Here is a 54,620-nt window from a genome sequence, read left to right as displayed (position 1 = left end):
GCGCACAACCTTCCACTGCGCCGGCGTCTTCTTGTGCAGGCCAAGGTAGTGCGCGCATGCGACACCATAGACCATAAGGTCGCCCGCTTCGTTGCGGTCGGCCTTCTTCTTTTCCCAGACCCGAACCTTGCGCCCCCGCTTGAACACGGCCACGCAGTATTCAGCGGTAAGCTGCTCGTAATACTCGGCCGGCAGGTTGGACGGGAAGTGGATGGCGCCCGGACCGCTGGCGAGGTGGTAGCGTACGGCCAGGTAGTCCTTTGCCGTGTCGGTACCGATCAGCCACAGCTTGGCGCCGTGCGGCATGACCTTGCCCTGCCAGTTCACGTCGACCAGCGTCGGCTTTGCGCTCAAGATCGGCTTGTTCAGCGTCGACGCACCTTTAATTGCGTAGATATTGCGGTGCTGCCGGGTCCGGGTGAAGTTGTAGACATCGTGCGTATTCGCGCCGCCCGAGTCGATGAAGGCCGCACCGATCGGCAGCATGCGCCCCCCAGCGTGCTGATACCGCTCGAGCAGGGCCTGGTCGAGCTTTTCCTGCGTCGCCTGATCGGATGGCGAGCCGGAGATCACCTGGTAGTCGACGACCCATGCTTCCATTCCTTCGCCCCACGCCAGCACCTTGAGCTCGAAACGGTCGGGCTGGGTGTCGACTGTGGCGGTGAGGATCAGGCCGCCGCGCGGTACCGTACCCATCTTGTAATCTTCGGCACGCGCCTGCAGCTCGGCCGCCTTGGTCTGCTCCTTCTTCCGTTCCCAGCAGCGCGCCAGGCGCGTGTTGTAGAACGTGATCATCAACTCGTCGGCGCCCTCCTCCAGCTTGGCGCGGGCCGCGCGGTATTCACGCAAGAGCGCGATCCAGGGGAGCCAGCCATAGGGCGCGAACATCGCATTAATCGTGAAGCTAACCGTCTCGCCATCACCTGGCACGCCGTCCGACCAGAGGCCGCGCGCGAACATCCGGTTCTTGTCGGTCTCGTACATCATGGCGCCACACTCGACGCAGGGGTAGACGGCGCGGCCCTCATCGTCCTGTTGCAGGCGTTCGAACATCAGAGGCTGGGCATGACTACAATGCACGCATTCGGCCAGCGCCTCCTGCTGGGTCCCCTGCTGGAACAGGTTCTCGATGATCGACTGCCCGGTAATGGTCGGCGAGCTGGGGAAGTAGCTCTTGCGGTTACGCTCGAACGTTGTCTGGCGCGCCTTCGCCAGCTGCACCGGATCACCCTCGCCGTTGACGTTCGCTTCGGCCCGGTCCACTTCGTCGAACAGCACCCGGCGCGCCGGGATCTCCGACAGGTTGGCGGCGGCACCGGCCGTGACGATATGGAGGGAACCGCCGATGTATTCCTTCGTGTCGAGGGTGTTGACGGAATCGCGCGAGCGCGGCGCGGCAACCCGCTCGCGCACTTCAGGGACCGCGGCGATGGTCTTGCTTACTCGCGCGCTGGTACGCTTGGCCAGCTTGCCAGTAGGGAGGATCCATAGGAAGTTTGCCGGCGACTGGTGCACGCTCGCACAGAACCAGTTCAGGCCCACCTGGGTCTTGAGCATCTGCGACGCCCCCATGAGGGCCACAGTCTTGCACCAGTGCGAATCGGACAGCGCTTCCATCACCGCACGCGCGTGAGGCGTACGGCTGGTTCGGTACTTGCCCGACTCATTCGCCCCCGATTCCTTCGGGATGATCATGTACTGGTCGGCCCAGGCGTCGACCGTCATGTTCGGATCGGGCGCGAGCCCACGCGCCAACGCTGGCTGGACGACGGTGGCAGCTTGTGCGAAGCGGATCATTCGACCGCACCTTCCACATGGACGGCCAGCTTCTCGTTGAAGCCGTGCGCCAGGCTTTCGAGCAGCAGGCGGTGTTCGCGCTCGATCACCGCCTCGCATTCGTCAGCGGTGGTCAGGGCCGCGACATCCGCAGCGATGCGGCGTGCGCAGTTCGTTAAACCATCCCGCAGTGCGCGCGCCGCTTCGAACACGGCGGCGTCCACGTCGCTCTTCACCAGGAACTGGCCGGCCTGCTCAGCGAGCTTGAGCTCGGCAAGGGTCGCCTCCGCCGCCTCCCGCCGCGCGCGGCTCGAATCGTATCCCGGCACCTTCGCTGGCGACTCCGGACCTCCCGCCCCTCCCGCACCCGCCGTTGCTCCGGGCTGCGCCCCACTTGCCAGATGGTCAGGGCGGTTGCTGTTCGCCCGCTGGCGGGTGTTGCGCTGGTACAGGTGAGTCGCGTACTCGGGGTCGACCTTCCCGTCCGTCACCGGAATCTCGCAGCGCTTGACTGCGTCATACGCGGACTGGCGCGAGATTCCCACGGTCTTGGCCCACTCAGCGATGGTTGTCAGGTTCGGCATGTGTTTCGGTACGTTGTCAGGATGTTTGTCAGGAAATGTTTTCGGGTTCCGCTAGTGCGATGACGGGGCCTGAATTACCCTTGCCTGCTATAGGCTGGGAAGAACCTAGACCCGGGGGGAGTGGTCAGCCCCTCGCCTTTTCTCGCTCCATCTTTTCGTCGATCGCTTCGCGCAGCCAGTCGACGCTGGAGTGATGCAGGTACTGCGAGTTGATCCCAGTGCCCTTGCCGGCCAGGCGCTTGATCTGGTTCACGAGATATTCGGTCTCGCCCTGGATGCACATCCGGTCCAGCATCGGCCGCACTTGCACAAGCTCGTGCTTCGGTGTGGTCGCCCACGAGTGCAGCTTCTCGACCACGAAGCGGATGACACCGTAGATCGAACCGATGATCATCACCTTGTAGGCCCAGAAGCCGATCAACACCCAGAGCGCGGTTTGGGGCAGCTTGGCAACCATCTCCACGATCATTTGAAGTTCTTCCATTTACCTCTCCCCTTTGCGCCGCCCTCATCGCCGGGCGGCATGGCGTTTACAAACGTGCGGTGCGCAGCGCCTTCTGCAGCTCGGCGTCGAAGTGGACCGGGAAGCGGGCATCGATCGTGGCCTGGGCAACCTCGTGGAACTTCAAGCGCGCTTGGTACTCGACCTTCGACACGAAGATGAAGACCGGACGGATGGCGGTGCCGTGGCCGAAGCGACGCTTCAGGTACACGCCAGGCAGCAGGCCGCGGTTACCGTTCGGCAGGGCGAAGTAGGTCACGCCCTGGCGCGCGATGGTGCGGTTCGAACGCTGGCTGCCCGTGGCGCGCGACTCGTGGCCGGCGCTGCGCTGCACCTTCAGCTGGGACACGATCTGGGTGATCTGGCCACGGCGGATGTTCCCGTTGCCGTCCAGCTGGGCGCCCGCCGCTGGCACCAGGTACCAGCCGTCCGGCATCAGGCCGTTGGACTGGAGCAGGCGCTCAGCGCCCTTGTGCCGCCGCTGGCCACCGAAGATCTGTGGACCGAGGAAGCGATCAGCCGGCACACCCTTGCCAAACGGGTTGTCCTTGACCCAGACGCGCGCCTCGAGACTGGTCTTCGTTGCCCGCTTGAGGAACATGCCGTTCAAGGCATACGCGGTCGGACGGTCGAATGCCGTGCGCATCTCACCCTTGATCGCGGCCTGGACATCCTGTGCGGTCCTGGTCAGCGACACGGCAGCGACAAACGGACCCTGCCTGCCCAGCTCACTGATCCTGTCGGCCATGGCCGGGAAGTTCGACTTGATGCTCATCCTCATTGCGCGCCCTCTTTCGTTCGATTACAGGGTTTATCAGGCTCAGCCTGATACTCCGTTACGCGGAAACCCGCATGGATACTGGCTCTTAACAGGGTTAACAGGGTTAACGTGGTAGTTCTTACACACACGAGGATTTGAAAAGGCTTGTGGAATCGGACTCTGATTCATTACGTGTGCGCGCTCGACCCCTGTTAACCCTGTTAACCCTGTAGAACCCGCATGGATGCTGGATTTCAGCGTTACAGCCTTGGTGCATTGGGTGTTAGACCCTGTTAAGCAGCGGGCCGAATTCATGCCGTACCCTCGATTTCGTCGAGCTTGCGGAAGCGCTCGCACTGCTGGCTGAGCGTCTTCGGCTCTTCGCCCTCGGGTTGAAGCACATGGAAGACCGTCAGCAGCCGCTTGGCGGCACCGCCGATCGTCACCCACTGCCGATCTTTCTTGACGCGCTGGGCAATCAGCTCAGCGAACCTGGTGAGCGTCAGGGCCCGGAAGCCATACTTCCTGCAGTAGCGTGAGTAGGCCGCGTACAGATCCTCCGAAAGGCAGGAGCAGTACGGCACGTTGAGCTCGCCGGCAGCCCAGGCCAGGTAGAACGCTTCCCAATCCGGGCGCCCGAAGTTGATCATCCGTTCCTTCGATGCCGTCATCACTGGCTTGGTGTGCGGTGTGAAGTCACCGAGCGGGTACTCGAGCAGAAAGGCGTAGAAGGCTGCGCTCAGCCCGTTGTCCAGGCCAAGCCTGATCGCATCCAGCAAAGAAGGGTCAAGGGAAGTGCGCGCCTCGACCACCTGGAAGCGGCGGTCCTCGGGCTCGATCGGCACCGCCTGGAACTCGTTCGACAGCATCACCACGTTCATGTGGTTCGCTTCGGTTCGGTCGTCCTTGAACTTCTGGCTGATCGGCATATCCCGGCCGGTGATCATGTGCTTGATCAGGCCGAAGTGGCTGTACTTGTCCTGCCGGGACAGGATCTCTTCGAACAGCACGAACAGCTTCTGTGACCGCCAGTGCGTGTACTGCGCCTCCAGCTGGTGTTGGCCGCCGGTGGCACCGTGCTCGCCGTAGATCGGCTTGACGATCCCTTCGAAGAACAGGCTCTTGCCGGTGCCCTGCTTCTCGCCGAAGAACAGCAGCGCGGTTTGCATCTTGGCGCCAGGGTGCTGCAGTGGATAGGCCAGCCAGCACAGCACCCAGTTGAGTATCTCGTCGCAGTTCGCCTCGCTGCTGCACAGGCTATGCAGCAGGGCCACGGCAAGGCCGGCCTTCGCTTCATCCTTCTTCGGCGTCAGCGGGAAGCCCTGGAACATGTTGATGTGCGTGTCCAGGTCGACGCGCTGCGTCGGGTCGAACACCAGCTTGTCGAGGTCGACCTCGCGGTGCATCGGGTGACCGATCCAGCGTGAGGCAAGGTCGGACCCGCGGGCCAAGGCCATCGCGTCATATGCGATCACGGTGCGCTTCTCGGCGTCCCACACGGTCTTGGTCCCGTAGAGCAGCGTATACCGGTCCAGCATCATCACGATGTTGTCGGCCCCCGCTCCCCCTTCGTCGACAGCCACGCCACGGATGGTCTTCGGCAGGTTGCGCGGGCTGATCGTTTTGCGGTCGACATGCGACGACCAGGCTGCAGCACCTTCCTTGCCCATCATGTCGACGAAAGCGGCGCGCTTCATGCGCAGCTTGTTGAGCGAATCCCAGACATCGGTCGAACCGTGCACCAGGGCGCAGTGTTCGAGTGCCCATTGCAGTGTGAAGATGCCCTTCATCACTGGCTCTGCGGGTGCCGAAGGGGCCGGGGAAACAGGCGGTGCCATAGGTGGCGGCGCATCGTCGAAATAGTCCGGTACGTCGTCAGCGGTTGCGTCGCCGGTGGTTTCACCGATGAGGGCGCGGGAGCGCGCGGCCAGCACCTGGACTCGCACCACGTCAAGCGATTCGGCACGCTGCAAGTCGTTGAAGTCGGATTCCTTGCTCTCAGCTGCGCGGTCTGTGAAATGCGGGATGACCACGGAAGCGTTGCCCACGGTCCGCGCCGCGGCGCGCGAGCGCGATACGCCAGCATTCTCGAACTTCAGCAAGCGCACCATGCGGCCGGCGCGGATGTCTGCCTCGATGTACGGCGTGTCCGTCTGGTCCTTGCGCCAGGTGGCACGCACGCGGACGATGTCACCAGTGCTCGACGCCAGCTCATGATCGGCACCATCAATGACCGGCTCCCATTGGGCGCCGAAGTCGTCGCGCAGGCACTCGCCCAGGCGCGCCACGATGCGCATGTCGTCATCAGCCAGGAACAGCAGGTGCGCCTGAGGGAAGTCGTGGCGCAGTTGCTGCGCGACGGCCATCAGGTTGCCGGCATTGAAGGCCACCATGGTCGGGGTGTCGAAGCCGGTCGCTTTGCGCACCGTACCGCAGGTAGCGTAGCCCTCGCCGATTTCGATCAGAGGCGTCTCGGCTGTGACGCGGCCAAGCAGGAAGCAACCACCCACCATGTCCATGCCGGTGCTGAAACGCTTGTCTCCGTCCGGCTGGATCCGCTGCAGGCCAACCAGGCGGGCCTGGCCGTCGCGATACTTGCGCACCGGGACCAGCAGCACGCCGTCCGCGTCCACCCGTAGGCCCTCATTGTCGACGCCCTTGCGCTCCAGGTAAGCGGAGGCCTTCTGTGCATCTGCCTTAGCCCAGTCACCACGCGCCCGGTTGGCAGCCATCTCCGCCTTGCGCAGCTTGCGCTCGGCCTCCTGGCGTTCGAAGTCGGCCTGCTTACGCTCCGCTTCGGCCCGTTCCTCCGGCGTGACGCCTTCCCAGTCGATCTTGACCGAGGTTGCATTCTGGTTGGTGCCTTGCCAGACCCCGAAGCCGCCGGTGATGACGCGGCGGCCTGAACGCAGGTTCAGCTCGCGCAGCACGTACCAGGCTTTTTTCTTCAGGCCGAAGCGGTGAACCTTCCCGTCGAACAGCGGGTGGCCGGAGGGAAGCTGCGGAAGACCCGCCGCGGCCATCTGCTCGATGACTTGGTCAAGCGTCGCCATGTGCGACCTCCTGACTTGCCTGGAGTATTGCCAGCTGCGCCTGGAGGTGCGCGAGGACCCGGGCCTTGTCGACGGGCGCCGGAGCCGGAGCATCACGAAGCAGGCGACGGCGTGCCTGCAGCTCAGCTTCGACCGTGCGCGGCTTCAGTTCAACGGCCATTGCGCGATGCTCCCTGCTCGCCGGCGACAGACGGCCGGCAGTAGATCTGAAACATGAGTGCCATCAGTTCGCCGACGATCTTGTGCATCCGCTGTCCGATGTCCTCAAGGTCGGTGCGTTCGCGCGCATCGATCTCGTCGTCCTTCACTGCCGCGGTGTAGGTCGCCGAAAGGACTCCCAGCTCGGAATACAGCTCGTGGAATTTGGCATGCAGCTCTTCGCCAGAAACGCCCTCCGCTGGCGGGAGCTCGAGGAACACACCGCCAGAAGCAGCGGCCACGGCCTGGGCGAAGTGCGAAGTCCCGGCATACGCCTGGATCAGCATCGCGGTGTCGACGCGCATGCCCTGCCCTTTCACTTCATACACGCGGGCCTCGAGCTGCGACTTCGTCATACCGAGCGTCGCTGCAGTGCCGTTCCAGCCGTGCACCTTGATCATGTCTTGGTAGGCGGTCAACATTTCCACGGTCTTTCCTTCCGTTCCTTGGGTATTGCATTCGGAGCTAGCGCGATAGCATTTCTTCATCGAACTAATTCCACCAATCATTTAATTTCCTATGAGCAATTCTCAACGCGCACGAAAGTCACGTTTGCTGCTGAAGCTCCGACTGGAGCGCAAACGAATTGCAACGGTTCTTCAGGTGACCTTGTTTGTTCGTACGGGTCGACTGCTTACCCTGTCGGCCAGGAAGGTCGGTGGCCGTATTGTTTGGTCTTACGGATTGGACGAAGCAGCTGCTTCGATCCCTTCTTTATCAGTGACGCGCCGTTTTGGCCCTTCACAGTGCTGAACATGGAGCCTTACAATCGCCGTCGCCGTTGTGCTCAGACACCGCGCCTGACCGTTGAGAATGCGGTTGACCGTAGGTTGAGAGGTCTTAAGCTCAGCCGCTAACCGCGTCTCGCTCCAGGCGGTAGCCGCTTTGATTTCCCTGAGAAGGGTTGAAGGGTCTTTGTCCATAAGTAGGCAGTCTATACGCGAATGAATAGAAATGCAAACGCAAATGAATAGCTTGTTGTGTGCGCCCTATACGCGCACGTATAGTCGCGAGATGTCTATAGCAAACAGGCTCGATCAAGCAATGCAATCTGCGGGAATCCTCTCGCAGAGCGCTCTCGCGCGTGCATCTGGCGTGCCTCAGCCAACGATAAATCGAATTTTGAAAGGTACCGGCAAGCGGGGGCCGGAGACGAACACGATTAGCGCGCTAGCACAAGCCTGTAACGTCTCGGCCCAGTGGCTGACGGACGGGACCGGTCCAATGCAGCGCGCTCCTGCCGAAGATCCGCCAGAAGGAGAAGTCGTTCGACTGTCGGTCGATGATGCAAGCCAGGATTTTGTTGGAGTCCGTATGGTCTCGCGATTCATCCATGCGGGCCTTGATGGGCATGGTGGGGACGTCGAGTACGAAGATCATATTGTTCTCAGCCTTCCAGTCAAATGGGTCGCTGAGAAGCGCCTCAATGCATCTCGACTGGTTGCCATTCGCGTGACGGGAGACAGCATGTATCCTACCCTAAGGAAAGGCAACGTTGTCATTGTGAATACAGCCGACAACGACCCCAGGTCGCTTGTCGATGGAATGCTATACGCTGTCAACCACAACGATAGGCCAGTAGTAAAGCGACTTGAATATGTTGGAGGCCGCTGGCTCCTTGCTTCCGACAATCAACTGCCGGAATATCGAAGCCGTCCGGTGGACGAAACTACGGAAATCATCGGTCGGGTAGTACGCATGGAGATGGACTTCATCTGATGAAGATTCAAGTTGCAGAGGTTACGCCTTTCGGCTCGCCGGTCTTAGTGGCCATTGTTCCGTCTGAACACACTAACCCGTCCCACGGTGCTGGCATGCTTCGTCAGATTCAGCCCTACTACCCCACTCATCCCATTATGCTGGTCTCGGTCGAAGGCAACGGCTTTCGCGCGTACGCGACCTTCGAGACTCACATGCTGCTCGCTCTGATTCAGCTGGAGCATCTCGAAGTGACTGAGCTTGACCTGTCTGTGCCTCCACCGGAGGTCGTAGACGAACTTCCTTTCTAGCAACAATCTGTGAGCTTTCGCGCCAGATTTCGCATTAGACTCGAGGTGCGAATCGGCACGCTTAGATGCCGTCCACTAGGGATCGAAACTTTATGTCAATGTTCTTCGCCCGAAGCGCTATTCTCATAGCGGCAAGCTGCCTCCTCGCCGGATGCCAGAAACAAGAAACTCCAACAGCTATTTCCAACGAGAAGCCCGCTGCCGCGCCGACTGTTTCCAACGCTTCTCTCCGTACCACACCACCGAAGGTACACAATGGACCATTCGGCCTAGCGAGCGGCATGCCTGTAACCGAGGTCACGAGCCTTGGCTTCAAGCCAGTTGACGGCCACCCGGGCATCTTTACAGGGTCGGCGCCGAAACCCATGGAAGGGGTAAGCGAATACATTGTGCTTGCGACGGCAGAGACCGGCGTGTGCCGCATAAATGCCCGGGCTAATGTGCCGGTTGTGAATGGAGCTGGCGACCAGGTCAAAGATAAAGTAGACCAGCTAGCTGATGTTATGGCAGTGAAGTACGGTAAGCATTCCGCTAAGGAGTCCTACATTGGCCAAGACGTCTACCGTCGAAATCCACAGTATTGGATGATGGGGCTTAAAGAGGATTCGGTCTTATACGGCTATCTCTGGGAAGCTGGGAAAACGGCACAGCCTCTACCTGCAGATATGAAAGCAATCGAGATCACCGCCGGAGCGTCTTCAACGGATACTGCCTGGGCATCAATCCAATACACCTTCACCAACTTTGACGCCTGCTTGAAAGAAAACCAGAAGCTCAAGGCGGCTAACCTCTAGCGTCCAATCGCGCGCTGAGCCTGCAACGGGCTCATTCCTTTCGCAACAAATTATCCATTCGCGTATTGCAAATTCTATTCATTCGTGTATAGTTCACCCATCAACTCGATGGAGATGCGATGCGAACCTTCCAAATCACTGTCCGCACTGGCGGCAAGCCCCACGTCTACCCTGCCCTTGCCGCGTCGGCCGCCCAGGCCGCCGAAGACGCTGCTGAGCGCTTCGCTGACGTCCCTTGCGGCATCACCGTCACCAGCAGCGAGGTGCGCTGATGCTTTATCCCTCCGTCAGCCGAGACCACAACGGCTTTTATATCGCCGGGCAACAGATCGGTGTGCGACTGCATCCGTCCGCCGAGGGAACGATCAGCGTTGACCTGCTTGGGCTACCAGCAAGTACCGGATTCGACAGAGCCTGCCGCCTGCTCGGCGATGGAGCCCAGTATTTCGCGCCATCGGAGATCAAGGTCGGCGACACGCGCATCGAGTGCTACGCCGTTGACAAGCTCGTGCCAGCTCTGCGCAGTGGGTTCGCCCTTGACCTTGAGCCGGGCATGGCGCAGCTGCTTCGCGCGAGTCTGGAGAAGCTTGCGGGGATAGCCGAAGCATCTAAAGCGATCGCTGACGTGTTCAGCGCTAAGCTGCCGCCCCCGATCTATCACATGTATGACTCGATCACATCGGTGGTCCGGCGCATTGCCCTGGATGGCTGGGAGGCCAAGCACTCCGTCGCCTATGAACGCGAACATGGCATTTGGTCCAGGGAGCTGGAGTTCATGGCCCAGTTCGACGAGTCCGAAGTGGCGCAGAAATTGTGTGACCTTGCCGAGCGCGAGCGGCCTGACGGCCGTAGCGCCCCGCACAGGCCGGAGAGCGATCTCGCAATGGAGGCATGACATGACCTTCTTCGCCGCCTACCGCTACTACCGCTTCACAGGCCTGCGCCGCTTCGAGGCGATCCGCCGGGCCTACAAGCTCCGCATGTACTGACATGCTCCGCATCGCTCCAGACCGCGCCGCTCTCGAAGTGGCGCACATGAGGCTCCGAACTGACGCCGACCTGGACGAAATGCTCAAGCACCCTGCCCTCAAATTGATTTTGGAGGCCGTAGCACGCCGGCATATGCAGCGCCGCGCGTGCGTCGACGTGAAGAAGCTGCAGGCCAACGACAAATAACTATGGCATACGCAAACATGATGGCCTCACTGAAGGCCGCAGCCGAGGACAAGAACAATCCGGCCGTATCGAAGACAACTCAATTTGCGATCGATCCGCGCGCCTTGGAAGTCGAAGAAGGCTTCAATGCCCGCCCGCTGAACGCCGATCACGTGGCCGAAATGTCGCTGGCTCTGCGCAACGGCGCGACCTTCCCGCCGCTGGACGTGCGCGTGGATGACAACCGGATCCTGATCGTGGACGGCCATCACCGCCACGCCGCGGCGCTCGATGCGATCGCCAAGGGCTTCGAAATCAAGGCCTTGGACTGCCGCCAGTTCCGCGGGAACGATGCAGACCGCGTCGCCCACATGCTCAACAGCGCGTCCGGCCTGGCGCTCACGCCGCTGCAGCTCGGCGTCCAGTATCGCAAGCTGATTGGCTTCGGCTGGACCGAGAAGCAAATCGCCGACCGCCGCGGCAAGTCCGGCCAGCACGTGAAGGACATGATCCAGCTGGCCGAGGCGAATAGCGACGTGCACCAGGCAGTGAACGCTGGCCAGATCTCGGGCACCGCCGCGCTCAACATTGTCAAGAAGCACGGCAGCAAAGCCGGCGCGGTCATCCGTGAAGGTCTGGAAGCCGCCCAGGCCGAAGGCAAGAGCAAGGTAACGCCGAAGGCACTTGCACGCGGTACCTCCAGCAAGGTCAGCGACAAGCAACTGCTCGCGTGGCTGCTGGCGAACAGCGTCGTCGAGGCCTGCGGCGTCATCACCCACACCCGCGATTTCAGCATCACTATTTCCGTCCCGGCGAGGGTCGGCGACACCAATGACCTGCGCGCCCTGCTGACGGCCGCTGCTGGTCGCAACTAAAACCTCAACCTGAAAGGACCAGCATGCAACAGAACACCATCGGTCCCGGCACCACTGTCAAGTTCGACAGCGAAGCCGGCCCACAAACCGGCACCGTCCACGAGATCAAGACGGACATCGGCAACGGCGCCAAGGTGGCCCTGGTGCGCGTGGAAGGCACCCTCGGTGGCCAGCCATGGCGTATTCCCGTCAACGAGCTGCAGCACGCGGAGGCCGCATGAGCGCCCAAGCATTCGCAGTCTTCCTGCAGGACCTGCGCGACGGCCGCGCCCATTCCGAACTTTCGGGCGGGCTGGCTGACCTGCTGGCCGCAGTCAAGGACACCGGCAAGGGTGGCACCCTGACCTTGCAACTGAAGGTCAAGCCAGGCGCGCGTGGCAAGGACGTGGATAAGGTGATCATCACCGACGTCGTCAAGGTCGACCTGCCGAAGCCAGAGCGCGGCGAGGACTTCTTCTGGGTTACCGACGACAACGAGCTCTCGCGCAAGCATCCCCGTCAGCAGTCCCTTGAACTCCGCGAAGCACCTGCGGCCCAGCCACTCCAACTGAAAGAAGCGTAATGAACGAATCGCAGAATACGGCCGTACCTGGCGTCGTCGCCGGCCAGCTGGCCCACGCAAGCCTGGCGCACGAACACCTGGACATGAACAAGTCGACGATCGAGCAGCTGGGCGCGCTAACCGTCGCCGCGGCCAACGTGCGCTCCGTAGGAGATGCGCATTTCCTCATCCTGCCGCCTGAATACAGGCATCACGATGTTACCAAGGCGATCGAGGGCGCACTGCCCGAACCGCATCGCAAGAGCGGCATCGTCGTCCTGGCCGATATCGCCAGCTTCCTGGAATTCGTTGCCGACCAGGCCAAGACCGAGAGCTGCTACATCTACGCCCATCCGGACACGCGCACGCTAACCGCCGTGCTGAACGACCACGGCCAAGGCAATGCCAACATCCCTGGCTGGCGCGACTTCCGTGTCAGCTACACCGCGGAGCTGAGCCGCGAATTCGCTGGCTGGCACAAGAACGACCGCAAGGTCATGGAGCAGGAAGAATTTGCCGTCTTCCTGGAAGACAACGTCGCCGACATCAGCGAGCCTGCGGGCGAGACCATGCTGCAGGTGGCACTGACCCTGCAGGCGAAGACCGAAGTGGCCTTCAGCTCGCACCGCCGCCTCGACAACGGCCAGGTGCAGCTGTCGTACACCGAGAACATCGACGCCCGTGCCGGCGCTGGCGACGTCATGATCCCGCGTGAATTCGCACTCGGCCTGCGCCTGTTCAAGGGCGGCGATGGCTATAAGGTCCGCGCGCGCCTGAAATACCGACTGGGCGCCGGCAAGGTGAAGTTCTGGTACGAGCTGGACCGCGTCGAGAACGCCATCGAAGACGCATTCGACGCCTACGTGGACAAGGCTCGCGAAAGCGGCTTCACCGTCCTCATCGGCCGCCCGTAAGCAGAGACCGCCATGCGCCGATTCCACCACCGCGCCGCGTTCCAGCCCAAGGCCAATGTGCCGATGGCGACGGAAAGCCGCGACCGGCTCGCGCTTGAACTGCGCATGGCGGGCGAGTCCCTGATCGCCTGTCCTTCGATCGATGCGTACAACACGCTCTCGAAGATGCTGGCGTCCCTGAACCGAGCCGGCCTGCAGGCAAACCTGCTTGACCCTGGCACGAAGATCCTGAACTCGATCTGCGATCGCTATGAGCAGTCGAGCAGCATCACAGTGGAGCCCGAGGAGGCGGAGGAACTCCGCCAGGCGCTCGCGAACATCGACGCAGCCCTGCACCGTCTGCCACTGCAGCGCCTGACGCGCGCCGTGGCTGAGGTCGAAGTCTTCTTCGCCGTTGACGTCGACAGCCCGGCACAAAAGGAAACGGAATGACGAATACCCAACTGGTGGGCAGCCCATGGGTCCCCGCCACCGACAAACTGCCCGATGACGACACACTTGTCCTTGTTGCCACTACCGAAGGCGAAGTCTGGCCAGCCTACCGCGATGGCGATATCTGGCGTTGGGGCGATGCCATGCCGGTAGCCGCCGAGTGCGTCACGCACTGGATGCACTTGCCGGCCGCACCGCTTAGGAGTGCAGCGTGAGCTGGGGCGGCCCAAGCCGGTTCAGCACCGACCGCTACCGCGAACAGACTGCGGCACGGCCACCAATCAGCCTCCGTCGCAAGCAGTGCGCCTGCGGGAAGATCGTCACAGCCAAGCAACTGGTCCAGCAAGGTGGCTGTGATGCGTGTGCGCGCCAGGCCGTGACTGAGAATGCAGCATGATGAAGGCAATCGACCTTTTTGCAGGCGCCGGAGGCTTCAGCACTGGCGCCAAGATGGCCGGCATCGACGTCGTGTGGGCGGCGAATCACTGGCCGGCCGCAGTGGAGATCCACGCACGCAACCACCCGGGGGCGGCGCACCTGTGCCAAGACCTCCAGCAGGCAAACTGGCAGGACGTGCCGGCGCATGACCTGCTTATGGCGTCGCCCTGCTGTCAGGGCCACAGCAAGGCCCGCGGCAAGGCCAACGGCAACCCGCAACACGACGCCAGCCGCTCGACCGCTTGGGCCGTCGTGTCGGCCGTCGAGTACCACCGCCCCGAGTTCGCCGTGATCGAAAACGTCCCCGAGTTCACCCGTTGGGCGCTCTACCCAGCTTGGTGCGCCGCCATGGACGCCCTCGGTTACGCGCTCACGCCGATGATCGTCGACGCGGCCGACCACGGCGCACCGCAGCACCGCGAGCGGCTGTTCATCGTCGCTGCCCGCGCCAAGCACCCGCTCATGATCCATCTCGAGAAGCGCGCGCACGTCGCCGCGCGCAGCATTATCGACTTTGGCACCGGCAACTGGCAGCCGATCGAGAAGCCAGGCCGCGCCGCGGCCACCCTCCGCCGGGTGCAAGCCGGGCGGCGCGCGCACGGCGATCGCTTCGTCATGCCGTACTACGGTGGCGGATCAGGCCTCACCGGCCGCTGCTTGGGCCGTCCGCTGGGCACGATCACCACCAGGGACCGCTGGGGAGTCGTTGACGGAGACCGCACCCGCATGCTGACCGCGCAAGAATGCCGCGCAGCGATGGGCTTCCCAGACGACTACATCCTGCCGGCCGCGCACCGCGACGCGGTGCACATGCTCGGGAACGCTGTCTGCCCGCCGGCTGCGCGCGACGTCATCACCGCGATGCTGGAGGCTGTATGACCGGCCCCGTACCGACCAATCAGGACACGCCGCTCGATCCGGGCGCGTATCGGCATCAGATGCTGCTGCTTAGGTCCGCGCACTGCGCGCGGCCGGTGCTGTACCAGGACCGTAACCGGTTTATCAACGGGCTGTCGCTCTACCAGAACGGTGGGCGAGTCTCGATGACGGTCTACCTAGCCGGCACGAAGGAAGGCATCGACAGCACCGAGATTCGAATCAAACCAGCAGCAGCTGAGGAAAGCAAATGAAAACGATTTGGAAGTATGAGCTTGAGGGATCCTGTTCGATCAAGATGCCGACTGGCGCCGAGGTGTTGTCAGTTCAGGTTCAGCGCGATGTGATCTGTCTCTGGGCGCTCGTAGACCCTGAAGCGGAGGGCGAGGCTCGCCGCTTCCTGATACACGGAACCGGCCATTCGGTTCCAGACGTACCACTGCGTTTTCTTGGAACGACGATGTTCGGACAAGGCGCTCTCGTGTTCCACGTGTTCGAGCTGCTCACCGATGGCTCGAGCAACCGGTCAACCGCGGCTCTCTCTGTTCGGGCAAACCAGTGCCCGCTGCTGAAACCGCAAGCTCCTTGCCTCGCACTTGACGGCGATCGGCAAGACACCCACCAGGTGGCCGCGCTCGCCAAGCCAGGAGAAGCCTGATGCGCCTGGCGTACATCACCCGCTCGCCGACCGCATGCGTGCGCTGCGGCCAGCCACACGGCGCCGAGCACTTGGCGGCATGTCCACTGAGAAGATTCACCGCCGGCACCGGCGAGAAAGGAACTGCGTGATGGAAGATCTTTTCGCAGACACCACCTTTGGTAGACTAGCTTTGCGAAAGCTGGCGCCGACCTCGCCGAACTTCCGCCTATACAGCGCGGGCTGGATGGGCGACGAAAACCAGCGTGACGTCATGGACGTGACCGGCGCTGAATTCCGCGAGGCCAAGCGAGGCCCACGCAAGGGCGAGCTGTGCATCGTTGTTCCGGGGACGAAGCGCACGGTCTACATCACCGCAGCCGAAATGGATGCATTCAGGGACGACAGACCTGCTGCCAAGGGTGCAGGCGATCAAACTGGTGGCAAGGCATGAGCGCCGTCAGCGAAGCGCTGATGCGGCGCATTGGCAAGATCAAGGCCCTGGCCGATCGCGGCGTCGACGGCGAACAAGCCGCCGCCCAGGCAATGCTCGAAAACATTCTGACGCGCCACAACCTCACCTTGGCCGACATTGAAGACACCGCACCTGTCCGCAACTGGGTCGAAGTGTCGTTCGTCGGCAAGCATGAGCGCACCCTTATGAGCCAGGTAATTCGCAAGGTGCGCCAGCACGCAGGCGATCTGTCTATCCGGCAGCGCAAGCGCGCGCGGTCGAGCTTCTACGTCGAGTTGTCTGCCGCCGAGCACGTGGAGGTTGAGTTCGTTTTCGAGCTGATGCGTAAGGCCCTAGCCGACGAGTTCGATAAGGTCTTGATGGCCTTTATCCACACGAACAAGTTGTTCGGCCCAGCGCGCGAGAGTGACGAAGACCAAGACGACAAGCCGGATACTCGCACGCATGAGGAACGTATGCGGCTCCGCCAGATCGCACACATGGCAATGGCGATGAGTCCGGTTGATGTGAGGAAGGCGCTCACCTCGAACGATAGACCAGCTGCCCATGGGCAGTAGGTCAGGATGAGCATAATGGACACGTTTTTGACAGCTGACGCAGTCGTGAGGCTGACCGGCCGCCGGCGAAAGTCAAAGCAGATCGAGGCGCTGCGCACGATGGGTTTGCCCTTCTGGGTCAACGCCATTGGTGAGCCAGTGATCGCGCTCGCTGCAGTGGAAGGGCGCAAGGAAGCGCCGCAAGAGAAAGTATGGGTCATGCCGAGGCGGAGCGATGGGAAGAAAAAACACTCGTAACCTGAACATGCCGCCGCACATGCATCCCCGGACGCAGCGCAGCGGCAAGGTCTACTACTACATGTACCAGAAGGGCCCGGATGGGAAGCGTAAAGAGATCGCCCTCGGCGACGACTACATCCTGGCCTTGAAGAAGTATGCGGAGCTGAACGTGATCGTGGCGCCGACCGCGGGCGCAACGTTCGCCGATCTTGAGAAGCGATACCTGGTCGACGTCGTACCGAAGCTGGCGGCCAGCTCGGCGCGCATGTACAAGTCGGACATCAAGCATTTGCTTGAGTCGTTCGCGGCCGCGCCGCTGAACCAGATCAAGCCAATGCACATCAAGAACTTCCTGGAAGACCATGCCGACAAGCCGACCACTGCGAACCGGTGCAAGCGCGTGTTTTCGACCATGTGGAACCACGCCCGCGGCTGGGGCTATACCGACCTGCCGAACCCTTGCGAGGGCATCCAAGGTTACCCGCTGAAGAAGCGGACGGTGTACATCAGCGACGTTGTCTACAAGGCTGTCTGGGCAAGCGCGAGCCCGCCGCTGCAGGACGCGATGGATTTGGCCTACCTGACCGGCCAGCGGCCGGCGGATGCGCTGAAGATGACCGCGCACGACATTGTCGACGGCCACCTGATCGTCACCCAGGAGAAGACCAAGCAGCCGTTGCGCATCAAGATCGTTGGCCAGCTGGCGGAGCTGCTCGAGCGCATCGAGGCGCGCAAGGCCGGCCACAAGGTGAAGACCGCCGCTCTACTGGTGAACATGCACGGCAAGCGTCTGACTGCGCCCGCGCTGCGATCACAGTTCGACAGGGCCCGGGCTGCGGCAAGCGAAGCTACGCCGACACTCGCCAAGAGCATTAAGGATTTCCGGTTTTACGACTTGCGCGCCAAGGCGGCGGATGACACGGCTGATGGCCGCGGTGAGGAAGCTGCTCGTGATCTACTCGGCCATGAGAGCGTTAAAACGACTCAGCGTCACTACCTGCGCAGAGGCAAAATAGTGACGCCGACAAAGTAACTAGGCACTAGGTTTAATGAAGAAGGCGATTCCCATTTGGATAGAAATATATCGGTCAACAAGGATCTGGATGATTCCTTCTCCGGCTGCGCACTTGTCAAGGTCCTCTCTGCTCAAGCAAAGGATGTAGGCACCCTTCATAGCGAAGAGCTGAAGTTTATGAGCAATATTCCCCCGACCGCCCTTGGTGATTGGTTTTTTCGAAATTAGCAAACCTACCTTCGCACCGTGCGTTCCAAGTAATGACTCCAGCTTCTGGACCCATTCAACAGAAACACCTTTATCATGAAATTTGCACTCACAAATGAAGTGCGTCCCCCACTCACGAAAAGCCGGAACTACCGCCGAACTTGGCCCTAGGGTCACAAGCACGTCAAGTTGATTTGTCGCCGTCGGGATGTCCTTCCTAGTGCCGAAACACGTAACGCCAGACAACAAAGTCGCAGCGATCTCTTCGAACAACTTACCCTTTTTCCCCGACTTGATCGTTTCGAAGGTCTTGCTGGTCATCCCAACATTGACAGTTTTGTCGTACTTTGTCGCGTCCACCGCGTCAACATCGGTCAGCAACTGCGCCAATTTGGCACGATCCACTTTGTCAAGTAATGACCATATGGCCGCGTCATCTACGCCATTATTCTTCGCCAGAAAATCCAGGACAAACGCTAAAGAAGAATCAGGAGAGGTGGTAGTGATGGATGGCATCCCCGTCATTTCTTCACCTCCGCCAACGTAAATCCCACTTCGATGTTGGCAGGGTTCGAGAGGTTGATCGTGTCACCATCCATAGTTTCGACTTGCTGCGGCAGCTCAGCGACTGAGAGAACCCAGTTGTTGGACGTGTCAATTAAGGCCGAGCTTGCCCTGATCCTAAAGAGCATGCGCATACGCCGCGAACGGACTTGCTCGAGCAAATGTTCCATCGCATCGTTTACGGGGGCACCAGCTCGTTGTGACACGTCGAGAACAGTAAGAACTTCTCCAGTCTTCAAGTTCTGCAAGCTACTTGCAATCTTTCTCATGTCGCGCGACCGATCAAGATCAGTAAACGCAACCATCGTTTTGATGATGTGATCCTGATTCTTTAAGGAACGATGCTCGACAGACTTCCAAGAGAACATCACTTCCGGTGTTTCACCGGTGTAGTCAATGCGGGTAAGCGCATTGAACTTCGACCATTTCAATGTGACGTTTTCCGCAGTCCAACTGTTCATTGCAGCAGTTGGGCTAGTGCCAGTTCCCTTTAATTGGAAAGCTGTTTTCAACAGGTCATTCAGGTCAGTTGCATCATCGGAGTCTCCTACATCTAGCGAAATGCGGCCTCCGCCAACGCGAGAAACATTCTTCTGATGAGAGACCTCATCGCCGTAGTTTTCGATTAACTCCTCAACAGGCTGCTTCAGTGGCAGCCCCTTTACTTCGACGTTCAACGCCCCGGCCAGGAAACCAGCACAGCTTGCAGCCACATCGCGGTATGAAATTCGATTCTTGTCGGAAGTGTATTTACTTTGCTCATACCCATTAAATCGAATTTCGACAACACCCAATTCAGGCTTGATAGCAATGACAACTGCATGCCTAAACGAAGAGGTCTCAAGCTTCATCCGCTCCACGCCGTCCGGGACGTAGTACGAGTTCGTGACAGGATGTGCAAGTCTTAACAACGGATAGTCGTTGGGGCAATCGCCTAAGTAGTGCAATTTAGTCTTATCGTCTACGCAGATGGGCGCAGCACTGTTGAGACTACTAATTGCTTGGCTCAATGCACGTCCGTCAGGCCGCTTTGCCAAAGCATAGAGATACATATGGCGGAAAGTCTGAGTGGCTTCCAGCTGAGAAATCAACTGCGCAAGCCCGCGATCTTCCACGTGCGGCGACAACGCCTCAACCAGCTCTTCCTTGGATCGAGGGATGGCCTCGGGCGATTGCGTAAACGCAAGATATAAATTCCGTAGACTGCCTGCGAGGAACTCAGTAAGAGGAGGAAGTCGGAGAGTGTCTGGTGTCATGATCGATGTGCCTGTAGCAACCACGTTATTTTAACTTCTGGTACTAAATGTTGCCATACATTCATGAGTACCAGCGCTTGAACGTGTGTAATCAAAGTATGGCACCGCGCTTGCTTGACGCCTTGCACAGTACGTTTTGTGGAGCGCTTGCGGATTTGTGGAGCGACGGCCAGCTAGTTTTTCTTGTTTTTCACTGGAGCGGGTGAAGGGAATCGAACCCTCGTCGTAAGCTTGGGAAGCTTCTGCTCTACCATTGAGCTACACCCGCGTTGCCAGCATTCTACGCGCGTTTGTCGCGCTTTGACAAATTTCCAGCCCCCGCAAAGGCAGAACGCTATTCCGGTTGCTCGACCGTATACCCCTTGGCGGCGAGCGCCGCCAGCATCCCCTTCGGATCCAGAATATCCCGCATCGGCAGCAGCGCGAAGGTCGATGCGTTCCGCTCCAGCGCACTCTCCGCCGCCGCCACCCACATGGCCTTCAGGCGCGGACGCACCGACTGGAAGGCCGGATCGTCGCGCACGGCGGCGCTGTTCAGGATCACGTCCCGGCAATTCTCTTCGTGATCGACGAAGTCGAGCTTGCGGATGCCGTCGATGTCGCCCTTGGACCAGGCATTGGCGCGCACCCGCATGGCATCGATGTCGGTTTCCAGCCGGGAGATCGTGGAATCCAGGCAGGCCACGTCCTCGACCGGCGACTTCTTGAAGTCCTTGATCATGCGCCGTGCGTTATCCATCGGCAGTTCGATCCTGGAGCGCGTCACCTTCAGCTTCTTGTCGTCGACGATCTTCTCGACCTGCTTGCGCACGCCGGTGCGCGTGGTCAGGCCGGCCTTGGCCAGCGCGGAACTGAACAGCTGGCCCGCCACGAAGACCGGGCGCTCGCGCTCATCGTTCTTGGGGAGGTACTTCTCTTTCATCGGCTGCCAGCGCGCATAGACGTCCGGCGGCAGCACCTCGCGCAGTGTTGCACCCTCGGGAATCTTGTTGATGCCGATGAGCGAGGGCAGCAGGAGTGCGCCCTTGAAGTAGCCGACCGAGGCACTCGCCACCGGCGGCGCCAGGTATTCCTGCGATCGGGCGATCACGGCTTCGACTTCGTGCGAGCGCCATTGCATCTTGACCGGCAGCGGAGAATAGTCGCCGAAGATCCACAGCACGTGATCGCCTTTCGACACCTTCCACATGCCGGGACCGGGCTTCTGGCCGACGACCAGGATCTGTTCGGTCGCCGCCGGCGCGGTGTCGGCGGAAACGGGGGCCGCAGGCGGCTCTGCCGGATCGGCCGTCTGGGCGTGGGCGGGTACCGCGCACAAGGCAAGGCACAGCGCAGGAACGATCGCGAGTTTGAGCATCAGGACATCCTTGTTGTTGATTGTCCGTCAAGCTTAACCCGCCAATATGGGCAGGCGCTTAGCGATGCCTTAAGCAGCGCGGCGCCTTCCGCACTTCATGCCGCCTGCATGGCCAGGCGCACTGGCGCCGCTTTACCAAGCTGAGGGCGGGCGGCCGGTTGCGCGCGGGTGTCGTCCTCGATCTTGAACTCGCCCACCAGCGCCACCAGGGTGGCTGCCTGCTGCTGCAGGCTTTCCGCCGCGGCCGCCGCTTCCTCGACCAGGGCCGCGTTCTGCTGGGTCACGCCGTCCATCTGCACGATGGCCTGGTTGACCTGGCCGATGCCGGTGCTCTGCTCCGCGCTGGCGGCGCTGATCTCGGCGACGATGTCGCTCACGCGGCGCACGCTGGATACCACTTCTTCCATCGTCTTGCCGGCGTCCTCGACCAGCATGGTCCCCACGCTGACCTTGTCGACCGAGTCGCCGATCAGGGCCTTGATCTCCTTGGCGGCGGCGGCGCTGCGCTGCGCCAGGTTGCGCACCTCGGTCGCCACCACGGCGAAGCCGCGGCCCTGCTCACCGGCGCGCGCCGCTTCGACGGCGGCGTTCAGCGCCAGGATGTTGGTCTGGAAGGCGATGCCGTCGATGACGCTGATGATGTCCACCACCTTCTTCGACGCGTCGCTGATCGAGGCCATGGTGTCGACCACCTGGGCCACGACTTCGCCGCCGCGCGTGGCGATCTCGCTGGCCGACCCGGCCAGCTGGTTGGCCTGGCGCGCATTGTCAGCGTTCTGCTTCACGGTACCGTTCAGTTCTTCCATCGACGCCGCGGTTTCCTCGAGCGCGCTGGCCTGCTGTTCGGTGCGCACCGACAGGTCGGCATTCCCCTGGCGGATCTCGCTGGATGCCGTCGCCACCGCTTCGGAGCTGCTGCGCACGCGTGCCAGCACGTCCTGGATCTTGGCCACGAAGGTGTTGAAGCCACGCGCGATCTCGGCCAGCTCGTCGTTGCCGCGCGCCTCGAGGCGTGCGCTCAGGTCGGCGTTGCCGCCTGCCAGGTCGGTCATGGCGTGGCTCAGGACGCGCAGCGGACGGGTCAGGCGGCGCAACACGCTCACCATCACGAAGGCGGCGATCACGGCGCAGACCACCGAGACCATCAGCGCGTAGCCGACCAGCGCGCGCGACGAAGCGGTGGCAACGCTTTCCGGGAAGGCGAGCGAGATGGACCAGGGCGCGATGTCCGGGTGGAAGCGCAAGGGCTGCAGCAGGTGGATCGTGCCGCCTTCGGCGTATTCGTAGGCTTTGCCCTGGCGAACCGCCTCGAGCGCGGCGGCGGGCAGGTCATTGGCCTTCTTGCCGTTGCGGGCGTGGTCGGCGTGGCTCGCGTACAGGCCGCCATTCGACACCAGCGCCAGCGTGCCGCCTTCGACGCGCTGCATCCCGGCCAGCATCTTGCCCAGGCCGACCAGCATGAAGTCGGCGGTAGTCACGCCCATGAACCGGCCGCCGACGACGATCGGCGTCGCCAGCGAGGCGATCAGCTCGTCCTTGCCGTTGATCGGATACATGTAGGGCTCGGTGAAATGCGACTTGCGCGTGGCCTTCGGCACGTCATACCAGTCGTTGCCGCCCGGGGTGTTGGTGAAGACGATCGGCGCCGCGTCGACGCTGCCGTTGGCGTTGCGCGACCAGTAGGGCATGAAACGGCCGGTGGCATCGTATTCGGGCGATTTGCCGGCGTACTCGGCATCCTTGCCATCGAAGGCATCCGGTTCGAAGGTCACGGCCGCGCCGACGAAGTCTTCGCTCCCCAGCAGGAAGGACTTGACCATGCCGTTCACCTGTTCGCGCGCCAGCGGCAGCTCGGTGCCGCGCACGGCTTCCATCGAGGTCGACATGACCTGTACCCTGGACAGGCCGGCGCCGATGCGTCCCTGCAGCGAGGCCGCGGCTTCGCGCGCGGCGGTGCGCGCCTGCGCCATCGCCGCTTCCTGCGACGAGGTGCTGCTCTCGATGCCGATGAAGGTCGAGGTGGCGCCGAGGCTGAGCACCACCAGCGCGGTGGCGGTGGCGCAGATCTTGGCGGTGAGCGAAAGGGTCAGGCCGCGCATGCGGCGCGGCTGCTTCGTATCGAGCATGGGGTCTCCGTCGTTATCAGAAAGTGCGTGCCAGGCTCACGGCGAGCGTGCCCTTGGCGGGATTGGAAATGGCGACGCTGCCGTCTGCGCGCGGCACGCCGGTGGTGTAGCGGTCGTAGGCATCGGTGGCGCCCCAGGCGCGGGTCCAGGCGGCGGCGGCGGTCCAGCCGCCGTCGAAGACCTTGGTGATGCCGAGCTTGGCGTCGCGCCAGTCCCAGATAGCGTTGCCGGCGCCCGCCACGCGGCCGTCACCCAGGTGCAGGTTGAGCGTGTAGCCGCCACCCAGGTCATGGTTGGCGCCGATGTCCAGGTAGCCGGTGCCGCGCGCGTCCGTGATGCCGAAGAAATCGCGCGACACCGTGCGGTAGTACTTCGCATACAGGGAGCCGAAGCTCAGGCCGGGCACCAGTTCGGTGTAGTCGTATTTGGTGCCGGTGGCGCCGATGCGGGCGCCCGGATAGCGGTAATGCATCGCCGTCAGGCTGTAGCCGACCGGCCCGACCGTGCCGGCGTAGCCGCCGTACAGGTCCCATTCGGCGCGGCCGCCCTCGATGAAGCGGTCGCTGACGGTCGAGGCCCAGGTGCCGAACGACCAGCCGCTCGGATGGACGACATCGAGGCCTGCCTGCAGCGCGGGTTTGCCCCAGGTCTGGCGCATCCCGCGCGAGACGTATTGGGACGCCGCGGTAAGGGTGGTGGTAACGGTGGCAGCCGGGGCGGCTTCCTGGCCGCCGGCCTGGACGGTGGGCATGGCCAGCAGCAGCAGGGAAGCCGGCAGCAGCCGGCGAAGGGATGAAATCATGATGTCTCGTAGGTCCGTCGGAAGGCAGGAGGCCAAGAATTAATTCCGTACGGAAATATTACGAGACAAATGTGAATATTCACGCGATTGTGAAGTGTTCGATAACGAGATTTTTACTTCCGTGCGTCCTTGGCGCAACACTCAGCAATTCCGGCGATATCAGTCCGGTTCGGGCAGGTCGGGGCGCTCCAGCAGCTCGTGCGCCAGCTTCAGGCCCGTCACCATCACCGAGAAGGCTTCCTGCTTGGCCGCTTCGTCCGGCACCCGCAGCACGTAGGAGGGGTGGTAGATGGTCACCACCCAGCAGCCGTCGTGGCGGATCGGCTTGCCCAGGGTGTCCTTGAGCTTGACGGTGGCCTTGCGCATCACGGACTTGAGCGCGGTCGCGCCCATGGCCACAATCACCTTCGGCTTGACCGCGGCCAGCTCTTTCTCGAGCCAGTAGTGACAAGCCTCGATCTCGCGCTGGACCGGGGTCTTGTGCAGGCGGCGCTTGCCGCGCGGCTCCCACTTGAAGTGCTTGACCGCATTGGTGAGGTAGATGGTCTTGCGGTCGACTTCGGCCTGGGCGAACACGCGGTCGAGCAGCTTGCCGGCCGGCCCGACGAAGGGTTGGCCCGCCAGGTCTTCCTGGTCGCCCGGCTGTTCACCGACGACCATGATCTGCGCCCGCTTTGCACCTTCGCCGCCGACCGCCTGGGTGGCGTATTGCCACAGCTCGCAGCGCCGGCACTCGTCCAGCTTGGAGGGCTGCTCGCGGTCCGGCTGCGCGGCGTCGGCGCTGATCGGGATGGTGGCGCCGCTGCGCCGTCCCACCGCCTGCACCTGGCCGATCTTGCGCGCCCCGAGTTCGGCCTGGCTCACCAGCGAAGGCACGATCGCGCCTTCCGGCAGGTTCTTCCAGAAGCGCGAGGGGATGTGGCTCTGCATCAGCTGGGCGTTGACCCTGGCCGGATTGAAGATGCTGCGGTAATAGGTGAGCCAGAGCGCTTCGCCGGCGTCGTCGAGGTCGGCGGCGCTCGACATCAGGGGGCCGGTGTTGTGCAGGGTCTGGCCGTCCCACAGCACGCTGGCCTCGGGCGTGGCGATCATCCAGCTGAGCTTGCCCATGCGGGCGACGAAATGTTCGGCCACCTGGGGCAGTACGTCGTGGCGCGGCTCGAACCAGGCGACGAAGCGCGGCGGGCCGGCATCGGCCGGGCGCTCGCGGAATCGGATATAGGCATGCATGTCGTGCTCCTCGCGGCGCACCGCCTTGACCATGCCGTGCAGGCGGCTGCCGTCCGGGTCGGCGGGCGACTGCACGTCGTGCTCGCCCTGCGTCCAGCGCCACAGCACGCGGTAGAGAAAAGCCCAACGGTCGGGCGCACGGAAGCAAGCGGCTTGCTGCAGTATCTCGAGCAAGGAACGTGGCACATGCGGCGGCAGATGCGCTGCTTGTGTTGTGATGCCGGCATTATGCTGCCGCTCGTCCTCCGTCGGCGCACCCGAGAACAGGTCGCCACCCTCGGGCGCCCCCCAGTTGACCGCTTCGGGCGGCACGCCGGCGCGCAACAAGTCGCGCGCGGCCGTGCGCCATTCTCCGAAGTCCGCCACCTGTGGCGCCTGGATCATGCGGCCTGCAATTCCGGCCACAGGTTCATCTGCTCGGGCGCGTCGGCCAGGTGGCGCCGCAGGAGGTGGGAACTGGCCGCGCCCTGCACCGGCTTGTAGTCGGCCGTGACGATGAAGGGCGCCAGCTTCTTCATGCTGCAGCGCAGGCGCGACAGGTCTTCCCAGCGGATGCGCCGGAGGCGGCGCAGCTCCACGATGCGTTTCGCGTTGCGGATGCCGATGCCCGGCACGCGCGCGATCATGGTTTCGTCGGCGCGGTTCAGGTCGAGCGGGAAGTGCTCGCGGTTGCTGAGCGCCCAGCCCAGCTTGGGGTCGACGTCGAGCGCCAGGTTGCCGGCGTCGGGCACCAGCTCGCCGGCCGTGAAGCCGTAGCCGCGCAGCAGGAAGTCGGCCTGGTAGAGGCGGTGCTCGCGCAGCAGCGGCGGCGGCGCCGCCGGCACGCTTTTCGGGCTTTGCGGGATCGGGCTGAAGGCCGAGTAGTACACCCGTTTCAGCTTATAGCTGCCGTACAGGGTCTCGGCCGTGTTGAGGATGGTGTGGTCGTCGCTGGCGTCGGCGCCGACGATCATCTGCGTGCTCTGGCCGGCCGGCGCGAAGCTGGGCGACTTCGGCTCCTCGGCCTTTTCGTCGAGCTTGCGCCGGATCGAGCCCATCGCCAGCTTGATGGTGTGGACGCTTTTCTCGGGCGCGAGGCGGGTCACGCTGTCGTGGGTGGGCAGCTCGATGTTGACCGACAGGCGGTCGGCCCAGCGCCCCGCTTCTTCGATGAGCAGCGGGTCGGCGTCCGGAATGGTCTTGAGGTGGATGTAGCCGCGGAAGCCGTGCACTTCGCGCAGCTGGCGCGCCACGGCCACCAGCTGCTCCATGGTGTAGTCGGCCGACTGGATGATGCCCGAGCTCAGAAACAGGCCGTCGATGTAGTTGCGGACATAGAAATCGTGGGTGAGCTTGACCACCTCCTCGACCGAGAAGCGGGCGCGCGGCACGTTGGAGGTGCGGCGGTTGATGCAGTACTGGCAGTCGTAGATGCAGAAGTTGGTGAGCAAAATCTTCAACAGCGAGACGCAGCGGCCGTCCGGCGTATAGCTGTGGCAGATGCCCATGCCCGTGGTGGCGCCGAAGCCGTCCTTGTCCTCGGACGAACGCTTCGGCGCACCGCTGCTGGCGCAGGACGCATCGTATTTCGCGGCATCGGCCAGGATTTCCAGTTTGTCCTTGAGTTCCATCGCACGCCCCGAACTGTATGGGCATACAGTATACTATCGCGCGCGTATGCACAGGGCCGTTTGCACGGTTCAAAGCCGGGACGAGATGTAAAAAAGCCCGGTCACCGGACCGGGCTTTCCAAGACAACAAGCTCAGTGGATCAACGCAGCGGCTTGCCGTCCGCATCCACCACCGTCACCTCGCCCCAACCGAGCGAGCGCACGCCTGCCTCGATCTTGCGCAGGTCGCCGATCACCATCCACACCACCTCGTCCGGCTTGATGAACTTGGACGACGCGGCCGCCAGCTGTTGCGGGGTCAGTTCGCGCACGTTCGACGCGTACTTGCTCCAGTAGTCGTCGGCCAGGCCCAGGTTCACGGTCTCCAGGCCGGCCGATTCGAGGGCGGCGAGGGTGGAATAGCGGCCCGGCAGGCGCGAGGTCATGCTGCGCATGATGCTCTCGTACTCGGTACCCACCAGCGGACGCTCGCCCGCCACGCCGCGCAGTTCCTTCTGCACTTCACGCATCGCTTCGATTGTCTTGTCGGTCTGCACCGGCGCGATGATGTAGAACGGGCGCTGGCCGCGCACTTCCGTCAGGCGTGCCTGGGTGCCGTAGCTCCAGTGCTTGTCGAGGCGCAGGTTGCGGTTCAGGCGCGAGGTCGCCATGCCGCCGAAGTTCACCATCACCGGTTCTATCGCCAGGTCTTCCGGCTGGCCATAGGCATGCGAGACGTGGGTCGCGACGATGGTCGACTGCGGCGCATCCGGCTTGTCCACCAGGATCAGGCGCTTGCCCTGGGTCGCCGGCACGGTCGTCATCTTCTTGCTCGGTGCCGTGCCCTGCTGCCACTTGCCGAAGCTCGCTTCCAGCGCCGGCAGCAGCTTGTCCATGCTGGTATCGCCGGCGACGACGATGGTGGCGCTGCCCGGCTTGAACCAGGTGGCGTGCCATGCCATCAGGTCGTCGCGGGTCAGGCTTTGCACGCTGCCCTCGAAGCCGGAAGCCGGCTTGCCGTAGGCGTGGTCCGCGCCGTACAGCACCGAGGGCACCAGGCGCAGGGCCAGGCTGTTCGGCTGGGCCTTTTCCTGGGCGATGCCGGCGATGCGGCGGCTCTTCGACAGGGCGAACTGGTCTTGCGGGAAGCTTGGTGCCAGCGCGGCTTCGGCCATCAGGGCCAGCGAGGGCGCCAGGTTGGCGGAGGTGGCCTGCAGGCGCACCAGCGACTGGTCCTGGCCGGTACCGGTGCTCAGGCGCGCGCCGAGGTTTTCCAGCGCGTCCGACAGGGCGAAGGCGTCGCGCGTCTTGGTGCCCTTGTCCAGCAGGTCGAGCGCCAGCGAGGCGGCGCCGGCCTTGGCGGCGGTGTCCGAGGCCGCGCCGGCATCGACCGCCAGCGAGACGTTGACGATCGGGGCCGAGTGGCGTTCCAGCAGCACGACCTTCAGGCCGTTCTTCAGCTGGGCGCGCTGCAGCGCCGGGAATTTCACGTCGGGCGCTTCACCCAGGCCAGGCAGCTTCTTGCGGTCCAGGGTGGACTTGGCTGCGGCCAGCTTGGCCGAGGGACGCACCGTCATGGTGTAGTGGTTGGCGCGCAGCCAGCGGTTGGCGGCCGTCTTCACGTCGGCCGGGCTGCTGGTGGCGAAGAGCTCGAGGCGGTCGAGGTAGGCGTCCGGTTTGCCGCCGTAGGTCTGGCTTTCGGCCAGCACGTCGTTGCGGCCGCCCATGCCGCCCACGCGCTCCAGGCTGCGGGCGAAATCGGCCAGGTCACGGGTCTTCACGCGCTTGAGTTCAGCCTCGGTCGGGCCCTTCTCAAGCAGCTCGGCGACCACGCGCTCCATCTCGCGTTCCACTTCCATCGGGTCGACGCCCGGCTTGACGGTGACCGACAGGTTGAAGGTGCCGCCCAGTTCCGCATCGTTCACATAGGCCGAGACGCCGGTGGCCATGCCTTTTTCGTACACCAGGCGCTTGTCCAGGCGTGCGTTCTTCGATCCGGCCAGCACGCCGGCCAGCAGGTTCAGGCGCTGGGTGTCGGCATCCTTCCACGACGAGGTGTGCCAGCTGCGGTAGATGCGCACCTGCGGCACGTGGTCTTCCATCTCGTCGCGGATGTTGCGGTCCAGCTGGGGGATCCACTTCTCGGTGCGCGGCAGCGGCGGGCCCGGCGGGATCGCGCCGAAGTACTTGTTCACCAGCTCATAGGCGCGTTCCGGCGTGATGTCGCCGGCCAGCGAGATCACCGCGTTGTTCGGGCCGTAGTAGGTGCGGTACCACTCCTTGATGTCGTCCAGCGAGGCGGCCTGCAGGTCTTCCATGTAGCCGATGGTCGACCACGAATACGGGTGCGAGTACGGGTACATCTTGGCCGAGATTTCCATGCGCACGCGGCCATACGGCTGGTTCTCGCCCTGGCGCTTCTCGTTCTGCACCACGCCGCGCTCGCGCTCCAGCATCTCCTTCGAGATGTAGTTGCCGAGGAAGCCCATGCGGTCCGATTCCAGGAACAGGGTGCGCTCGAGCGCCGACACCGGCACGTCTTCGAAGAAGTTGGTGCGGTCGGTGTTGGTGGTGCCGTTGCGGTTGTTCGCGCCGAGGTCGTCCATCGCCTCGCGGAAGCCGTGCGGGTAGTTCTCGGAACCGTTGAAGAAGAAGTGCTCGAACAGGTGGGCGAAGCCGGTCTTGCCGCGCTTCTCGTTGCGCGAACCGACGTGGTACCACATGTTCACGCCCACCACCGGCACGCTGTGGTCGGTGTGGACCAGCAGGGTCAGGCCGTTGGGCAGCACGAATTTCTTGTGCTCGATGCTGTAGGCCTTGCGGTCAAAAACGGTCGACTTGGCGGAGGTGGCCGGTGCTGCGGCGTGGGTAGGCAGCGCTGCTGCGGCTGCGAGACCGAGCAGGAGAGGTAGAGCGAGTTTTTTCATGGGCGTCTCGTGGACAGGTTGTTGTATGTATGCGTCCCGTCGAATCACGCGCTGGTTGAACGCGCGGTCGGCAGTCATTCAGGCCAGTGGCCTGAATGACAAACGACCACCCTACAGGAATCGCTGAGCTGACGCCAGAAAATTTGGATACATACAGGCGCTTGCGCGCTCAGGCGAAGCCCTGCGCCTGCGCCAGCAAGTGCGGCTCCATGCGCGCCGAGATTTTCTTCAGGTAGCCCGACGCCGCCGCCACGCCGGCGCCGCCGGCGCGCTGCAGCCACCCATAGGCCTCGACCAGGTCGCGCTGCACGCCCTGCCCCGCCGAATACATCACGCCGAGGTTGAACTGCGCCCGCGCATGACCCTGGCGCGCGGCGCACAGGTACCAGAAGTGGGCCGCTTCGTAATCGCGCTCGATGCCCTTGCCGCAGTCGTGGCGCAGGCCGAGCTCGAACTGTGCCAGCGCGTGGCCCTGGTCGGCGGCCTTGTGGAACCAGTCGGTGGCTTCGCGCGGATCGGCGTGTTCGGCGCGGTCCAGCAGCGCGCCCACCATGTACTGGGCCGGTGCGTAATCCTGGTGGGCGGCGCGGCGGTACCACTCGAGCGCCTGGGCGTCGTCGCGCGCCACGCCCACGCCTGCCTCGAAGCGCAGGCCGAGGTCGAACTGGGCACGCAGGTGGCCCTGCTCGGCCGCCTGGCGGTACCAGCGCGCCGCCTGTTCGGGATCGCTAGGGACGCCGTTGCCGGCGTCGAACAGCTGGCCGAGGTGGTACTGCGCCGACGGCATGCCTTGCTCGGCCGCCTGGCGGTACCAGTGCGCGGCCTGGGCCGGATTGCGATCGACGCCCTGGCCGTGCTCGTAGCGCACGCCGAGGTTGTCCTGGGCGCCGGCGTGGCCCTGTTCGGCCGCGCGGCGGTACCAGTGCAGGGCCAGCGCTTCGTCGCGCGGCACGCCGTGGCCGCTGTCGTGGATGAGGGCGAGGTTGAACTGCGAGCTGGCATGCCCCTGTTCGGCGGCGCGCCCGTACCACAGGATGGCACGCTCGCTGTCCTGGCCGACGTCCTGTCCCTTGTCGTAGCGCAGGCCGAGGTTGAACTGGGCCGGCGCGTAGCCCTGCTCGGCGGCCTTGCGGAACCAGTCGACTGCCTGGGCGCCGCTGCTGCGCAGCGCAATGCTGAACTGCGAGCGTGCATAACCCTGCTCGGCGGCGCGGCGGTACCACGCGGTCGCCGCATCCTGGTCCTGCGGCACGCCCTTGCCGGTCTCGTACATCATGCCGAGGTTGTGCTGCGCCCCCGGCTCGCCCTGGTCGGCGGCCTGGCTGAACCAGTGCAGCGCCTGCTGCACGTCGTTCGGCACGCCCTGGCCCTTGGCAAACAGCCAGCCCAGGTTGTACTGCGCCGGCGCGTAGCCCTGGCTTGCGGCGCGGCGGTACCAATAGGCGGCCTGGCCGTAGTCCTGGGCCACGCCCTGCCCCTTCTGGTACATCACGCCGAGGTTGTACTGGGCCAGTTCGAGGTCGGCGCTGGCCGCCATGCGGTACCAGGCGACTGCCAGCTCGTAGTTCTGCGCCACGCCCTGGCCGCTGGCGTACATGAAGCCCAGGCTGTGCTGGGCGGTCGGCACGCCGCGCTCGGCCATCCCTTTGACGCGCAGGAACTCGGCGCTGTAACGGCCTTCCGTATCGCTGGCTGGTGCCGGGATGTCGAGCATGGCCTGTTCCGGTCAGGCCTGGATTGCGCGCAGGCCGAACAGCGTCGGCTGGGTGCGCAGCGACTTCATGAATTCACCCAGCGGGATCGGGCGGTAGTACAGGTAGCCCTGCATGGTCATGCAGCCGTTCGAGCGCAGGTAGCGCGCCTGCTCTTCGGTCTCGACGCCTTCCGCGATCAGGTTCAGCCCCAGGCCGCGCGCGATCGAGATGATCGCCAGGATCACCGGATAGTGGCCGCCCTCTTCGTGGATTTCCTTCACGAAGGACTGGTCGATCTTGACCGTGTGGATCGGGAAGCGGTGCAGGTAGGACAACGACGAATAGCCGGTGCCGAAGTCGTCGATCGCCACCGACACCCCGAGCTGGCACAGCTTGTTCAGCTGTTCGATCGCGTACTGCGGATTGCGGATGCAGATGTTCTCGGTGATCTCGACTTCGATCTGGCCCGGCGCGATCCCGTAGCGCACCAGCGCATTGCGCATCTTCTCGAAGAAATCGCCGCGGTCGAGGTATTGCGGCGACAGGTTGAGCGACAGGCGCACGTGGTCGGTGCCCGAGGCATTCCATTGCAGCATGTCGCGGCACAGCGCGCCGATCATCCAGTCCGAGATCGGCAGCATCAGGCCGTTCTCTTCGGCGAAGGGCAGGAACTCGCCGGCCGACAGCAGGCCGCGGGTCGGGTGGTTCCAGCGCATCAGCGCCTCGGCGCCGACGATGCGGCCGGTCAGGGCGTCGATCTGCGGCTGGTAGTACATCTCCAGCTCGTCCTGCTCGAGCGCGCGGCGCAGGGCCTGCTCGAGGGCGATCTTCTGGTGCGAGATGTCCAGCATCGACGTATGGTAGAAGCTGTGGCCGTTCTTTCCCTGGGCCTTGACCTGGTACATGGCGATGTCGGCATGGCGCAGCAGCTCGTCGATCGATTCGCCGTCGGTCGGGTAGATCGCGATGCCGATCGAGGCCGAGATGTGCACCTCGTGGCCGTCGAGGTCGAACGGCTCCTGCAGGGTCTCGAGGAACTTGTCGGCGACCATGCGCGCATCGTCGCGGTCACGCAGTTCCGGCAGCACGATGGTGAATTCGTCGCCGCCCTGGCGCGCCAGGGTATCGCCCTTGCGCAGGCAGCCCTTCAGGCGGGTGGCGGCCTGCTGCAGCAGCTCGTCGCCCTTCACGTGGCCGAGGGTGTCGTTGACCAGCTTGAAGCGGTCCAGGTCGATGAACATCACCGCCAGCTCGGTCTTCTTGCGCTTGGCCTGGATCACCGCCAGCCCCAGGCGATCCTTGAACAGGATGCGGTTCGGCAGGTCGGTCAGGATGTCGTGGTAGGCCTGGTAGGAGATGACTTCTTCGGCGCGCTTGCGGTCAGTGATGTCGCGCGCCACCCCGTAGGTGCCGAAGAACTCGAGCTTCTTCACTTCCTGGTCGGGCACGTGCATGCCGATCGCGTTCAGCGAGATCGTCATCAGGGTGGTGTTGAAGGTGCGGTCGTTGCCGCTGCCGGTGCCGTTCCGGCACTTCAGGCGCAGCTCGACGTTGCGCGAGGCGCGTTCGTCGACGCGGCGCTCGTTGAAGACGTAGCGCGCGCGCTCCAGGTCTTCTTCGTGCACCAGCACGGAATAATGCTTGCCGAGCAGTTCGTCGCGCGAGTAGCCGAGCAGCTGGTAGGCGCGGTCGTTCACGAAAGTGAAGCGGCCTTCGTGGTTCAGGGTGTAGATGATGTCCGGCGAGGAGTCCACCAGGTAGCGGTACATCTTCTCGGAGGCGTCCAGCTGGTTGGCCATGCGCTGGTTCTCGAGCGCCAGGCGGCGGCCCTTGAGCGCGTTGGCGACCGTGGCCAGCAGCTCTTCGCGGGCATAGGGCTTGCGCAGGTAGTCGTAGGCGCCGCGCTTGAGCGCGCCGATCGCCGCGTCGATGCCGACCTCGCCGCTCATCACGATCACGTCGGCGTCGATGCCCTTCTGGTTGATGAAGTCCATGATCTCGTGGCCGCCGATGTCGGGCAGGCGCAGGTCGAGCAGGACCAGGTCGAAGCGCAGGCGCGACAGGTGGGCCAGGGCCTCGCTGCCGGAAGACGCGGTGGTCAGCTGGTAACCGCGGTCGCGCAGCAGCTCGTACAGCGACGAGAGCAGGCGCGGCTCGTCGTCGACCAGCAGCAGGCGCGGCTGGCTGTCGGTGTCGAGCGACGGGCTGTAGGCAGCCGGCTCGAACATTGCGTTGTGCGCGTTCATCATGACTTTATGCAGAGCCCAGCGCGCGGGCCGGCAGCGCGACCGGAGTCGCGGCGGTGCCGGCGCCGGACCACGCCGGCAGGAGAATTTCGAATGCAGTGCCGCTGCGGCCGCTGCGGCAGGCGATGTGGCCGCCCAGCTTCTTGACCAGGCTGTGGACGATCGACAGGCCGAGGCCATGGTGGGCGCCGTCCTTGGTGCTCTTCACCGGCGAGAACAGATGGGTCAGCACCTCGCGCGACAGGCCGGGGCCGTTGTCGCTGACGACCAGTTCCAGGTACAGCTGGCGCTCGCGGTTCACGTGCCCGCGGTTGACGATCTCCACGCGGCCACCGGTCGTGCCAAGCGCCTCGATGGCGTTCTTCACCAGGTTCACCAGGATCTGCTTGAGCACGTCGGCGTCGCCCTCGATGCGGGTCGCTTCCTCGTGCATGGTGACGTTGATGTCGACCGTGGCAGGGACGAAGCCGGTGCTGCGGAACAGGCGCTGCACCTCGTCGACCACCTTGGCGACGTCGGTCGGACGCGGGCCGGTATCGACCGGCTTGAGGTCGGCCAGGCTGCTGACCAGCTGGCCGACGCGGTCGATCTCTTCGTTCAGGATCGACATCTCGCTGCTCACCGGTTCCTGGCGCGCCAGCTTGCTGTCGAGGACACTCAGGTAGTTCTTGATGATCGACAGCGGGTTGTTCACTTCGTGCACCACGCGGCGCGAGGCCTCGCGGTATTCCTCGGCCACGTGCGCGAGCTGGCGCCGTGCATGGCCGCGCTCGGACAGCATGTTTTCCAGCGCGGTGGCGGCCTGCGCCCCGAAGGATTGCATGAAGCGCTCGCGCCGCTGGCAGACCGGGACCTGCCAGCTGGCGATGCCGCCGATCAGGACGCCCAGGCAGCGCGCGCCGGCGACCAGCGGCACGCACACCAGGCTGTCTGTGCCGAGCATGCGCAGCAGCTGTTCCTCGGCCAGGCCGAGGGATTCGCCGTCGCTGCCGATGAAGGCGGGGCGGCGCTCCAGCGCGCTCTTGGCGATCGCGCCGCCCTTGGCCAGCGGCACGGCGAATTCGGCGATGCGCTGGCTGCCCTGGGTGGGCGCGCCGACCAGCGCGTGCCCGGTCGGGTTCTCGAGCAGGACCACGGCGCTGCCGAAGTCGAACAGGATGCGCGCCGAGCGCGTCATCGCTTCCAGCAGGCCGGATTCGCCCTGCTGGCGCGCGAAGCTCTGGCCCACTTCCGAGACCAGCACCATGTTGCGCACTTCCTCGGACAGGCGCTGCTGCACCGGGTCGAGCGCCGGCGGCGCATAGGCCGGCGGCGCCGGGATGTCGTCGGCGCCGGCCAGGTCGATGCCCAGGTGGGCGGCGGCCTTGTCGACCTGGCGCGCGGCGCCGTCGAGCAGCCTGCCGACCTGCTCGGCGTCGAGGCCGCACAGGGCGGCGGCGTCGCGCACGACCGGCTCGTCGCCCGCATGGCTGGACAGCACATGCGCCAGGCGCACGATGCGGATCAGGGGATGCGCCGATTCGATGCGGTCGCTGGCTTCGTGGTGGTACAGCACCGCGTCGGCCAGGAAGGAATCGAGCTGCCAGCGTTCGATCAGCCAGGCGCCGGCTTCGGCATGGGTGATCTGCAGGGTGCGCTGCTCGACGGCGCACAGGTCCTCGTCGTCGCGCGCGGTGAAGTTGAAGGCGTATTCCTTGGGCGCCGTGGCCAGCAGCGCGAGGCGGCCGACATTGTGCAGCAGGCCGGCCAGATAGGCCTCTTCCAGGTGCGGATAGTCGACCAGGCGCGCGATCTCCTTCGCGATCACGGCCGCGCTCAAGGAGTTCTTCCAGAAGGCGCGCAGGTCGGTGCTGCCCGAATGCGGGAAGTTGTTAAAGGTCTGGAACACCGAGTCGCTGATGACAAGGGTCTTGATCATGTCGGTGCCGAGCGCGACCAGCGACTGCTCGAGGTTGACGTTGCGGTGATGGCGCTGGTAGGCCGAGCTGTTGGCGACCGCCAGCAGCTTGCCGGTCATGCCGGCATCCTTCGAGATCAGGGCGGCCAGTTCCGGCATGCCGAGGTCGTCGGCCTGCAGGTGTTCGATGAGACGCACGAGGATCTGCGGCATGGCCGGCAGACGGGCAATCAGCAGGCGATTGCGAATATCCTGATCCGATGGTTGCATGGTCTCAAACGTGGCCGCTTGTGGGTTAGCTGAGGCAGCCCAGGACGGGTTGCCACACAGTCTTGCTCTTTCATCTACCAAACAGAACAATGTTTCGAGGTTTGTTCCGGGCACGAAAAACTTATCTTAGCATATAGACATTTCTGATCGGGAACAATACTTTCTATAAAAAGTGTTGTCTGGATGTCGCTCTAAAGCGAGAGGCGCAACCCGACACCCCCGAACAGGCGAAATAGTATTTCAATATGCATGCATATGTGTAATTTTATTTCAGGGCATCGGGTGCCCGTCGCGGATCTTCTGGCGCCGGTAGCGCCGTGCCGTGGCCCAGAAGCTCAGCGCCAGCAGCGCGAAGCCGGCCTGGCCGAGCGCCAGCGCCAGCACCGAGTGCGACAGCATCGGCGCGATCAGGCCGGCCACGATCGCGCCCATCAGCGTGGTGACGAAGGACTGGCAGGAAGCCACGGTGCCGCGGATGTGCGGGAACAGGTCGAGCGCCAGCAGGGTCGCACCCGGCGCGATGATCGAACTGCCGAAGGTGAAGAAGAACATGTGCGCCACGCTCCAGGGCAGCGCCGGCGGCAGGAAGCTGTGGTAGGCCACGTTGAAGGTGATCGCCCCCAGCATGAAGAAGAAGCCGACGCGGATCTGGCGCGCGAAGGTCAGCCTGCCCGCCATGCGGTTGGCCGCCAGCGCACCCAGGAAGATCCCGCTCACGGTGGGCACGAACAGCCAGGCGAACTGCGAGGGGCCCAGGCCCAGGTGCTCGGGCAGCAGCACCGGCGCCGCCGCGATGTACAGGAACAGGCCGGCGAAGTTCATCGCCACCACGCCCGCCTTCATGTGGAACAGGAAGGAGCTGAAGATGGCGCCATAGCTCTGGGCCAGGAAGCGCGGATTGAAAGGCTGGCGCTTCTCCATCGGCACGGTCTCGGGCAGGTGCTTCCACGAGAACCAGCCCAGCGCCACCGTGTATACGCACAGCGCCAGGAAGATCGCGCGCCAGTCGAAGAAGCTCACGATCCAGCCGCCCAGCACCGGCGCGATGGCCGGGGCGATCGAGAAGATCATGGTCACCATCGACAGCAGCCTTGCCGCCGCCGCGTCCGAATACAGGTCGCGGATGATGGCGCGTCCCACCACCACGCCCGCCCCCGCCGACACCCCCTGCATGATGCGGAACACCCACAGGTAGTGCACCGAACTCGCCGCCGCGCAGCCGAAGGTACCGATCGCGAACACGACCAGCGCGCACAGGATCACGTTGCGCCGGCCGAAGGCATCCGACAGCGCGCCATGCCACAGCACCATGCCGGCGAAGGCCAGCATGTAGGCGGTGAGCGTCTGCTGCACTTCCAGCGCCGAGGCATCCAGATCGGCGCGGATCTGCGGGAAGGCCGGCAGGTAGGCGTCGATCGAGAACGGCCCCAGCATCGACAGCGCGGCCAGCAGCGTGGCCAGGCCGCCGGCGGACAGCATCGCGATCCTGTGGGGTGCGGGCAGCGGAACCGGGGTGACCGGATCCTTGGGCAAGTCGTCGGGTTCGGTCGGCGGCAGCATGAAGGGTTTATTGCTCCTGCTTTGGTTTTGCTTCCTCGCGGCGATTGAAGCCGGCCACCATGTCGAAGCGGAACAGGCGGCATTCGAGCGCGCCGTTGAAGAACGGGGTCTTGCGCGATTCCTTCAGGCGCAGCAGCTTGGGCAGCTGCAGGTCGGCCGTGAACAGGAAGGCGGTCCAGCCGGCGAAGCGCTGCTTGAGCGTGGTGCCGAGCGCGGAATAGAAGGACACCGCCATTTCGTCCTGCGGCACGGTGGAGTCGCCGCGCACGCCGATCCGTTCGCCGTAGGGCGGGTTGGTCAGCAGGATGCCGGGCGCATCTAGCGGCGGCGACACGTGCTGGGCCTCGATCTGCTTGAGCGGGACCTCGAACAGGATGCCGGCGATCTTCAGGTTGTGGCGGGTCATCGCGACCATGTCGCCCGAGATGTCGGAGCCGAAGATGGTGGGCTCGCCCGGCAGCGGGTTCGGCTTGATCTCGGCCTTCATCGCCGCCCAGGCCTCGCGGTCGAAGTCGGCGAATTTCTCGAAGGCGAAGCGGCGGCGCGCGCCGGGTGGAATGCCCTGCACCATCTGGGCCGCTTCGACCAGGATGGTGCCGGAACCGCACATCGGATCGAACAGCGGCACGCCCGGCTTCCAGCCGGCCACGCGCAGCATGCCGGCGGCCAGGTTCTCGCGCAGCGGCGCGTCCCCGGTTTCTTCACGCCAGCCGCGCTTGAACAGCGCTTCGCCCGAGGTGTCGAGGTAGATGATGAAGTTGCGCTGGTCGAGGAAGCCGACGATGCGCATGTCCGGCTCGCGGGTGTCGACCGAAGGACGCTTGTTGAACTGGTCGCGGAAGCGGTCGCAGACGGCGTCCTTGATCTTCAGCGTGGTGAACTCGAGGCTCTTCAGCGGGGACTTCACCGCGGTGACGTCGACGCGGATGGTGTGGTTGACGCCGAACCAGTCTTCCCAGGGCTGCTCGAGCACCAGGTCGTAGATGTCGTTTTCGTTGTTGTAGCTGCGCTGGCCCATGCGCATCAGGACGCGCGAGGCGATGCGCGAGTGCAGGTTGATGCGGTAGGCATCCAGCATCGCGCCGGAGCAGTGCACGCCGCCCGGCACCTGGTTGTGCACCTTCATCGTGGTGCTTTGCTGGGCGATTTCGCCGAGTTCTTCGGCAAGTGCCGCTTCCATGCCGCGCGGGCATGGGCAAAAGTATGAGGCCATGAGGTGTACCCTTTGTCCGTTAAAAAGAATGAGTCAGGCGCCGCCGGTCCGCACCGGCGGCTTGAAAAAAGATGATGCTGTTCAGAAAGGCTTGACGACGACCAGGATCACGATCGCCAGCAACAGCAGCACCGGCACTTCATTGAAGTAGCGATACCACTTATGGCTGCGCACATTCGCCCCGCGCTCGAACTTCTTGAGCAGCGATCCGCAGGCATGATGGTAGCCGATCACCAGCAGCACGAGCGCGAGCTTCGCGTGCAGCCAGCCGCCCTGGATCCCGTAGCCCAGCCACAGCCAGAGGCCCAGCAGCAGCGCCGGCAGCGCCAGGATGGTGGTGAAGCGATACAGCCGGCGCCCCATGCCCAGCAGGCGCTCGAGCGCGGCCGGGTTGGTTTCCTGGGCCAGGTTGACGAAGATGCGCGGCAGGTAGAACAGTCCGGCGAACCAGGACGCGATGAAGACGATGTGCAGGGCCTTGATCCAGAGGTACATGCGGTTCCTTGTTCTTGTTTAGCTGCGCACTTCGCCGTGCCCGAACACGACGTACTTCAGCGAGGTCAATCCTTCCAGTCCGACCGGCCCGCGTGCGTGCAGCTTGTCGTTCGAGATGCCGATCTCCGCGCCCAGCCCGTACTCGAAGCCGTCGGCGAAACGCGTCGACGCGTTCACCATCACCGAGGCGGAATCCACCTCGCGCAGGAAACGCAGCGCGGCGCTGTAGTCTTCGGTGATGATGGACTCCGTGTGCTTGGACGACCAGGTGTTGATGTGGTCGATCGCCCCGTCCAGCCCTTCCACCACGCGGATCGCGAGGATCGGCGCCAGGTATTCGGTGCTCCAGTCCTGTTCCGTCGCATGCGCGAGGTATGGATAGCCGGCCAGGATCGCATGCGCTTCGGCATCGGCGCGCAGCTCGACCTCCTTGGTCTTGTACAGCTCCGCCAGCTGCGGCAGCACGGTCGGCGCGATCGCACGGGCCACCAGCAGCGTTTCCATGGTGTTGCAGGTGCCGTAGCGGTGGCACTTGGCGTTAAAGGCCACCGGCAGCGCCTTGGCGATGTCGGCCTTGTCGTCGATATACACGTGGCAGATGCCGTCCAGGTGCTTGATCATCGGGACGGTCGACTCTTCCATCAGGCGTGCGATCAAGCCCTTGCCGCCGCGCGGGACGATCACGTCCACGTACTGCGGCATCGTGATCAGGGCGCCGACGGCGGCGCGGTCGGTGGTGTCGACCACCTGCACCGCATCCAGCGGCAGGCCGGCGCCCTGCAGGCCTTCGCTCACCAGCTTGGCCAGCGCGCGGTTGCAGTGGATGGCTTCCGAACCGCCGCGCAGGATGGCAGCGTTGCCGCTCTTGATGCACAGGCCGGCCGCGTCCACCGTCACGTTCGGACGGGCTTCATAGATGATGCCGATCACGCCCAGCGGCACCCGCATCTGGCCGACCTGGATGCCGCTCGGGCGCGACTTCATGTTGGTGATCTCGCCGACCGGATCCGGCAGGGTGACGATCTGGCGCAGTCCCTCGACCATGGTCTTGATGGCGCTGTCGGACAGCGCCAGGCGGTCGAGCAGTGCCGCTTCCAGGCCGCCGGCACGGGCAGCCTCCATATCCTGCTGGTTGGCGGCGCGCAGCAGGTCGGCATCGCGCTCGATGGCCTCGGCGATCAGGAGCAGTGCGCGGTTGCGGGTGGCGCCGTCGGCGCGCGCCATCGCACGCGAGGCGGCACGGGCCTTGCGGCCCATGGAGTGCATGTGTTCGGTGATGTCCATCGTCGTTCCTGACCTTGTTTGTTATGGGACGCAGCCGGAACGCAGTCGCTTATCGTGCGACCCGCAGCGCCAGCTGCAGCATGGCGTCCCAGGCATCGCCCGCGAAGGCTTTCGCACGCAGGCCCTTGACCATGCGGTCGACCTGCGCCGCTTCCTGCAGGGCCGCTTCCAGCGTCGCCAGCGACACGCGCCGCAGCGCCGGCTCCATCATGCGTTCGCGCGGACCCCAGATGCGGTATTCCTTCAGCAGCGCGCCCAGCGGACGGCCCTGCGCCATCCCGGATTTCAATTTTAGCAGCGTGCGGATTTCTTCACTGACGGCCCACAAAACCAGCGGCAGGGCCTCGCCCTCGCCTTTCAGGCCGTCGAGCATGCGCGCCAGGCGCGCCGGGTCGCCGGCAAGCATGGCTTCGGACAGCTTGAACACGTCGTAGCGCGCCACGTTGAGCACGGCGTCGTGCACCTGCTCGAACGTCAGCTTGCCCGGTTCGTAGAGCAGGCCGAGCTTCTGGATCTCCTGGTGCGCCGCCAGCAGGTTGCCCTCGACGCGGTCGGCGATGAAGTCCAGGCTCTGGCGCTCGGCGCTCTGCCCCTGCGCGGAGAGACGCATGCCGATCCAGCCCGGCAATGCGGGGCGCTCCACGTTCGGGATCTCGATGTAGACCGCCGCCTGCTGCAGCGCCGCCACCCACGAGGCCTTGGCGGTCTGCCAGTCCAGCTTGGGCAGGGTGATCAGGGTCAGGTTGTCGGGACCGAGGTCCTTGGCATAGGCCTGCAGGGCGGCGCTGCCGTCCTTGCCCGGCTTGCCGCTCGGGATGCGCAGCTCGATCAGCTTCTTGTCGCCGAACAGGGACATGGCCTGGTTCGACGCCAGCAGCTCGCCCCACTTGAAGTTGCGCTCGACCGTGAGCACGTCGCGCTCGGTATACCCCCGGGCGCGCGCGGTCGCGCGGAGTCGGTCGGCCGCTTCCAGCGCGAGCAGGTGCTCGTCGCTGGTAATCACGTACAAGGGCGCGAGGCCCTTGGCCAGGTGGCCCTCGAGGGCCTCAGGCCGCAGTTGCATGGCTCGGGTTCAAATCGGTTTGATGGCGGCCAGGCGGCGCATGATCTGCTGCACCAGGTCGGCCTGCATGTCGCGGTAGAGGAGCTGCTCTTCCGATTCCTTGGCCAGCACCTGCGATTCGTCGAAGGCGATGTTGCGGCGCAGGGTGATCTCGGTCGGCCCCAGCAGTTCCTTGTTGTTGGCGTCGCGCACGCGGAACACCAGGGTGTAGCTCAGCGAGTACTCGCGCACCCGGCCCAGGCTGTTCAGCGACAGGATGGCCTTGCCGCGCGACTCGGACAGCACGTCGAACAGGGCCTGCGCCTTCGACGCGTCGTCCTCGATGCGCACGTTGTCGCCCGCGCGCAGGTTGCGCTTGAGCTCGGTGCCCAGCGGCGAAGTCTCGGGGAAGGCCAGGTAAATGCTCTGGAAGGGCATGTTGAACTGGTCGCCCGAGCCGCGCAGCTTGAAGCCGCAACCCGCGAGAGTTGCGGCCACCAGGACCGCAGCGAAGATGCGCACCACGATGGTCGTCATCGCTTACACCACGATGTTGACGAGTTTACCGGGGACGACGATGACCTTCTTCGGCGTGCCTTCGATGAACTTCTGCACCGATTCCTCGGCCAGCGCGGCGGCTTCGATGCTCGCCTTGTCGGCGTCCTTGGCCACCTTCACCGAACCGCGCAGCTTGCCGTTCACCTGGATCATCAGTTCGATCTCGGACTGCTCCAGCGCGGCCGGGTCGACTTCCGGCCACTGCACGTTGAGGATGTCGCCGTAGACGGCGGCATAGCCCAGGTCCTGCCACAGCGCGTGGGTGATGTGCGGCGCCACCGGGTTCAGCAGGCGCAGGAAGATCGAGAAGCCTTCGGCGATCACGGCGTCGGACGCCACGCCCTCGGCCAGCTTGGCCGACTCGAGGGTATTCAGCATCTTCATGCAGGCCGAGACCACCGTGTTGTACTGGATGCGCTTCAGGTCGTAGTCGGCCTGCTGCAGCACCTTGTGCACTTCGCGGCGCAGGGTTTTCTGGGCGTCGTCCAGCGCGCCTTGCTGCTGGCCCTTGAGTGCCGAGGCAATACGCTCGCGCTGCGCATAGCCATAGGCCCAGACGCGGCGCAGGAAGCGGCTCGCGCCTTCGACGCCGCTATTCGACCACTCCAGGGTCTGCTCCGGCGGCGAGGCGAACATGGTGAACAGGCGCGCGGTATCCGCGCCGTACTGTTCGATCTGGGCCTGCGGGTCGATGCCGTTGTTCTTCGACTTCGACATCTTCTCGGTGCCGCCGATCTGGACCGGCTGGCCGTCCGATTTCAGCACCGCGCTCTGCGGGCGGCCCTTGTCGTCGAAGGTCAGCTCGACGTCGGCCGGGTTGAACCAGGTCTTCTTGCCGGACGCGTCCTCGCGGTAGTAGGTCTCGTTCAGCACCATGCCCTGGGTCAGCAGGTTGACGAAGGGCTCGTCGAACTTCAGCAGGCCGAAGTCGCGCATCACCTTGGTCCAGAAGCGCGCGTACAGCAGGTGCATGACGGCGTGCTCGATGCCGCCGATGTACTGGTCCATCGGCATCCAGTAGTCGTTGCGTTCGTCGACCATCTTGTCGTTCGAACCCGGCGAGGTATAGCGCATGTAGTACCAGGACGAGTCGATGAAAGTATCCATCGTGTCGGTCTCGCGGCGCGCCGGCTTGCCGCACTTCGGGCAGTCGCACTTCAGGAAGGCTTCATCCTTGTTGAGCGGGTTGCCGGTGCCGTCCGGGACCAGGTGCTCGGGCAGCACGACCGGCAGGTCCTGCTCGGGCACCGGCACCGCGCCGCAGTCGCCGCAGTGGATCATCGGGATCGGGGTGCCCCAGTAGCGCTGGCGCGAGATGCCCCAGTCGCGCAGGCGGAAGGTGACCTTCTTGTCGCCCAGGCCTTGCGCGGCCAGGTCGCCCGCCACCGCATTGACGGCGGCGATGTAATCGAGGCCGTCGTACTTGCCCGAATTGATGGTCTTGCCCAGCTCCTTGTCGCCATACCACTCCTGCCAGGCGCCAAGGGAGAATTCCTGGCCTTCGACGGCCACCACCTGCTTGATCGGCAGATCGTACTTCTTGGCGAAGCCGAAGTCGCGCTCGTCGTGGGCCGGCACGCCCATCACGGCGCCGTCGCCGTAGGTCATCAGGACGTAGTTGCCGACCCAGACCGGGACTTGTTCGGCGGTGACCGGGTGGGTCACGGACAGGCCGGTCGGCATGCCCTTCTTTTCCATCGTCGCCATGTCGGCTTCGATCACGGAGCCCAGCTTGCACTCGGCGATAAAGGCCTGCAGTTCCGGGTTGTTCTTTGCGGCGTGCTGGGCCAGCGGGTGCTCGGCCGCCACGGCGCAGAAGGTGACGCCCATGATGGTGTCGGCGCGGGTGGTGAAGACGTATAATTTTCCGTCGTTGATCGGTGCACCGGCTTCGTCCATGATCACGTGCGGGAAGGCGAAGCGCACACCGGTCGACTTGCCGATCCAATTGGCCTGCATGATGCGCACCCGCTCCGGCCAGCCCGGCAGCTTGTTGTCCACGTAGTCCAGCAGCTCGTCCGCGTACTCGGTGATGCGCACGTAGTACATCGGGATCTCGCGCTTCTCGATCAGCGCGCCCGAACGCCAGCCGCGGCCGTCCACCACCTGCTCGTTCGCCAGCACGGTCTGGTCCACCGGGTCCCAGTTCACGGTGCCGGTCTTCTGGTAGATGATGCCCTTCTCGAGCATCTTGAGGAACATCCACTGGTTCCACTTGTAGTATTCCGGCTTGCAGGCGGTCATCTCGCGCGACCAGTCGATGGCCAGGCCCATCGACTCCATCTGCCCGCGCATGTGGGCGATGTTCGAATAAGTCCACTCGGCCGGCGGCACGTTGTTCGCCATCGCCGCGTTCTCGGCCGGCATGCCGAAGGCGTCCCAGCCCATCGGCATCAGCACGTTGTAGCCGTTCATCCGCAGGTAGCGGTACATCACGTCATTGATCGTATAGTTGCGCACGTGACCCATGTGCAGCTTGCCCGACGGGTAAGGCAGCATCGAGCAGGCGTAATACTTGCCTTTTGGGAAACGCGGGTCGTGTTCGACGGCCTTATAGGCGTCGATCGACTTCCAGTAGGCCTGGGCGGCCTGTTCTACTTCGGCTGGACTATATTTTTCTTGCATGGTTTCTGCAGACGTAATGGAGGGGTGGAACCGGACATTATACTGCAATGCAAAAATGAAAAACCGCCATGCCTGCCGTGGCAGGGATGGCGGTCGGGGATGGCGCCGGCCGGCTTTAACGGAGCACCAATTCCAGCGCCGGCTTCTCGCCGTAGTCCTCGTAACGCTCGTTGATGCCGCCGATGCAGAACGCGATCTCTTCCAGCAGATCGGGCACGGCCGCCTTCATCTTGTCGGCATCCGCCACGACGATTTCCAGCACCTCGTTCGGCTTGAGGCGGAACTTGGTCATGTTCTCTTCGTCGCGCAGGTAGCTCATGCAGTCGACCCAGGCGTCGATGCTGTCGGCATACGACGCGGGAAAGCCGAACGCGCGCCGGCTTTCGACGTGGAAGGAGGCCTCGTCGACGATGGCGGCGCCGTTCAGTTCTGCGACTGCCATGATCAGCCCTTCAGGCCCAGCACGTCGTGCATGTCGAACAGGCCGTTCGGCTTGCCCGCCAGGAAACGTGCAGCGCGCAGGGCGCCGTGGGCGTAGGTGACGCGGCTGCTCGACTTGTGGCTGATCTCGATGCGTTCGCCGGTACCGAGGAACATCACGGTGTGGTCGCCCACGACGTCGCCGCCGCGCACGGTGGCGAAGCCGATGGTGGACGGGTCGCGCTCGCCGGTCACGCCTTCGCGGCCGTAGACGGCGCATTCCTTCAGGTCGCGGCCCAGCGCGTCGGCGATCACTTCGCCCATCTTCAGCGCGGTGCCGCTCGGCGCGTCCACCTTGTGGCGGTGGTGCGCTTCGACGATCTCGATGTCGTAGCCTTCGCTGAAGCTCCTGGCCGCCATTTCGAGCAGCTTGAGGGTGACGTTCACGCCCACGCTCATGTTCGGGGCGAACACGATGCCGATCTTCTCGCCGGCGGCGCGGATCGCGGCCTTGCCGGCTTCGTCGAAACCGGTGGTGCCGATCACCAGCTGCACATTGTTGGCCACGCAGTATTCCAGGTGCTGCAGCGTGCCTTCCGGACGGGTGAAGTCGATCAGGACGTCGGCGTCCTTCAGGCCGGCCGCCAGGTCGGACTGGATGACCACGCCGGTCAGCTGGCCGGAGAAGGCGCCGGCATCCATGCCGATCGACGGCGAGCCGGCCAGGCCCAGTGCGCCGGCCAGCACGGCGTCCGGCGCGGCTTGAATGGCGTCGACCAGCATGCGGCCCATGCGGCCGTCGGCGCCGGCGACGGCGATTTTCAATGCGCTCATGGTTGGATCACCGGGGCGCCGCCGACCTTGGCCGGTTCGACCGGGCGCGATTCCGGCTTGGCCTTGTTGCTCAACTTGGCCGGGCCGGCGATGCGGTCGATGTATTCGCGCTCGGTCGGCAGGTTGCCGCCTTCGAAGCGCTCGACTTTGTCGTCCTTGAAGAACACGGTGACGCGGCTGGTGGTCAGCTCGCCGTTGCCGCGCGCGAGGTAGAACGGGAAGTCCCAACGGTCTTCGTGGAACACGTCGCTCAGCAGCGGGGAACCGAGGATGAAGCGTACCTGCTCGCGCGACTGGCCGACCTTCAGCTGGGCCAGCATCTCCTGCGAGACGAAGTTACCCTGCTGGATGTCGGGGCGGTAGGGCGAGAAGATCCAGAAGAACTTCTGCAGCTTGGTGGCCTGGACGGTCTGGGCGCCGGCATTGGCGGCGGCGGCCGACTTCTGTGCGTCGGCGGAGACTGCCGCCGGGTCCGTGCTCACCGGCGGCGCGGGACGCGTCTGGTTGCGCCAGGCGGCGCAGCCGGACAGCATCAGCGTGCATGCGAGGCCGGCCGCGAGGGCTGCCCGGCTTGAGAATCGGTGGAGAACGGCTTGTTTGACGCGCATAGGTAACCTCAAAACGTTTGAGCGGGAGCTCCAAAACGCTATATCATAAAGCACTCCGCCAAACTACGAGCAACAAACATGAGTAACAACCCTAGCGACCTGAAGGCCAGCGGCCTGAAGGCAACTTTGCCACGACTGAAAATCCTGGAAATCTTCCAGAACAGCTCCGTTCGGCACCTGACGGCGGAAGATGTCTACAAAATCCTCCTGGCCGACAACATGGACGTCGGCCTGGCCACCGTCTACCGCGTGCTGACCCAGTTCGAGCAGGCCGGCCTGCTGAACCGCAACCACTTCGAGACCGGCAAGGCCATCTACGAGCTGAACGCCGGCTCGCACCACGACCACCTCGTCTGCCTCGACTGCGGCCACGTGGAAGAGTTCTACGACGAAGAGATCGAATCGCGCCAGCACAAGATCGCCGTGGAGCGCGGCTTCAAGATTGCCGAGCACTCGCTGGCGATTTACGGGAATTGCGTGAAGGTGGGCTGCCCGCGCAAGGGCTGACTCAGGACTGGCTCAGGGCATTCGACAGCAGCTTCGCCGTAATGTCCACGATCGGGATCACGCGCTCGTAGGCCATGCGCGTCGGCCCGATCACCCCCAGGGTGCCGACGATGCGCCCATTCACCTCGTAGGGCGCGGTCACCACGCTCATCTCGTCCATCGGCACCAGCTTCGACTCGCCGCCGATGAAGATCTGCACACCACCCGCCTTGCTCGACACGTCGAGCAGCTGCATCAGGCCGGTCTTCTGCTCGAACATCTCGAACATCTGGCGCAGCGAGCTCATGTTGGACGACAAGTCCGACACCGACAGCAGGTTGCGTTCGCCCGCGATCACCATGTCGTCGCCCTCGGCCATCGCCTCGCTGCCCGCCTCCACCGCCACCTGCATCAGGCGGCCCATGTCGTCGCGCAGCTGGCGCAGCTCGCCGCCCAGGCGCTTGCGCACCTCGTCGAAGGTGAGGCCGGCGTAGTTCTGGTTCAGGTAATTGGCCGACTGGATCAGCTGCCCCGGCGTGTAGTCGACGTCGGTCAGCAGCAGCCGGTTCTGCACGTCGCCGCGCGGGTCGACGATCACCAGCAGGATGCGCTTCTCGGACAAACGGAGGAATTCGATCTGCTGGAACACCGATTCGCGCCGCGGGCTTTGCACCACCCCGGCGAAGGTCGACAGCGAGGACAGCATCTGGGCCGCGTTGGCGATGATCTTCTGCGGATGCTGGCTCGGCAGGCGCATGTTCTGGGCGCCCACCGCGTGCTCGTCGATGTGCTGCACGGTGAGCAGGGTGTCGACGAACAGGCGGTAGCCGCGCGGGGTGGGAATCCGGCCGGCCGATGTGTGCGGGCTGGAGACGTAGCCCATCTCCTCGAGATCGGCCATGATGTTGCGGATCGTGGCCGGCGACAGGTCGAGGCCGGAGATCTTCGACAGCGCGCGCGATCCGACGGGCTGGCCGTCGGCGATGTAGCGCTCGACGAGGGCTTTGAGCAGGGTCTGGGCGCGGGGTTCGAGTTGCATGCTCATATTATGCACGCGATGGCGGACGCGGCGCCAGTTCAGTCGTGCTCGCGCTTGAGCCAGTCCAGCAATCCGTCCAGGCTGTGGACCTCGGCGTCGGGCTTGACCTCGTCCGGCAGGTAGTTCACCTGGCCGGTCCGGTTCATCCACACCGCGCGCAGCCCGGCGCGCTGGGCGCCATAGACGTCGAGCCGCAGGTCGTCGCCCACGTAGACCGCCTCCTGGGGCGCCACGTCCAGCATCCGGCAGGCCTCCAGGAAGATCTTTACGTCCGGCTTGGCGACGCCGAAGCTGGGCGCGGCCACCGAGGCGTCGAAATGGCGTGCCAGGCCGATCGTCTGCAAGTCGGCATTGCCGTTGGTGACGGAGCCGATCTTTACCCTGCCCTTCAGGCGCAGCAGGCCGGGCAGCACGTCGTCATAGGGGATCACCGCATTGCGCGCCGCGAAGAATTCGGCCATGGCCTGCTCCACCTTGCCGGCATCCTCGCCGGCCTGCTCGAAGGCGGCGATCAGGCCGGCCCGGCGCAGGGCGCCCAGGTCGAGCTGGAATTCGGGCTGGCGCGCCAGCAGTTCGAGCCGGGCCTGGCGCAGGGTCTCGATCGTGTACTGCTGCGCCACCCGCGGCGCATGCGCGCGCAGCCAGGCGAACAGGATCTGCTCGGCCTCCAGGATCACCGGGGCGATCGGCCACAGGGTGTCGTCGAGGTCGAACAATACTGCTTTGGGCCAGGGGCGGCGCTGCGTCATGAGGTGCTTGCTTGGGAGATGGGTCGCTGGTCCAAGCATAGCGAGCACGCCCGTAGAAAGCAATCGGTCCCGGTTCCGAATACTAAATACCGACGGTTACACCGTGATACAAAGGCAAACCGTCCAGCTGCTTGCCAAATGCACTAAAATGTTGGGCGATAAATGTTGGGCGATGAGCGTCCAACTGCGTGTCCGCTGATCACTTGCACACGCTTTGCACGTTCACCAGTCAGATTTTTTGGAGAAATTATGAAGAGTTCGTACCTGCGTGCCGGGGCTGCACTGGCATGCGCGCTGGCGCTGTCCGCGTGCGGCGGCAGCGATGGCGACCTGTATGTCGGCGGCACCTTCACCGGCGTGACCAAGACCGGCCTGGTCGTGCAGAACAACGGCGGCGCCGACCTGGCCATCAATCCGACCAACAACGGCGTCGGCGAGTTCTATTTCCCGGAGCTGGTGGAAACCGATTCCAGCTACAACGTCACGATCAAGAGCTTCCCGAGCAACGCGGCGACTTGCGAAGCGACGGCCAACAAGGGCAAGGTGGCATTCAGCATCAATACCATCCGCATCCAGTGCACCATCCGCCAGCACGAGCTCAAGGGCACGGTGTCCGGCCTGGTCGGCAACAACCTGGTGCTGGTCAACGGCGCGGACCGCGTCCCGGTTCCCGCGGGCGCCACTTCCTTCACCATGGCCAAGGTCAACGAAGATGCGCCCTACGGCGTCGCCATCCTGACCCAGCCCGACAACCAGACCTGCACGGTCGCCAACGGCGCCGGCACGGTGGGCGCGAACGACATCACCAACGTGGCGGTCACCTGCGGTCCCCGCACTTAAACCTGGAGCAACCTTCATGACGTTTTCCCTGATCCGTCCGGCAAGCATGCTGGCAATGGCAGTGGCCCTGGCATCCTGCGGTGGCGGCGGCGACGATGACTACACCGTGGGCGGCAGCGTCGACGGCGTGGTCTACCCGGGCATGGTGCTGAGCAATAACGGCAGCAGCATCAACGTGGCCCCGCCCGCCAAGGCCGGCGACCCGGTCACTTTCAGCTTCCCGAACAAGCTCGAGTACGGCGACACCTACAATGTGACGGTGAGCTCGCCGCCGCAACACCAGAACTGCCGCGTCCACCAGTTCTTCCCGCTGAGCAATGCCGATACGGCCGGCCGCCTGGCCTCGATCAATGCGCGCTTCGAGTGCTTCATCAATGAATTCCGGATCGGCGGCAAGGTCACCGGGCTGACCAAGGACAATACCGGCCTGGTACTGGCCAACGGCAGCACCACCGGCTCGACAATCATCATTCCAGCCGACACCAACACAACGGGCGCCGCCTTCGACTACTTCATGGCGGTCTCGGTCCCGTACAACCAGACCTATGGCGTCACCATCGTCACCCAGCCGAAGGGCCGCGTCTGCACGGTCCAGAACCCGACCGGCACCATGGGCGACGCCGACGTCACCAACATCAACATCAATTGCGTTCCGACTTGAGATATTCGCAAAAATTATGTCGATTATGCGAAAGGGAAATTGGACTTATATGCTGTAACGCAGCATACTAACTCCTGTCTCCTCCAACTCTCCTCAGAAAAGAATTGGATTTCAGCCCGCCTCAACAGCGGGCTTTTTTTTCGCCCGCGTATCCGGATCAGGCCGGACGCTTGGCCGTCACCTTCACCACGGCGACCTGGGCGTCGCCGACCGAAACCTGGGCGTTGTAGGCCTCGGCGGCGCGGCTGTTGGCGGCCTGGGCGAAGCTGCTGGCGCCGGCGAGGACCAGGGCGGCGATGAAGATGGCTTCCATGTGCTTGAGGGTGTTCATTGTCGTGCTCCTTCGGTTGGCTGGTTTCGCCGCTTGGCAATCGCTTTGCGGCTGTCGATGGAAGCACTTTAGCCAATGGCCCCCGCAGGCTCCAGCGAGCTGCGACGGACTGCAGGAATGGGCGGATGAAGGGACGAAATGGAGGATGCGCCGCGATTGTGCGGCGCAATGTAGAGCAGTTGTGGCTTACAGCAGATTGGCCAGGGCGACGTACTGCTCCAGCCCCACCGCCTCCGGCCGCGCCCCCGGATCGATCCCCGCCTCGACCAGCTGCGCCTCGGTGAACATCCCCGCCACGCAGTTGCGGATCACCTTGCGGCGCTGCGAGAAGGCCTTGGCCACCACCTTTTCCAGCGTGGCGCCATCGACGTCGAGCTTCTGGCGCTTGGGGATCATGCGCACGATGGCCGAATCGACCTGCGGCGGCGGGTCGAAGGCGGTCGGCGGGACGATGAACAGCAGGTCCATGTCGTAGCGCCATTGCAGCATCACCGACAGGCGGCTGTAGGCCTTGGTGCCCGGCTCGGCCACCATGCGCTCGACCACCTCCTTCTGCAGCATGAAGTGCTGGTCCTCGATCAGGGGCGCGAATTCGGCCAGGTGGAACAGCAGCGGGCTCGAGATGTTGTACGGCAGGTTGCCGACCACGCGCAGCTTCTGCCCTTCCGGTACCGGAATCGCTCCGAAATCGAATTTCAGCGCATCGCCCGAGTGCACGGTGAGCTTCTCGCGCGGGTAGGCCTTTTCCAGGCGCGCCACCAGGTCGCGGTCGAGTTCCACCACGTGCATGTGGTCGAGCGACTTGAGCAGCAGCGCCGTCATGGCGGCCAGGCCGGGGCCGATCTCGACCATCGTCTCGCCGCGGGACGGCCCGATGGCGTCGATGATGTTGTCCAGGACGAGTTTGTCGGTCAGGAAGTTCTGGCCGAAGCGCTTGCGTGCGACGTGTTTCATGTTGACTTTCTTGTTGTTGATGCCATCTGCATGGCGGCGCGGATCGCCTCTTCCATGCTGCCGCAATCGGCCAGGCCCAGTCCCCGGGCCGCGAGGTCGAGCGCGGTGCCGTGGTCGACCGAGGTGCGCACGATCGGCAGGCCGAGCGTGACGTTGATGCCGCGCCCGAAGGTGGCGTGCTTCAGCACCGGCAGGCCCTGGTCGTGGTACATCGCCAGCACGCAGTCGGCATCCTGCAGGTACTTCGGCTGGAACAGGGTGTCGGCCGGATAGGGGCCGCGCGCGTCGATGCCGCGCGCCCTGGCCTCCTCCAGCACCGGCGTGATGACCTCGATCTCCTCGCGCCCCAGGTAGCCGTTCTCGCCCGCGTGCGGGTTCAGGCCGGCGACCAGGATGCGCGGCGCGGCGATGCCGAATTTCGCTTTTAAGTCGGCGTCGATGATGTCGATCACCTGCGCCAGGTTCTCGCGGCTCAAGGCGGCCGGGACGTCCCTGAGCGGCAGATGGGTAGTGGCCAGCGCGACGCGTAGATAGGCTTGATCGCCGCCCGGCTGCCCCCCGGATGGCCGGCCCGCCAGCATCATCACCACCTTCGGGGTATTGGTCTTCTCGGCCAGGTATTCGGTATGGCCCGAAAAGGCCACGCCGGCGTCGTTGATCGTGCTTTTCTGGAGCGGCGCGGTGACGATGCCGTCGAACCAGCCGCATTGGGCGCCCTCGATTGCCAGGTCCAGGGTGGCCAGCACGGCGCGCCCGTTCTCGGCGTTCAGCAGGCCCGGCACCACGTGCGCGGCGAGCGGCACGTCGACCACGGCCAGCCGGTCCTTGCCGAACTGCGGCAAGCCGCCGTGTCGGAGGGCCTGGATCGACAGCGCCGACAAACGGATGGAGGGATCGATCAGGCTGGCGGTGAGCGCCAGGAAGGCGGCGTCGCCGACCAACACGCAGTTGGCGGATTCGCGCAGCGCCCAGGCCGCGCGGATCGATATTTCGGGACCGATGCCGGCCGGCTCGCCGACCGTGACCGCGAGGGTTGGCCGACGGCTTGCCTGCATGGTCATGGATTACTGCTCCTCGCGGAACTCGACGTAGGCGCGGTCGCGCACCTGGCGCATCCAGTCTTCCAGCCCTTCCTGCATCTTGCGCTCGCGCAGGACCTGGCGTGCCGCATTGCGTTCCTTCTGCGCGCTCTGGTCTTCGGACTTGCGCTCGGTGACGCGCAGGATGTGGAAGCCGAACGAGGACTCGATGACGTCCGAGATCTCGCCCGGTTTCAGGGTGCTCAGGGCCTGGTCGAATTCCGGACCGGCATCGCCCGGTTCCAGCCAGCCCAGGTCGCCGCCCTTGGCCGCGCTGCCCGGTTCCTGGCTGTTCTGGCGTGCCAGGTCTTCGAAGGTGGCGGTCTTGTTGACGACCTTCTCCTTCAGTTCGAGCAGCTTCTTCTTGACCTCGGCCGCGGTCATGGTCGGCGTCGGCTTCATGAGGATATGGCTGACGCGGGTCTGCTGGACCACGCTCGGCTCGTTCGCGGCGGCTTCGGCCAGGCTGCGCTTGTCGGCCACGCGCAGGATGTGGAAGCCGTTGTTGGTCTTGATGATCGGGGTGACCTGGCCCGGTTTCAGCTTGCGCAGTTCGGTCGCGAAGATCGGCGGCAGGCGGTCCGGGTCGCGCCAGCCGATCTCGCCGCCCTTCAGGGCGTCGGGTGCGTCGGAATAGGTCGCAGCCATCTTGCTGAATTCGGCGCCGGTGCGCAGCTGGCGCGCCACTTCTTCGGCGCGCGCGCGGCGTGCGGCGATCTGCTCGGGCGAGGCGTTCTCGGGCACCGCCACCAGGATCTGCGCCAGGTTCAGCTCGACGCGCTCGCTTGCTGCGGCCTTGGAAGCGGCGAGGTAGGTGTCGATCTCGGCTTCCGAGACCTGGATCTTGGAATCGACCTCATGCTCGCGCAGCTGCTGCATCATGATTTCGTTGCGGATGTCTTCGCGGAACTGGCCATAGGCCAAGCCCTCTTTTTCCATCTGGTTGCGCAGCTCCTGCACCGACATCTTCTGGTTCTCGGCGATGCGGCCGATGGTGGCGTCGAGCCGGCGGTCGTCGACGCGCACGCCCATTTCCTTGGCCAGCTGCAGCTGGGCACGCTCGACGATCATCGACTCGACCACCTGGCGCTCCAGGGTGGCCTGGTCCGGCAGCTGCACGTTGCGCGCCTTCAGGTTCTGCACGGTCTGGGCCACGCGGTTGCGCACTTCGTTTTTCGTGATCACTTCGTCATTGACCACGACGTGGATCGAATCGATCACCTTGGCGCTGCTGGAAGCCGGCGGCAGGAAGCCGCTGCCTGGCTTGGTAGCCGGCGCGGCAGCTTGGGCCATGACCTGGCCCGCGGTCAGCGCACACAGCAGGGCCGTGGCGAGCTTCAGTTGGTGCATACGGGTGGAACGCGTCATCTGGAAAGCACTCATTCAGGGTGAATAATCATTCAATTGCCAACCGCGCAGTCTACACGCCGGCGGTTAAGGCGTCCTTAAAAATCAGGGCCGCCCCACATTGGAATTCAACTGCGTATAGCCCGGAACGCTCTTGTTGAACGTCTCGAGCGGGTTGCCCGACCCCAGGCGCGACAGCCCATTGAGCTCGAGCTGGAAGAAGATCGGCGTCGAGGTGGTCTGGGCGGCGGTCACGAAGCGCTGGACGCCGGCGCGGAACACCCAGCAGTCGGCCTTGTACTCGAGACCCACGAGGCTCTCGAGCAGCTTGCCCTTGCCCGGCGTCGCATTTCCCACGGTGTAGGAGCGCAGCGCATAGCTCACGCGGCCGACGCCGTACCAGCGCGACGACAGGGGCCACTGGCCCGACAGGTCGACGTTGCGGAAGCTGCCGCGCTGGTAACGGTATTCGGCGTTCAGGACCTTCATCGCGGCCGGCCGCCACTGCGTGCTCAGGTTC

At 64.1% G+C, this 54,620-nt stretch carries 56 protein-coding genes and 1 tRNA gene (2 of these 57 running past the window's edge); 22 read left to right on the top strand and 35 right to left on the bottom strand.

Annotation, left to right across the window (positions count from 1 at the left end; all coding sequences use genetic code 11):
* From AC56LK_RS15415 to AC56LK_RS15390, 6 genes are all read right to left on the bottom strand, one after another.
* On the bottom strand, window positions 1-1,797 hold the 5' portion of the coding sequence (locus tag AC56LK_RS15415; protein ID WP_497185370.1) for a phage terminase large subunit family protein. Its footprint begins 195 nt before the window's first position; 1,797 of the gene's 1,992 nt are visible here — the first part of the coding sequence; its start codon is at window positions 1,795-1,797; its stop codon lies off the left edge, out of view.
* Window positions 1,794-2,360 (bottom strand): hypothetical protein, encoded by a 567-nt coding sequence (locus AC56LK_RS15410; RefSeq protein WP_497185369.1) that lies wholly within the window; start codon window positions 2,358-2,360, stop codon window positions 1,794-1,796. Before AC56LK_RS15410 ends, AC56LK_RS15415 begins: the two co-directional genes overlap by 4 nt.
* A 124-nt stretch (window positions 2,361-2,484) precedes the next feature.
* Complete coding sequence (locus AC56LK_RS15405) at window positions 2,485-2,844, bottom strand: hypothetical protein (protein ID WP_497185368.1); 360 nt, start codon at window positions 2,842-2,844, stop codon at window positions 2,485-2,487.
* A gap of 46 nt (window positions 2,845-2,890) precedes the next feature.
* Window positions 2,891-3,643: a hypothetical protein gene (locus tag AC56LK_RS15400; protein ID WP_497185367.1), complete on the bottom strand. Its 753-nt coding sequence runs from the start codon at window positions 3,641-3,643 to the stop codon at window positions 2,891-2,893.
* A 290-nt stretch (window positions 3,644-3,933) separates the two neighbouring features.
* Window positions 3,934-6,675: a DUF5906 domain-containing protein gene (locus AC56LK_RS15395; RefSeq protein ID WP_497185366.1), complete on the bottom strand. Its 2,742-nt coding sequence runs from the start codon at window positions 6,673-6,675 to the stop codon at window positions 3,934-3,936.
* A 149-nt stretch (window positions 6,676-6,824) separates the two neighbouring features.
* A complete protein-coding gene (locus tag AC56LK_RS15390) occupies window positions 6,825-7,295 on the bottom strand; it encodes a YmfL family putative regulatory protein (RefSeq protein WP_497185447.1) in 471 nt (156 codons plus the stop codon).
* Between the two features lie 532 nt (window positions 7,296-7,827).
* On the opposite strand from AC56LK_RS15390, the gene AC56LK_RS15385 reads away from it, so the two are divergent.
* From AC56LK_RS15385 to AC56LK_RS15295, 19 genes are all read left to right on the top strand, one after another.
* Window positions 7,828-8,592, top strand: coding sequence for an XRE family transcriptional regulator (locus tag AC56LK_RS15385; RefSeq protein WP_497185365.1), 765 nt, complete (start codon window positions 7,828-7,830; stop codon window positions 8,590-8,592).
* Window positions 8,592-8,882 carry a hypothetical protein gene (locus tag AC56LK_RS15380; protein ID WP_497185364.1) on the top strand — a complete coding sequence of 97 codons (291 nt, stop codon included), beginning with the start codon at window positions 8,592-8,594 and terminating at the stop codon, window positions 8,880-8,882. The genes AC56LK_RS15385 and AC56LK_RS15380 overlap by 1 nt, the downstream gene beginning before the upstream one ends.
* Window positions 8,883-8,974: 92 nt before the next feature.
* Window positions 8,975-9,676 (top strand): hypothetical protein, encoded by a 702-nt coding sequence (locus AC56LK_RS15375; RefSeq protein WP_497185363.1) that lies wholly within the window; start codon window positions 8,975-8,977, stop codon window positions 9,674-9,676.
* Window positions 9,677-9,795: 119 nt separating this feature from the next.
* Complete coding sequence (locus tag AC56LK_RS15370; RefSeq protein WP_497185362.1) at window positions 9,796-9,948, top strand: hypothetical protein; 153 nt, start codon at window positions 9,796-9,798, stop codon at window positions 9,946-9,948.
* Window positions 9,948-10,571, top strand: coding sequence for a hypothetical protein (locus AC56LK_RS15365; protein WP_497185361.1), 624 nt, complete (start codon window positions 9,948-9,950; stop codon window positions 10,569-10,571). The genes AC56LK_RS15370 and AC56LK_RS15365 overlap by 1 nt, the downstream gene beginning before the upstream one ends.
* Before the next feature lie 95 nt (window positions 10,572-10,666).
* Window positions 10,667-10,852: a hypothetical protein gene (locus AC56LK_RS15360; RefSeq protein WP_497185360.1), complete on the top strand. Its 186-nt coding sequence runs from the start codon at window positions 10,667-10,669 to the stop codon at window positions 10,850-10,852.
* Between the two features lie 2 nt (window positions 10,853-10,854).
* Window positions 10,855-11,706: a ParB/RepB/Spo0J family partition protein gene (locus tag AC56LK_RS15355; protein WP_497185359.1), complete on the top strand. Its 852-nt coding sequence runs from the start codon at window positions 10,855-10,857 to the stop codon at window positions 11,704-11,706.
* 23 nt (window positions 11,707-11,729) lie between these two features.
* Window positions 11,730-11,927, top strand: a complete 198-nt coding sequence (locus AC56LK_RS15350) for a hypothetical protein (protein WP_497185358.1) — start codon at window positions 11,730-11,732, stop codon at window positions 11,925-11,927.
* A complete protein-coding gene (locus tag AC56LK_RS15345) occupies window positions 11,924-12,268 on the top strand; it encodes a YfdP family phage-associated protein (protein ID WP_497185357.1) in 345 nt (114 codons plus the stop codon). Before AC56LK_RS15350 ends, AC56LK_RS15345 begins: the two co-directional genes overlap by 4 nt.
* Complete coding sequence (locus tag AC56LK_RS15340) at window positions 12,268-13,161, top strand: DUF2303 family protein (RefSeq protein WP_497185356.1); 894 nt, start codon at window positions 12,268-12,270, stop codon at window positions 13,159-13,161. Before AC56LK_RS15345 ends, AC56LK_RS15340 begins: the two co-directional genes overlap by 1 nt.
* 12 nt (window positions 13,162-13,173) lie before the next feature.
* Complete coding sequence (locus AC56LK_RS15335; RefSeq protein ID WP_497185355.1) at window positions 13,174-13,593, top strand: hypothetical protein; 420 nt, start codon at window positions 13,174-13,176, stop codon at window positions 13,591-13,593.
* Window positions 13,590-13,808 (top strand): DUF551 domain-containing protein, encoded by a 219-nt coding sequence (locus AC56LK_RS15330; protein WP_497185354.1) that lies wholly within the window; start codon window positions 13,590-13,592, stop codon window positions 13,806-13,808. The genes AC56LK_RS15335 and AC56LK_RS15330 overlap by 4 nt, the downstream gene beginning before the upstream one ends.
* Before the next feature lie 178 nt (window positions 13,809-13,986).
* On the top strand, window positions 13,987-14,910 hold the full coding sequence (locus tag AC56LK_RS15325) for a DNA cytosine methyltransferase (RefSeq protein WP_497185353.1): 924 nt from the start codon (window positions 13,987-13,989) through the stop codon (window positions 14,908-14,910).
* A complete protein-coding gene (locus AC56LK_RS15320; RefSeq protein ID WP_497185352.1) occupies window positions 14,907-15,161 on the top strand; it encodes a hypothetical protein in 255 nt (84 codons plus the stop codon). Before AC56LK_RS15325 ends, AC56LK_RS15320 begins: the two co-directional genes overlap by 4 nt.
* Complete coding sequence (locus AC56LK_RS15315) at window positions 15,158-15,565, top strand: DUF7352 domain-containing protein (protein WP_497185351.1); 408 nt, start codon at window positions 15,158-15,160, stop codon at window positions 15,563-15,565. The genes AC56LK_RS15320 and AC56LK_RS15315 overlap by 4 nt, the downstream gene beginning before the upstream one ends.
* Window positions 15,566-15,695: 130 nt before the next feature.
* A complete protein-coding gene (locus AC56LK_RS15310) occupies window positions 15,696-15,998 on the top strand; it encodes a hypothetical protein (protein ID WP_497185350.1) in 303 nt (100 codons plus the stop codon).
* Entirely contained in the window at window positions 15,995-16,576 is a 582-nt protein-coding gene (locus tag AC56LK_RS15305) for a hypothetical protein (protein ID WP_497185349.1), read from the top strand. The genes AC56LK_RS15310 and AC56LK_RS15305 overlap by 4 nt, the downstream gene beginning before the upstream one ends.
* A gap of 15 nt (window positions 16,577-16,591) precedes the next feature.
* On the top strand, window positions 16,592-16,813 hold the full coding sequence (locus AC56LK_RS15300; RefSeq protein ID WP_497185348.1) for a DUF4224 domain-containing protein: 222 nt from the start codon (window positions 16,592-16,594) through the stop codon (window positions 16,811-16,813).
* Window positions 16,791-17,828, top strand: a complete 1,038-nt coding sequence (locus tag AC56LK_RS15295; RefSeq protein ID WP_497185347.1) for a tyrosine-type recombinase/integrase — start codon at window positions 16,791-16,793, stop codon at window positions 17,826-17,828. Before AC56LK_RS15300 ends, AC56LK_RS15295 begins: the two co-directional genes overlap by 23 nt.
* Here AC56LK_RS15295 and AC56LK_RS15290 read toward each other — a convergent pair whose 3' ends face one another.
* The 22 genes from AC56LK_RS15290 to AC56LK_RS15185 all read right to left on the bottom strand — a co-directional run bounded on the left by AC56LK_RS15290 (window position 17,829) and on the right by AC56LK_RS15185 (window position 46,614).
* Window positions 17,829-18,542, bottom strand: coding sequence for a hypothetical protein (locus AC56LK_RS15290; RefSeq protein WP_497185346.1), 714 nt, complete (start codon window positions 18,540-18,542; stop codon window positions 17,829-17,831).
* Window positions 18,539-19,837: a hypothetical protein gene (locus AC56LK_RS15285; protein WP_497185345.1), complete on the bottom strand. Its 1,299-nt coding sequence runs from the start codon at window positions 19,835-19,837 to the stop codon at window positions 18,539-18,541. Before AC56LK_RS15285 ends, AC56LK_RS15290 begins: the two co-directional genes overlap by 4 nt.
* Before the next feature lie 194 nt (window positions 19,838-20,031).
* Window positions 20,032-20,105 (bottom strand) — tRNA-Gly (locus AC56LK_RS15280).
* A gap of 66 nt (window positions 20,106-20,171) precedes the next feature.
* The gene (locus tag AC56LK_RS15275; protein ID WP_497185344.1) at window positions 20,172-21,194 is read right to left on the bottom strand and encodes a TraB/GumN family protein; all 1,023 of its coding nucleotides are present in this window, start codon (window positions 21,192-21,194) and stop codon (window positions 20,172-20,174) included.
* Between the two features lie 95 nt (window positions 21,195-21,289).
* Entirely contained in the window at window positions 21,290-23,320 is a 2,031-nt protein-coding gene (locus AC56LK_RS15270; protein ID WP_497185343.1) for a methyl-accepting chemotaxis protein, read from the bottom strand.
* Window positions 23,321-23,336: 16 nt separating this feature from the next.
* On the bottom strand, window positions 23,337-24,122 hold the full coding sequence (locus AC56LK_RS15265; RefSeq protein ID WP_497185342.1) for a TorF family putative porin: 786 nt from the start codon (window positions 24,120-24,122) through the stop codon (window positions 23,337-23,339).
* 159 nt (window positions 24,123-24,281) lie between these two features.
* Entirely contained in the window at window positions 24,282-25,736 is a 1,455-nt protein-coding gene (locus tag AC56LK_RS15260; RefSeq protein WP_497185341.1) for a UdgX family uracil-DNA binding protein, read from the bottom strand.
* The gene (locus AC56LK_RS15255; protein WP_497185340.1) at window positions 25,733-26,962 is read right to left on the bottom strand and encodes a putative DNA modification/repair radical SAM protein; all 1,230 of its coding nucleotides are present in this window, start codon (window positions 26,960-26,962) and stop codon (window positions 25,733-25,735) included. The genes AC56LK_RS15260 and AC56LK_RS15255 overlap by 4 nt, the downstream gene beginning before the upstream one ends.
* A 140-nt stretch (window positions 26,963-27,102) precedes the next feature.
* Window positions 27,103-29,868, bottom strand: coding sequence for a M16 family metallopeptidase (locus AC56LK_RS15250; protein ID WP_497185339.1), 2,766 nt, complete (start codon window positions 29,866-29,868; stop codon window positions 27,103-27,105).
* A 169-nt stretch (window positions 29,869-30,037) separates the two neighbouring features.
* Window positions 30,038-31,582, bottom strand: coding sequence for an SEL1-like repeat protein (locus AC56LK_RS15245; protein WP_497185338.1), 1,545 nt, complete (start codon window positions 31,580-31,582; stop codon window positions 30,038-30,040).
* 12 nt (window positions 31,583-31,594) lie between these two features.
* Window positions 31,595-33,808: a putative bifunctional diguanylate cyclase/phosphodiesterase gene (locus AC56LK_RS15240; RefSeq protein WP_497185446.1), complete on the bottom strand. Its 2,214-nt coding sequence runs from the start codon at window positions 33,806-33,808 to the stop codon at window positions 31,595-31,597.
* A 7-nt stretch (window positions 33,809-33,815) separates the two neighbouring features.
* Window positions 33,816-35,975, bottom strand: a complete 2,160-nt coding sequence (locus tag AC56LK_RS15235; protein WP_497185337.1) for an HDOD domain-containing protein — start codon at window positions 35,973-35,975, stop codon at window positions 33,816-33,818.
* A 270-nt stretch (window positions 35,976-36,245) separates the two neighbouring features.
* Window positions 36,246-37,535, bottom strand: coding sequence for a multidrug effflux MFS transporter (locus AC56LK_RS15230; protein ID WP_497185336.1), 1,290 nt, complete (start codon window positions 37,533-37,535; stop codon window positions 36,246-36,248).
* A gap of 7 nt (window positions 37,536-37,542) precedes the next feature.
* Complete coding sequence (locus tag AC56LK_RS15225; RefSeq protein ID WP_497185335.1) at window positions 37,543-38,748, bottom strand: THUMP domain-containing class I SAM-dependent RNA methyltransferase; 1,206 nt, start codon at window positions 38,746-38,748, stop codon at window positions 37,543-37,545.
* 81 nt (window positions 38,749-38,829) lie between these two features.
* On the bottom strand, window positions 38,830-39,243 hold the full coding sequence (locus AC56LK_RS15220; protein ID WP_497185334.1) for a CopD family protein: 414 nt from the start codon (window positions 39,241-39,243) through the stop codon (window positions 38,830-38,832).
* Between the two features lie 18 nt (window positions 39,244-39,261).
* Window positions 39,262-40,527 (bottom strand): glutamate-5-semialdehyde dehydrogenase, encoded by a 1,266-nt coding sequence (locus AC56LK_RS15215; protein ID WP_497185333.1) that lies wholly within the window; start codon window positions 40,525-40,527, stop codon window positions 39,262-39,264.
* A 49-nt stretch (window positions 40,528-40,576) separates the two neighbouring features.
* The gene (gene holA, locus AC56LK_RS15210; RefSeq protein WP_497185332.1) at window positions 40,577-41,590 is read right to left on the bottom strand and encodes a DNA polymerase III subunit delta; all 1,014 of its coding nucleotides are present in this window, start codon (window positions 41,588-41,590) and stop codon (window positions 40,577-40,579) included.
* Between the two features lie 9 nt (window positions 41,591-41,599).
* Entirely contained in the window at window positions 41,600-42,106 is a 507-nt protein-coding gene (locus AC56LK_RS15205; RefSeq protein WP_497185331.1) for an LPS-assembly lipoprotein LptE, read from the bottom strand.
* A 3-nt stretch (window positions 42,107-42,109) separates the two neighbouring features.
* Window positions 42,110-44,752, bottom strand: coding sequence for a leucine--tRNA ligase (leuS, locus tag AC56LK_RS15200; protein ID WP_497185330.1), 2,643 nt, complete (start codon window positions 44,750-44,752; stop codon window positions 42,110-42,112).
* 115 nt (window positions 44,753-44,867) lie between these two features.
* The gene (locus AC56LK_RS15195; RefSeq protein ID WP_497185329.1) at window positions 44,868-45,194 is read right to left on the bottom strand and encodes a barstar family protein; all 327 of its coding nucleotides are present in this window, start codon (window positions 45,192-45,194) and stop codon (window positions 44,868-44,870) included.
* 2 nt (window positions 45,195-45,196) lie between these two features.
* Window positions 45,197-46,006, bottom strand: coding sequence for a 4-hydroxy-tetrahydrodipicolinate reductase (gene dapB, locus AC56LK_RS15190; RefSeq protein WP_497185328.1), 810 nt, complete (start codon window positions 46,004-46,006; stop codon window positions 45,197-45,199).
* Window positions 46,003-46,614, bottom strand: a complete 612-nt coding sequence (locus AC56LK_RS15185) for an outer membrane protein assembly factor BamE (RefSeq protein ID WP_497185327.1) — start codon at window positions 46,612-46,614, stop codon at window positions 46,003-46,005. The genes dapB and AC56LK_RS15185 overlap by 4 nt, the downstream gene beginning before the upstream one ends.
* Window positions 46,615-46,692: 78 nt before the next feature.
* Between AC56LK_RS15185 and fur the strand changes: the two genes are divergently transcribed.
* Window positions 46,693-47,121 carry a ferric iron uptake transcriptional regulator gene (gene fur / locus AC56LK_RS15180; protein WP_497185326.1) on the top strand — a complete coding sequence of 143 codons (429 nt, stop codon included), beginning with the start codon at window positions 46,693-46,695 and terminating at the stop codon, window positions 47,119-47,121.
* A gap of 1 nt (window position 47,122) precedes the next feature.
* Here the strand turns inward: fur and hrcA are convergent, their stop codons facing one another.
* Together hrcA and AC56LK_RS15170 are read right to left on the bottom strand one after the other, a co-directional pair.
* On the bottom strand, window positions 47,123-48,139 hold the full coding sequence (gene hrcA / locus AC56LK_RS15175) for a heat-inducible transcriptional repressor HrcA (protein ID WP_497185325.1): 1,017 nt from the start codon (window positions 48,137-48,139) through the stop codon (window positions 47,123-47,125).
* Window positions 48,140-48,177: 38 nt separating this feature from the next.
* On the bottom strand, window positions 48,178-48,888 hold the full coding sequence (locus AC56LK_RS15170; RefSeq protein ID WP_497185324.1) for an HAD family hydrolase: 711 nt from the start codon (window positions 48,886-48,888) through the stop codon (window positions 48,178-48,180).
* A gap of 249 nt (window positions 48,889-49,137) precedes the next feature.
* Here AC56LK_RS15170 and AC56LK_RS15165 point away from each other — a divergent pair, with 249 nt between their 5' ends.
* Together AC56LK_RS15165 and AC56LK_RS15160 are read left to right on the top strand one after the other, a co-directional pair.
* The gene (locus tag AC56LK_RS15165) at window positions 49,138-49,728 is read left to right on the top strand and encodes a hypothetical protein (protein ID WP_497185323.1); all 591 of its coding nucleotides are present in this window, start codon (window positions 49,138-49,140) and stop codon (window positions 49,726-49,728) included.
* 16 nt (window positions 49,729-49,744) lie between these two features.
* Window positions 49,745-50,389 (top strand): hypothetical protein, encoded by a 645-nt coding sequence (locus AC56LK_RS15160; RefSeq protein WP_497185322.1) that lies wholly within the window; start codon window positions 49,745-49,747, stop codon window positions 50,387-50,389.
* 157 nt (window positions 50,390-50,546) lie between these two features.
* Here the strand turns inward: AC56LK_RS15160 and AC56LK_RS15155 are convergent, their stop codons facing one another.
* The 5 genes from AC56LK_RS15155 to AC56LK_RS15135 form a co-directional block, all read right to left on the bottom strand.
* A complete protein-coding gene (locus tag AC56LK_RS15155; protein ID WP_436103992.1) occupies window positions 50,547-50,720 on the bottom strand; it encodes a hypothetical protein in 174 nt (57 codons plus the stop codon).
* 186 nt (window positions 50,721-50,906) lie between these two features.
* Entirely contained in the window at window positions 50,907-51,674 is a 768-nt protein-coding gene (rsmA, locus tag AC56LK_RS15150; RefSeq protein WP_497185321.1) for a 16S rRNA (adenine(1518)-N(6)/adenine(1519)-N(6))-dimethyltransferase RsmA, read from the bottom strand.
* Entirely contained in the window at window positions 51,671-52,729 is a 1,059-nt protein-coding gene (gene pdxA / locus AC56LK_RS15145; protein WP_497185445.1) for a 4-hydroxythreonine-4-phosphate dehydrogenase PdxA, read from the bottom strand. The genes rsmA and pdxA overlap by 4 nt, the downstream gene beginning before the upstream one ends.
* 9 nt (window positions 52,730-52,738) lie before the next feature.
* Window positions 52,739-54,121 carry a peptidylprolyl isomerase gene (locus AC56LK_RS15140; protein ID WP_497185320.1) on the bottom strand — a complete coding sequence of 461 codons (1,383 nt, stop codon included), beginning with the start codon at window positions 54,119-54,121 and terminating at the stop codon, window positions 52,739-52,741.
* An 84-nt stretch (window positions 54,122-54,205) separates the two neighbouring features.
* Window positions 54,206-54,620, bottom strand: the final stretch of a protein-coding gene (locus AC56LK_RS15135) for an LPS-assembly protein LptD (RefSeq protein ID WP_497185319.1). It continues 1,853 nt past the right edge of the window; the window shows 415 of its 2,268 coding nt (coding positions 1,854-2,268); the start codon falls outside the window, past its right edge; the stop codon is at window positions 54,206-54,208.

The organism is Telluria sp. ZB4P36, assembly GCF_059685865.1.
The sequence above is the reverse complement of the archived record's forward strand: the minus strand, read 5'-3'. Positions and strand labels throughout refer to the sequence as shown.

Coding starts and splice junctions, on each gene's coding strand:
- AC56LK_RS15335 (WP_497185355.1), top strand. CDS start 13,174: ATGCGCCGATTCCACCACCGCGCCGCGTTCCAGCCCAAGGCCAATGTG.
- holA (WP_497185332.1), bottom strand. CDS start 41,590: ATGCAACTGCGGCCTGAGGCCCTCGAGGGCCACCTGGCCAAGGGCCTC.
- AC56LK_RS15405 (WP_497185368.1), bottom strand. CDS start 2,844: ATGGAAGAACTTCAAATGATCGTGGAGATGGTTGCCAAGCTGCCCCAA.
- AC56LK_RS15330 (WP_497185354.1), top strand. CDS start 13,590: ATGACGAATACCCAACTGGTGGGCAGCCCATGGGTCCCCGCCACCGAC.
- hrcA (WP_497185325.1), bottom strand. CDS start 48,139: ATGCAACTCGAACCCCGCGCCCAGACCCTGCTCAAAGCCCTCGTCGAG.
- AC56LK_RS15300 (WP_497185348.1), top strand. CDS start 16,592: ATGGACACGTTTTTGACAGCTGACGCAGTCGTGAGGCTGACCGGCCGC.
- AC56LK_RS15160 (WP_497185322.1), top strand. CDS start 49,745: ATGACGTTTTCCCTGATCCGTCCGGCAAGCATGCTGGCAATGGCAGTG.
- AC56LK_RS15285 (WP_497185345.1), bottom strand. CDS start 19,837: ATGACACCAGACACTCTCCGACTTCCTCCTCTTACTGAGTTCCTCGCA.
- AC56LK_RS15165 (WP_497185323.1), top strand. CDS start 49,138: ATGAAGAGTTCGTACCTGCGTGCCGGGGCTGCACTGGCATGCGCGCTG.
- leuS (WP_497185330.1), bottom strand. CDS start 44,752: ATGCAAGAAAAATATAGTCCAGCCGAAGTAGAACAGGCCGCCCAGGCC.
- AC56LK_RS15250 (WP_497185339.1), bottom strand. CDS start 29,868: ATGAAAAAACTCGCTCTACCTCTCCTGCTCGGTCTCGCAGCCGCAGCA.
- AC56LK_RS15265 (WP_497185342.1), bottom strand. CDS start 24,122: ATGATTTCATCCCTTCGCCGGCTGCTGCCGGCTTCCCTGCTGCTGCTG.
- AC56LK_RS15170 (WP_497185324.1), bottom strand. CDS start 48,888: ATGACGCAGCGCCGCCCCTGGCCCAAAGCAGTATTGTTCGACCTCGAC.
- AC56LK_RS15400 (WP_497185367.1), bottom strand. CDS start 3,643: ATGAGGATGAGCATCAAGTCGAACTTCCCGGCCATGGCCGACAGGATC.
- AC56LK_RS15220 (WP_497185334.1), bottom strand. CDS start 39,243: ATGTACCTCTGGATCAAGGCCCTGCACATCGTCTTCATCGCGTCCTGG.
- AC56LK_RS15245 (WP_497185338.1), bottom strand. CDS start 31,582: ATGCTCGACATCCCGGCACCAGCCAGCGATACGGAAGGCCGTTACAGC.
- AC56LK_RS15305 (WP_497185349.1), top strand. CDS start 15,995: ATGAGCGCCGTCAGCGAAGCGCTGATGCGGCGCATTGGCAAGATCAAG.
- AC56LK_RS15350 (WP_497185358.1), top strand. CDS start 11,730: ATGCAACAGAACACCATCGGTCCCGGCACCACTGTCAAGTTCGACAGC.
- AC56LK_RS15290 (WP_497185346.1), bottom strand. CDS start 18,542: ATGACGGGGATGCCATCCATCACTACCACCTCTCCTGATTCTTCTTTA.
- AC56LK_RS15215 (WP_497185333.1), bottom strand. CDS start 40,527: ATGGACATCACCGAACACATGCACTCCATGGGCCGCAAGGCCCGTGCC.
- AC56LK_RS15255 (WP_497185340.1), bottom strand. CDS start 26,962: ATGGAACTCAAGGACAAACTGGAAATCCTGGCCGATGCCGCGAAATAC.
- AC56LK_RS15380 (WP_497185364.1), top strand. CDS start 8,592: ATGAAGATTCAAGTTGCAGAGGTTACGCCTTTCGGCTCGCCGGTCTTA.
- AC56LK_RS15295 (WP_497185347.1), top strand. CDS start 16,791: ATGGGAAGAAAAAACACTCGTAACCTGAACATGCCGCCGCACATGCAT.
- rsmA (WP_497185321.1), bottom strand. CDS start 51,674: ATGAAACACGTCGCACGCAAGCGCTTCGGCCAGAACTTCCTGACCGAC.
- AC56LK_RS15365 (WP_497185361.1), top strand. CDS start 9,948: ATGCTTTATCCCTCCGTCAGCCGAGACCACAACGGCTTTTATATCGCC.
- AC56LK_RS15235 (WP_497185337.1), bottom strand. CDS start 35,975: ATGCAACCATCGGATCAGGATATTCGCAATCGCCTGCTGATTGCCCGT.
- pdxA (WP_497185445.1), bottom strand. CDS start 52,729: ATGCAGGCAAGCCGTCGGCCAACCCTCGCGGTCACGGTCGGCGAGCCG.
- AC56LK_RS15375 (WP_497185363.1), top strand. CDS start 8,975: ATGTCAATGTTCTTCGCCCGAAGCGCTATTCTCATAGCGGCAAGCTGC.
- AC56LK_RS15310 (WP_497185350.1), top strand. CDS start 15,696: ATGGAAGATCTTTTCGCAGACACCACCTTTGGTAGACTAGCTTTGCGA.
- AC56LK_RS15360 (WP_497185360.1), top strand. CDS start 10,667: ATGCTCCGCATCGCTCCAGACCGCGCCGCTCTCGAAGTGGCGCACATG.
- AC56LK_RS15320 (WP_497185352.1), top strand. CDS start 14,907: ATGACCGGCCCCGTACCGACCAATCAGGACACGCCGCTCGATCCGGGC.
- AC56LK_RS15195 (WP_497185329.1), bottom strand. CDS start 45,194: ATGGCAGTCGCAGAACTGAACGGCGCCGCCATCGTCGACGAGGCCTCC.
- AC56LK_RS15260 (WP_497185341.1), bottom strand. CDS start 25,736: ATGATCCAGGCGCCACAGGTGGCGGACTTCGGAGAATGGCGCACGGCC.
- AC56LK_RS15340 (WP_497185356.1), top strand. CDS start 12,268: ATGAACGAATCGCAGAATACGGCCGTACCTGGCGTCGTCGCCGGCCAG.
- AC56LK_RS15390 (WP_497185447.1), bottom strand. CDS start 7,295: ATGTTGACCGCCTACCAAGACATGATCAAGGTGCACGGCTGGAACGGC.
- AC56LK_RS15385 (WP_497185365.1), top strand. CDS start 7,828: ATGCAAACGCAAATGAATAGCTTGTTGTGTGCGCCCTATACGCGCACG.
- AC56LK_RS15205 (WP_497185331.1), bottom strand. CDS start 42,106: ATGACGACCATCGTGGTGCGCATCTTCGCTGCGGTCCTGGTGGCCGCA.
- AC56LK_RS15270 (WP_497185343.1), bottom strand. CDS start 23,320: ATGCTCGATACGAAGCAGCCGCGCCGCATGCGCGGCCTGACCCTTTCG.
- AC56LK_RS15325 (WP_497185353.1), top strand. CDS start 13,987: ATGATGAAGGCAATCGACCTTTTTGCAGGCGCCGGAGGCTTCAGCACT.
- AC56LK_RS15275 (WP_497185344.1), bottom strand. CDS start 21,194: ATGCTCAAACTCGCGATCGTTCCTGCGCTGTGCCTTGCCTTGTGCGCG.
- AC56LK_RS15395 (WP_497185366.1), bottom strand. CDS start 6,675: ATGGCGACGCTTGACCAAGTCATCGAGCAGATGGCCGCGGCGGGTCTT.
- fur (WP_497185326.1), top strand. CDS start 46,693: ATGAGTAACAACCCTAGCGACCTGAAGGCCAGCGGCCTGAAGGCAACT.
- AC56LK_RS15315 (WP_497185351.1), top strand. CDS start 15,158: ATGAAAACGATTTGGAAGTATGAGCTTGAGGGATCCTGTTCGATCAAG.
- AC56LK_RS15370 (WP_497185362.1), top strand. CDS start 9,796: ATGCGAACCTTCCAAATCACTGTCCGCACTGGCGGCAAGCCCCACGTC.
- AC56LK_RS15155 (WP_436103992.1), bottom strand. CDS start 50,720: ATGAACACCCTCAAGCACATGGAAGCCATCTTCATCGCCGCCCTGGTC.
- AC56LK_RS15355 (WP_497185359.1), top strand. CDS start 10,855: ATGGCATACGCAAACATGATGGCCTCACTGAAGGCCGCAGCCGAGGAC.
- AC56LK_RS15230 (WP_497185336.1), bottom strand. CDS start 37,535: ATGCTGCCGCCGACCGAACCCGACGACTTGCCCAAGGATCCGGTCACC.
- AC56LK_RS15225 (WP_497185335.1), bottom strand. CDS start 38,748: ATGGCCTCATACTTTTGCCCATGCCCGCGCGGCATGGAAGCGGCACTT.
- AC56LK_RS15345 (WP_497185357.1), top strand. CDS start 11,924: ATGAGCGCCCAAGCATTCGCAGTCTTCCTGCAGGACCTGCGCGACGGC.
- AC56LK_RS15240 (WP_497185446.1), bottom strand. CDS start 33,808: ATGAACGCGCACAACGCAATGTTCGAGCCGGCTGCCTACAGCCCGTCG.
- AC56LK_RS15185 (WP_497185327.1), bottom strand. CDS start 46,614: ATGCGCGTCAAACAAGCCGTTCTCCACCGATTCTCAAGCCGGGCAGCC.
- AC56LK_RS15140 (WP_497185320.1), bottom strand. CDS start 54,121: ATGACGCGTTCCACCCGTATGCACCAACTGAAGCTCGCCACGGCCCTG.
- dapB (WP_497185328.1), bottom strand. CDS start 46,006: ATGAGCGCATTGAAAATCGCCGTCGCCGGCGCCGACGGCCGCATGGGC.
- AC56LK_RS15410 (WP_497185369.1), bottom strand. CDS start 2,360: ATGCCGAACCTGACAACCATCGCTGAGTGGGCCAAGACCGTGGGAATC.